Consider the following 57671-nt stretch of genomic DNA (forward strand, 5'->3'; position numbering starts at 1 on the left):
AGATCGGAATAAATCAGTTGTGTGAGACTGGCAATTTTTAGGAAGGAATGCGCTGTGTTTTCCTGGTATTCATCCATGATTTCGGCAAATCGCAGCTGGAGTTTTTCAGCCGTTTGGGAGTCGATCTCCAGCATCGGTACAACTATGCGTGATTGAAAGAAAGGCCAGAGGTACAAATCGAAATGCGCTGAGTAGAACCGGTAAAAATCCTCAGAGTGAAACAAAATCCATCCTTCCGCATCTTCCTCGAATTCCCAATGGTGAATCTGTTCCGGCTGAAGAAAAAAGACCGCATTCGGACGGATCGGGTATGCATTAAAATCAATGTCGTGCCTGCCTTTTCCGGATTGAAAAAATACGGTGAGGTAGAAATCATGCTTGTGCGGATGCGTAATGTCCGAATGGTATTTTTTTAAATGTTCGGAAAATCGATTGACGTAAAAAGCTTGAAACAAGCCGTTTTCATCAAATTTTTCGATGGGGAGTCGGGGGAATTGCATGGCTGAATTTAGTAATTATGTCCGAATAATAGAATTAATGGCGCTGAAAAGGAATAAATTCCCGCTGTTTTGTGTCCTAACTTTGTAAAAAAAAATGGAAATGTCAAAGTTTAGACCGATTCTGAGTGGGACTTGCCCGAAATGTGGAAAGGGCAAAATATTTGAAACAAAAGGCTCATTGCTTCATCTGAAAGCCCCGAAAATGCACGAGCATTGTTCCGAGTGCGGCTACCGTTTCGATAAAGAGCCAGGTTACTTTTTCGGTGCGATGTATATCAGCTACGCGCTGGCCATCGCGGAGTTGTTCCCGGTATTCTTCCTTTGCTTCTGGGTACTCCCGCTGGGTTGGATGTTTGCCCTGATGTTCCTGGTGCTGATCCTGACGATGTTCTTCAACTTCCGGGCATCCCGCGTGTTATGGATCCATATCTTCCATGAGTAGAGAACGTTAAATTTTAATTGCTAAATCCTTTTTGGGATAAATTGATTTCCAGTCTTCTAAAGAATTTGATACATTAGTTCCGACTACTGATTTAGATTTACATGAGAAGATTACTACTATTTACAACGTGTTTGTTGGGGCTGAATGCCTTTGCACAAACCTCCAATTTTCAGAGCTACTGCCAGCAGGCGTACGCTGCTTATCCCAATGTCCCGAGAGGAACGCTCGAAGCGGTTTCCTGGACGCAAACGAGGATGTCCTATTTATCGGCCACCGGGCCGGAGTCGTGTTCAGGTTTGCCGCGATCACACGGTTATCTTGGAATGGTGGCCAAAGGAAAAGGCTATTTCAAAGAAAACATGAAACTGGTTTCCCAGGTTTCGGGAGTTTCCCTTCAGCAAATGAAGGAAGATCCTGCCGCAGAAATTCACGCCTTTGCCAAGGTGGTGAGTAGCTACATGGAAGAACTGCGCGGAAATTCCCTGCAGAATTCCCTGAAAGAAATTTTCGGAAGGCTTTCCTACCTCTCGGATTCCGGAAGAGTGAATCAATTTGCGCGTGATGCGGAATTATACGAATTGTTCCGCTTCCTGAACAAAGACGAAAACTCGGTGAATTATGCCTTTCCGAACTACGATTTCAACCTCACAGACATCTTCGGAGCGGCAAACTTGTCGGTTTTGAGTGCGCAGCGCATCGTGTTCACTGAACAAGGCATTCAGTCGACCTCCGGAGCGGTTTACCAGGTCAAGAAAAAGGAATCGATCCAGAAATCGACCGAGTATGCTCCTGCAATCTGGAATCCTGCCGCTACGTGTAATTACAGTTCCCGGAGCGGAACCGCAATTTCGGCTATTACAATCCACACCACGCAGGGAACGTATGCCGGAACCATTTCGTGGGCGCAGAATTGCTCTTCCAGTGTATCGTATCATTATGTACTGCGCTCTTCAGACGGCCAGGTAACACAAATGGTACTGGAAGCAAACAAAGCGTGGCACGTTGGTTCTGAAAACCCATACACCATCGGATACGAACACGAAGGATACATCGATCAGCCTCAATGGTACACCACGGCGATGTACAATGCATCGGCGGCGCTGACGAGAGATGTATGCCAGAGCGGATACGGTATTTCGCCATTGAGAACTTTTTCAGGTGCAGCAACAACCGGAACAAATACGCTGGGTGGATGTATTAAAATCAAAGGACATCAGCATTTCCCAAGTCAAACACATACCGATCCGGGAATTTACTGGGACTGGGGATTGTATTACAAACTGGTGAATAACAGCCCGGCTCAAACAACCGTGAGTACAGCTACGGGAACCTTCACCGATTCAGGAGGAAGTACCGGAAATTACAGCAACGATGAGCGCAAGTTCACCCTGATCCAGCCGGCAAATGCCAGTTCGATTACCTTGAATTTCTCCAGTTTTTCCATCGAAGCAAACTGGGATTACATGTACATCTACGACGGAGCAACAAACAATGCGCCACTGATCGGAACCTATACCGGAACAACTTCCCCGGGAACAATTACGTCCTCCAGCGGAGCGTTATTGATCGAATTCCGAAGCGATTGTGCGACGGTTGCTGCAGGTTGGGTTGCGAGTTGGACAAGTGTCATTACGAATCCGGCTTTGGGAGACGCAGTTCCTCCGATGACAACCGTCAGTGTTCCGGCAAGCTGGGTGACGCAAAACTTCACAGCGACCTATTCCGATACGGATAATTCAGGCGGAAGCGGCATCGAGAAGTCATTTTACCAGGTCACGGATTTAAGCGGAAGCGACTGGCGTGCCAATTCCGATAAAGGATTCTTCAACGACAATTTTGACCAGGCGGCGATTCATTCCAGCTGGACTTCGCAAACGGGAACGTGGGCACTAAGCTCCGGAAACCTGGTGCAGAGCGATGATTCAAACGGAAATACCAATATCTGGGCGAAAGTAACGAGTAACCTGAGTGACCGCTACCTGTATCACTGGTCAGGAGCCATGTCGGGAGCGGGAACAAACCGCAGAGCCGGATTGCATTATTTCTGCAGTGATCCGACATTATCAAACCGTGGGAACTCCTACTTTGTGTTTTTCCGCCTTGATAGCGATAAAATCCAGATTTACGAAGTGACTAATGACGTGTACAGTTTGGTCGATGAAGCATCTTACGATTTCAATGTGGGGCAATGGTATGACTACAAAGTTGTTTATGACCGCACGACCGGAAAACACCAGGTCTACATCAACAACGTATTGGCGCGTACCTGGACGGATGCCACTCCGCTCACAACCGGGAATTATATTTCGTTCCGTACCGGAAATTGCGTGTACAGCGTGAACGATCTGAGAGTATACCGCTCGAGAACTTCCAGTACATCCATCGCGGTGGGAACAGGAGGAGATATGCGCTACGAAAGCCCGAACTCTTCTACTGCTGCCGGCCGGATTCGTTCCATTGTCCAGGATGCGGCAGGAAACTTGTCTGCGATTGCGTCCCAGGATGTGAAAATTGACTGGAGCACGCCTTCGTCGATCCAAACAGTGAATGACGGAACAGCTGCGGATGTTTCATTTACAACAAACAACACCATGCTGGAAGCAAACTGGACGACTTCTGCTGATTTGAATTCGGACGTGGCAAGTTATTGGGTGGCTGTTGGAACAAGCCCGGGAGAAGCAGATGTGGTTCCGTGGACGGAAAATTACTGGAATACTTCAGTAAGTCTCGGAGGATTGAACCTCACAACCGGAACAACATACTACATTTCGGTAAAAGCAGAAAACGGAGCCGGCATGTTCTCTGGGATCATGTCTTCGAACGGACAAACTCTTATGCCTCCGTCAGGCCCTCCTGTAGCATCTTTCCAGGTGCAGCACACAGCTGTTTGCTCAACCGATTCACTTGCGTTCCAGAATCAGTCTCAGGATGCAGTGACTTACCTGTGGAGCTTCCAGGGAGGAATTCCGGCAACGAGCACCGCGGTCAATCCGAAAGTGCAGTTCCCTGCTTCGGGATCATACCAGGTACAGCTGATTGCAACCGGTGCTTCGACCTCAGATACAATTTCCCAACTGGTGACTATTTCTGTGAGCGAGCCGGTTCAGGCACAGTTTACGGTAAACGAAGACACATTATATCTTCCGAATGAAGTGTTGTATTGTGCGAATGCATCTGTTCATGCAAACGGTTACAACTGGAATTTCGGAGACGGAACAGAAAGCCAGGACGCAAATCCATGGCATCAATATGCTGGTCCGGGAGTCTATGAAGTGCGCCTGGTTGCGGCCAACGACGGGTGTCCGAATGATACGGTGAAACAAACTGTTCGTGTGATCGGCTCAGCGGGATTGCAGGATCTGAATGTGATGAACTGGAGTGCTTATCCGAATCCGGCGAAGGAAATCCTGACAGTCACGGTCGACAAGAACTATACCGGTGGAATGCTCTTATTCACTGATTTCCTGGGGAGAACCGTTTTGATAAAGAAACTGAATTCGGAGGCAATTTCAATTGACATCAGTGGTTTAGCTGCCGGAGTTTACAGTTTGAACTATGAATCCGGTGGGCAGCAGGTGCAGCAAACGATCATAAAACAGTAAATTTTTACCTGGGGTAGATTCTTTTTTTCTGAAAAACGACGGTTAAAAAACCGAAAACTGCTTTACAGAAAAACGACGTGGTAAAAACCAAAATTGGTCAGTAAATTTGGTTTATACCTCAGTAGGGAAAGAAATTAGAACCTACTCCTAAATCTAATAGTGAAACCATTTTTGCTGTCGAAGCGGAAATGGTTTTTTTATTGCAAGTTGTTACCTTTATTTATTCCAACAAAAAAACCCTGACGCTGCCGTCAGGGTTTTCGATATCAAAAGAGGATATTAATCTTCGTCTTCGTCATCACCTTCTGCAGCTTTAGAAGCTCCACGAGCCATTTTAACTGCAACTACTACTGCGTTTTTAGCTTCAGAGATAGCTAAACCATCATTTTCCAGGTCTTTCACACGGATAGACTGACCGATACGCAATTTTGTAATATCGATTACGATTGCCTCAGGCAAATCAGTTGGAAGACCAACTACACGTAAACGACGGAAAACCTGCATCAAACGTCCTCCGGCTAATACACCGCGGGAAGCTCCTGTTAAACGCACCGGCAAAGCAACTTTAACCGGTTTTTTCTCATCCAGTTCCAAAAAGTCGATGTGAACAACTTTGTCAGTTACCGGGTGTTGCTGGATCTCCTGGATAATAGCGTTTGCTTTTTTACCATCGATATCCAACTCGATTTTAAATACATCCGGGTTGAAAACCAATTTTTCAACCTTGATGTCTGCCAGAGAGAAATGTGTCTGCGTCCCTTGTCCGTAAAGAACACATGGAACTTGCCCTGAATCTCTCAAAGCCTTAGCATCTTTCTTCCCTACGTTCGCGCGTGACGAACCGCTCAATTGTGCTACTTTCATTTGTTTGTTTTTATTTAATTTATGTTATCCGCCGGGGCGGATCATTTATCTCTCTTATTCCTAAGAGATAATAAAATGCGTACTAATGGATTCGTTTTTAACCAGGCGATCGATTACATCTGCAAACAGATCTGCTACGGTAATGACACGAATCTTGTCACTTTTTTCTTTCAACGGAATGGTATCTGTTACGATCAACTCCGTCAATTTTGAATTGTTGATACGTTCGAAAGCCGGTCCGGACAATACCGCATGTGTACAGAATGCACGAACACTTTTTGCTCCTTTTTCGATAAACAACTCAGCGGCTTTTGTCAATGTTCCTGCTGTGTCGCACATATCGTCTACCAGGATTACATCTTTTCCTGCGACATCCCCGATCACGGTCATCTCAGCCACTTCATTTGCTTTTTTGCGGTGTTTGTGACAGATTGCCAAACCGGTATCCAACTTTTTAGCGTAAGCATTTGCGCGTTTTGCACCTCCTGCATCCGGAGCAGCCATCACCAGGTTTCCGTTATCCAATGCCTTCATTTCGTTGAAGAACAAAGTAGACGCAAACAAGTGATCCACTGGAACCTCAAAGAATCCCTGAATCTGGTCAGCGTGTAAATCCATGGTCATTACGCGGTCAACTCCTGCAGCCATCAACATGTTTGCAATCAGTTTTGCACCGATCGCAACACGCGGCTTGTCTTTACGATCCTGACGGGCAAAACCGAAGTACGGAATAACAGCGATGATTTTACGGGCAGAAGCACGTTTTGCGGCATCAACCATCAACAACAACTCAAACAGGTTTTCTGTCGGAGGCATCGTCGACTGAACGATAAAAACGTCTTGTCCGCGTACTGTTTCTTCAAATGATGGTTGAAATTCACCATCACTGAATTCAGTTACATTGACATCGCCCAAACTAGCTCCAAACTTGGTAGCAATTTGTTCTGCAAGCACTTTTGAGGCTCTTCCTGCGAAAATTTTGACGCCGTAAGACATGATTTTTACCGTTTTAAGAGCGCAAAGATAGGAATAATATCCGAAATGCACGATTTTTTTTCAGACCTCTCAAAACGATTTAGTCTTTCGCTTTTCCCTTACGCGACAACCAGCGCGGAAGAATCACCGAACCGATGATCAGATAGGGAAAATAAGAGATCAAACGCCACAAAACGGCCATCGTTCCCAACAGGATGATGCTGGTGCTGAATTCGGACAGCAATTCTCCGAAAGCCCATTCCGCAACACCGCTTCCGCCGGGGGTGGGAGAAATGCGCAAAAACATCCACAAAACGAATTGTTTGGAGAAAATCTGAACCTGCTGGAGAAAACCCAGGCTTAAAAACGCCTGTAGAATGAAATTGATCACCAGGAAGCGGGAAGACCAGGAGAAAACGGTTGCTCCGAAAGCCTTCAACCAGAATGAAAACGGCTCGTTCCGCATTTGCGAAGCTGTTTCGCTCACATCATTCCCTGTTTTTTCGGCACCTTTCCGGAAACGCTTCAGGAATGGAATGCGGGTGAAAAAGGTGAGCAGCTGGAAAACGAGTTTCGGGTAAAGCACAATGCTGGAAAACAACACCAGGCAGAGCAGGGTGAATACTCCGAATCCGCTCCAGAAAAGCGTCATCATCGATCCGTTCCCGGTGGAAGGAAATAACTGGTTTGCCGGGATGAACAGGAAGAGCAGCGGAATCACCACCACGTAGAATAAATTATCGAGAAAAGCCGTGAGAATCACAATGGCGGTAGCTCTTCCGAGCGCAATTTGTTCCCGGTTGAGGATGAACATGGCAACTGTTGCGCCGCTCATGACGCCGGGTGCGAGGGCAGAAGCAAATTCCCAGAGCATGATCACGTGAAAAGCCTGCGTCCAGGTGAGTTGTTTCTTCGTCAAAATCCGGATGCGGAGCATGTAGCCCAAATCCCGGCCAACCATGCCGAGAAGCGCCAGGAAAATCCAGAAGAACGTAGTGCTATTCCACGAAACATCGGAAAGCACCTGCAAGGCAGATTTTTGTTCGAAGTTCCCGTTTTTGGAGGGAATAAATTCCCGCTTGTCGGAATAATCGATCTTCTTGTTGTGGTTACTGTCTTTCCAGACAAACTGACCTTTCCCTTGTTCTACTTCGTGAAATTCGGTGCGGGTGAAACTGTAAATGAGGATTCCTCCTGAAATTGAAAGTCCAATCAGCAACGCGAGGTAAATCCTCCATTTGCTAAACGCTTTTTCAAAAGAATCACTCATCCGGGCTCAGTTCCAGTGTTTCTTCAATATCCCAATTGGCGCGCAGTTTCGATTTCAGATCAAAACGCACCACCTGTTCGGGTTGTGATTTGTTTAACCAGTTTCCGGTGTCCCATTGGTGATTTCCGTTCTTGTCGCGGATGCAGCGAATCTGGTACACTGCCGGAATCACCTTTTCCCAGGAAACAACCGAATCATTGGCCGTTTTGAAGAACGTGCGTACGGGAATGGTTCCATCCATCAGTTGAATGATCCAGTCGCCTTGCAAACTGGCAACACCGAGCTTGAGGTTCGACAGGTCGGATGGTCGGAGTGTTTTCAACTCCGTTTTGAGTGAATCATTCTGGTTGGATGCTCCTTTTAGCGCGCCGGATTTGAAATTGATCGAAAGGTCGAATGCCGTAGTTCCCAGTGGAATAATCCGCAGTTGATTTCCCGAAAGCACATAATTGTACTTCATACGGACAGCGATTTTGTCTTTGTCTTCCGCCACAATCAGGCTGGTATCAATGCTTTCGATCAGTTCATTCGTTTCGAACAGCAGCGTGTCGCCCAAAGTCCATGAACCTTTGTAGACCTTGTTCACAATCGTGAAATTCTTCTTCCGGTCTTTCAGAGGGATGATCTTCGTAATGGTGTCTGTGCCGTCTGTAAACGTATACACATCGTTTTCCACCACCGGAAGAGACAGTAGAACCGAATCCGTTTCGAAGCGCGTAATCACCCGGATTGGTTGTGTATTGATCACGAGTTGTGTTTCGTTGATGTCTTTTCCATACACATAGGCAACACCCGGATTGGCTGGTTTTACCTGGAGCTGTTTCACCGGATTTTTCGGTTTGGATGCCAGCAGATGGAAAAAAGTCGTGTCGCTGCTTGAAATAAGCGTGGAGGTATATGCGACATCTTCGGTTGCACCGGGCAATCGGTCTTTGTTCGAATCCAGGTAGGCAAACAGCTGGTAATTTCCCGCCTTCAGGTAGGAAAATTCGTATGCACCTCTTGCATCGCTTTTGCAAATATAGACCGGGGCTTCTTTGTATGGATCGCTCACCGAATCGTAGAGCCCAACCGTGAAGCCGTTGCAGGGTTTGTTGGAAAAACCATCCGTAATGACTCCTTTCACTTTCAGTGAATCGATCCGGTCTCCGGTTGAAAACACAAACTGGTGAATGGTATCGTTCTTCTCATTCAAATCTTTGATGGTTCCGTTGAGCTGAATGATGTACGTGGTATTCGGTTTCAACGTGCCGTCCCATTTGATAGTTACATCCCGTTTGCTGGAAGTAACAGTTAGCTTTCCTGCATTTGGATTCATGACCGCGGTGTTGGAAGGATCATTCAGCGTAAAGTATTCATCAAAACGTACGCGTAATTCCTGTTGATTGACATGCAGGGCTCCCTGCTCCGGATTTTGAGTTCCCGGAACGGGTCTGGCCGCACGGTTATCCGTAGGCCCTCCGGTCAGTGGAATCACTTCCGCACAACCGGCGATTATGAACAGGATGATTCCTAGAAACAGTGAGTACCGAGCCATTCGCAAAGTTCGTTTAAATGGTCTGCGTCGATCTGGTCGAAATCATTCAACGCGGAGCTGTCGACATCCAAAACAGCAACAACCCGGCCGTTTTTACGCACTGGTACTACAATCTCGCTCTTGCTGTCGCTGGAACAGGCAATGTGTCCGGGAAAAGCATCTACATCCGGAACAACCAGCGTTTCATCTTGTTTCCATGCTGAACCACAAACTCCTTTTCCGAAAGCAATGCGCGTACAGGCAATTGGTCCCTGGAACGGCCCCAATACCAATTCATCGTTTTCCACCAGGTAAAAACCAACCCAGAAAAAATCAAAAGTCATTTTGAGAGCAGCGGCTGTGTTTGCCAGATTTGCCGTTAAATTGGGCTCACCGGTACAAAGTGCCTTTGCTTGTGGGAGTAAAGTCCGATACTTTTCTTCTTTGGAAGATTGTGCAATAACTAATTCTTCAGCCATGAATGATAAAATGCGTTCCGAATGACGACGGATTTAATCTTTTAAACGAAGCAAAAAACCCGATCACCTGTTTTTCGGAACAGTACTGGGGCAAAGGTAAGGAATCCTATTCCTTATGTGTAAAAAATGAATTCTTTCCCGAAAAAAAACGAAAAAAAGCCCGAATCAAAACGATATTTTTACATAACTTAAATGGAAAACACGAAAAATATGCTTGACTTAAGCCAATTGGACAAGATTCTTTTTTTAGACATTGAAACCGTTCCGGAAGTATATGACTATGCCGATCTGGATCCGGAAACGACCAAACTATTCGATACCAAAAATGCACGCTACCTCACGGAAGAGAAAACCAAAGCAGATGTTTACAATGAAAAGGCAGGAATCTATGCCGAGTTCGGTAAAATCGTCTGCATTTCCGTCGGATTTGTTCACCATTCGGCAACCGGAAGGTCTATCCGCCTCACGTCATTTGCGCACGACGATGAAGAAACCTTGTTGCGCCAGTTTGTGCGCCTGCTCGAGAACAATTACAACACCCCGAAGCACTTGCTTTGCGGACATAACTCCAAAGAATTCGATATTCCATTTATTTGCAGAAGATTACTCATCCACGGGATCGGATTGCCAAATATCCTGAACCTCGCAGGAAAGAAACCGTGGGAAATTCAGCACCTGGACACCATGGAATTGTGGAAGTTCGGAGATTACAAAGCATATACCAGCCTGGCATTGCTGTGTCACATCTTCAAAATTCCTACTCCGAAAGACGATATTTCGGGAGCAGACGTGGCCCGCGTGTATTACGAAGAGCAGGATTTGAACCGGATCCGGATCTATTGCGAGAAGGATGTGATAGCGCTCATTCAGCTATTTTTGAAAATGAACGGCGAACCTTTGGTTGACGACGGAGAAATTCACGTGAAAGAATAATTTTTGCTTTCAAGGAGGTAAAGAGCTTGAATAGTTCAAAAGTTTAATGGTTCGATTTGAACTTTTGAACCTTTTAACCGGGTATGCTGAGCTATTCGAAGCATAAACCATTTTGAATGGTATTTATTCTTCTGTTGGAGTGAACAAAACTCATCATTACTTTTATCTTCGTATACTACTTTTATTAAAAACTACTTTATGAAAATGATCCTTTTTTGCCTGTGTATGGCAAGCTTTCATTTCCTGCAGGCCCAGGAAGTCATTAATTATCACGGTAAATCCATCACGATCCAGGGGCCGAAGTGTTTTTCAATGGAAATCAACGGAACCACACTGGAGTACCATCAAAAAATCGTAGACGATGATTTGTATGTGACAGTGCTTCGAAAAAGAGGAGACGGGGTCATTCACGAAATCAACGTACGCAAAGTGTCGGTGAAGGTCATTACGGACAATGTCTTCAAGATCGATTACCTGAACACCTACGGGGAAATGTATTCCTGTAAAGTATTAACGGATTTGAATAAAGTGCTTTCCACGGTGTATGAAAAATCGGGTGGAGGAAGTACCCGCGAAACAAACATCACCATTTATTTTTCCAACAAGCAGCAATTGGTCGATTTCATTGAAGAAATCAAAAAGAAAAGAGGATTTTGACAAGATTGTACAAAAGAAAGGTTCAGTGCTGGAATCAGAGATAACTTTTCAATTCTTTGCGCTTATCTGATTTGGAATGCTAAGAAGCAAAGAACGTAAAGTGAAATCTCCGGTATAAAGCGAAAGAAAAGAGTTGATACACTGCAAAAGAAAACCCCGATCCTGTATGCACGGGACCGGGGTTTTTTATTGATTTCAGTTTAAATGACTGTCTGCTTATTTCTTCACGAAAGTCAGCGTGCGCTGTCCGCTTCCGTCAACCATCTGGATCAGGTAAGTACCTGCAGAAAGGTTTGAAGTAGCAATGTAAACGAGGTTGTTTCCTTCGTTTGCCTGAACAGCGTGCTGCTGCAATCTTTTTCCTGTCAAATCCGTTACGTAGAACGTGATCTCGTTGCTTGAAGCGTTAGAGCTGAACGCAATCTGTACTTCATTGTCAGCCGGGTTCGGGAACAAGCTGATGTTTGCAACTGTACCCAAATCTGCCAATCCTGCAGTTACCGGCTCTTCGGAAGGAGAACCTGTATAAATATTGATATCGTCGATGTATACGTTGTTTCCACCACCTGAAGTGAACTGGAATTTGTAACGGAAATTGTCTGTCCAGAAAGCGCTGGTAACGTTCGTTACGTGAACCGTTAACCAATCTGCAGAAGTTGGAGTCCATGCAGCAGTTGCTGTGTTGGTTCCTGACATAGAAGTTGCTGTTACCGTTTTGCGGATTTCCCATGTTTCACCACAGTCTTTTGACAACAACACGCGCAAAATATCACTGTTGGTAGAAGTTTTCTTTCTGTACGCACACTTGAATGAAAGTGTTACTCCTGTAGCCGCATCGATCCCGGATAAATCAACTGCTTTTGCAGCCAGTTCATCTACTTGTCCGCTCGCTTCGTTCACGTTGGAAATCATTGCAGAGTTAGTCCCTGTTTTTCCGGCAGTATTGGTAACAACCCATCCGTTTCCACCCGCATTGTCCACAAACCAGTTAGGAGTGTTCAAAGTCGTCATGTTCTCAAAACTTTCGTAGAACGGAAGACCAGATGCCGCTGGCAATACCGTGATATATGCCGCAACATCAGACGTGCTGTTTGAGCTTCCGTCAGTTGCAACCAGTTTCACGGCGTAAGTTCCAGGAGTGTTGTATGTAATGGTTGGGTTCTGAGTTGCAGAGTTTGCCGGAGATCCTCCCGCAAATGTCCAGTTCCATCCTGTTGCTGCGTTGTAAGACTGATCTGTGAACTGGATAGATTCTCCTGCACAAATCACTGTGCGCGCAGCCGTGAATTTTGCAGTACATAACGTCGGTGCAGTGTCAATCCCCGTTGCCGTATGGTTGGCAGCTGTAATGATCTGGTTACGTCCACCGGTTGTGCTGATAATTGCCGCACGCATTCTCGCTACCTGTCCCGGAGTAAACATTTTGGAACAGTAAGAGTAATCCATGTAGTTTTCTACGTTGTCAACCACATCCGTTGTCCAGGAGCTGAATCCGCTTGGATCGTTGGTATCGTCACACGTATTGGAAGACAAGTTGCAGGAAGTAACACCGATACACATCGGCGTATCCTGAACGTGGTCATCTTCTCCACAGCTGGAAGCATTTCCAGGGTTGTTGTTATCACCCCAGGTATGAGAAAGGTTTAACCAGTGTCCTACTTCGTGAGTCAACGCGCGGGAGTTGGTTACACTACTTGTTCCGATTGATCCGGTGTATGTGTCCAGGATGAAAATCCCGTTGTAGTACATTCCCTGAGCATTTGCTGTAGACCCCCCCATCGGGTTGAAGGTATATCCCGCAGCTCCGCCGATTTCAGAAGCAACATAAATATTCAGGTACTTGGTATGAGGCCAAACTCCCTGGTAGATATCGTTTCCTGCAATCACGGCATTTACTTGTGCCTGACCACTGCTTCCGTCGTTTGTCAATGCAGTAACAGTTCGTGTGATCCCGTCAAAACAAGCACCGTTCGGAGCAATTTTAGCCAGTTCGAATTCGATTTCAACATCCGTCGGCATTCCCTGGAAAGGAGTCTGAACGTTTGCGGCATCTGCATTCAACTTGCGGTAATCGCGGTTCAGGATCGACATGGCATCCAAAATTTGTTCTTTGGAGATGTTTTCGGAACCATGATTGTGCAAAATGTGGAATACAACCGGAATTTTGTATACAGTCGACTTGGTCGTACTATTGTCACCTTTGGATTTCAGCTGAAGCTGGTTTTCAGTGGCCTGTTGTGCGGCTTCGATCATCGCAGCCATCACCGGATCTTGTTTCAGTTCAGCTAGTTTTTTGTGGGTAACACAGAATTCAACGTGTTCGCCTTCACGCGTATTCGTCTTGTCTAAAGTGCGAACAGGTTTTTGAGAGAAACTCCAGGAAGTAAGGAGAGAGATTCCAAGGAGCGCATAAAAATTTTTCTTCATTTTATTATTCAAGCTAGTTTTTACAATAAATGATTTAGAGAAGAGAGAAAAGTTGTAAAAACAATACAGTTCGATTGTCGAAAAGTACTTACTTTTTGAATAATGGGGGGTTGAAATTATTTTAACTGTTCCAATTGTTGATTGAACAGAAACAAAAGTACGCCTATAAAAACAAATTGCCCGGTAAATTTTACCGGGCAATTCTTAAAAAAAACTATTTTTTAACAAACTTAAAGGTTCTGCCTGAGTTTGAGTCATTCAGCTTGATGAGATACGTTCCGGCTGAAAGGTTTGCTGTTTCGAGAAGCACGATATTGGCTCCTTCCTGTGCATTTACCGGAATGGTTTTGATCACTTTCCCCGTCAGATCAGTCAGTACGAATACGACGTTGTTTGCTGTCTGGGAAGAGAAACTGATCTGAATCTCGTTTTCTGCCGGGTTCGGGAACAAGGTAACGTCCTGAAGCGTTCCGAGATCAGACAATCCCAAAACGATATCGTCAGACGGAGGTCCTGCGTAAATATTGATGTCGTCGATATATACATTGTTTCCGCCACCGGAAGTGAACTGGAATTTAAAACGGAAGTTTGAATTCCAGTAAGTACTTGTTACGTTCGTCATGTGAACAGTGATCCAGTCTGCCTGGGTTGGAGTCCAGCTTGATGAAGCTGTATTTGATCCCGACATCGTTGTTGCAGTCAATGTTTTACGGATATCCCAGGAAGTTCCGCAGTCACCTGTCAGCAATACCTTCAGCATATCATTGTTTGCGGAAGACACTTTGCGGTAAGCATATCTGAAAGACATCGTAACACCTGAAGTCGAGTTAACGCTGGATAAATCGATTGCTCTGGAGATCAGTTCGTCCGTTTGTCCGGTTGTTTGCCCGAAGTTTTCGAGTTTCGCAGAGTTTGTTCCGGTGTGACCTGCAGTTGTTGTCACTGCCCATGCATTTCCACCGCCGTTGCTCACAGTCCATGCCGGACTTGTCAGGTTGGTCAGTGTTTCAAATCCTTCGAAGAACGGAATACCTGTAGCAGCAGGAAGTACGGTAATGTACCCTGCAATATCCGAAGTGCTGTTAGAGCTTCCGTCGGTTGCAACCAGTTTCACAGCATAAGTTCCCGGAGTGTTATAAGTTACTGTTGGGTTTTGAGAAGCAGATGTAGCCGGAGTACCACCGGTAAACGTCCAGTTCCACCCGGTTGCAATGTTGTATGATTCGTCTGTGAACTGAATACTTTCCCCCTGGCAGACTACCTGTTTCGGTGCGCTGAATTTAGCCGTACACAAGACCGGTGCAGTGTTGGCTCCTACGGCAGCGAGGTTAGCAGCTGAAATAACATTTGCTCTTCCGGTAGAACTTTGAGTAATCGCGGTTCTCATACGATCCACCTGTCCGATGGTAAACATCTTGGAACAGTAGGAATAATCCATGTAGTTTTCTACGTTATCGATCTGGTCAAAACCCCAGTATGCGTTATCCGTGCTGCAGGTATTTGCCGTCAAAGCACAGGAAGTAGATCCTTTTGTTGCAGGAGTATCGTCCACACCATCCGAACCACAGCTTACGCCCGGATTGTTGGTTCCTCCCCAAACGTGGGAAAGGTTCAGCCAGTGACCAACTTCGTGAGTCAATGTGCGGCTTGTATAATCACTTGAAGTTCCGATGTTTCCGACATACGTGCTCAATACCCAGATTCCGTTCATCATGGAAGTAGCAGACCAGCTGGAAGGATTGGTGGTATATCCTGCCGCTCCACCGATATCCTGGCAGATAAATACGTTCATGTACTTATTCCCGGGCCATTGTCCGTTATACACATCGTTTCCTGCAATAATTGCATTCACCTGGGCCTGACCATCATCTCCGTTACTTGTCTGAGCACTCTGCGTACGGGTGATTCCGGAAAAACAAGCTCCGTTCGGTGCTTTGGTAGCCAGTGCAAACTTGATGTCCACTTTACTTCTCAAACTCTGGAATGGAGTCTGAATCGAAATCGTATCGGGGTTCAGCATGGCGTAATCCCGGTTCAGGATAGACAAGGCAGTCATGATCTGCTCTTTCGAAATGTTTTCAGAACCGCCGTTATGCAATACGTGAAAAACAACCGGAACAGTGTACTGAACTGCTTTGGTAGGACTGTTTTCTCCTTTTTTTGCCAGGAGAAGGTTGTTAAACTCCAGCTGATCCTGCACATATTGTTGCGCAAACTGCGGATTTAACATCAATTCATTCATTTTTTTGTGCGTCGTACAGTATTCGACGTTTTCCCCTTCACGCATGTTTTCCTTGTCTAACTTTCGTGCTGTATTTTGGGAGAATACAGAACCGGAAAAGCACATCGTCAGGGTTAGAAGAGTAGAGAATTGCTTTTTCATTATCAATAGTTCTAGCTAGTTTTATTAAATAGAGTTTTATTTTGAGTGGAACAAGTTACAACATTTGTCTGATAAATCGAACATTCAGTGAAAACTTTGTAAGCCATTTGCTTACAATTATTTAAAACATTCTTCACAATTCAATATCCCTGAGGGAGTAAACGACCTGGTTCAATACCGTGTGGTGCACCAGTTTGTAGAGCTTTTGTGAAACAAGTTCAGGGGAATAAAGCTGATTCGAATGCTTGTATTCCTGGAAACGTGCAACTTCCGAAAAAACGTCTTCGCTCACGGAACGGATTCCGGCTTGCATTTCGGTGTCAACCACACCCGGAGCAACAGACAAACAATGGAAATCCGGACGACCAAGCTGTTGTTCTTCCAGCTGGATGACCTGGCAGAACAAATCTACCGCCGCTTTGGAAGCACAATAGGATGCCCAGGAAGCAATCGGGTTTTTCCCGGCTCCGGAACTGATGAAAATAGCTTTAAAGGATTGGTCCTTTGGAGTGAGTTGAAGCAGGCGCTGTAAAAGAGTTGCTCCGGCAAAAAAGTTTACCTGCATCACCTTTTGGGGTTCGTCCGGTGAAAGCTTTTCGAAATAATTCACTTCCCCCAAAACGCCTGCATTGTGAATAAAAATCAGCGCTTCGGAACCCAGATCCGGTAAGGTGAGTTGTTCCACTTCAGCGGCTTGACTCAAATCACAAATCACTGCCGTGTAGTTTGCATGCGTAATCGTATGATTTCTCCCGATCCCGATAACGTGTTCTCCTTTTGCAAGGTAATTTTCGGCAACTGCTTTGCCAATTCCCCGCGATGTTCCTGTAATGATAACCATGTTTTTATAATTGAGAATTGAAAAGTTACAATTGAAAAGGATTGGATAACTGATATAAAGCTTTTCAATTATCCATTCTCAATTTTCAATTCGTGTATGTTTAGAACAAAAAAAGCGTTTCAACCGCTAATAGGGAGAAACGCTTTTAAAAATACATGTATTTGTGCTTATGCCAATGCTTGTTCCAAATCTGCGATGAGGTCTTCCACATCTTCCACACCCACACTCAGGCGCAATAAATTGTCTACCACTCCGGCTTTTTCACGCTCAGCCTTCGGAATGGAAGCGTGCGTCATCGTTGCAGGGTGATTGATCAATGATTCAACACCTCCCAGTGATTCTGCCAGTGAGAATACTTTGAAGGATGAAGCCACACGGTAGGTATTGTCAATGCTCTTGTCTTTCAGGACGATGGAAATCATTCCACCGAAATCACGCATTTGCTTTTTCGCAATTTCGTGGTTCGGGTGCTCCGGGAATCCAGGCCAGTAAACCTTTTCAATCGCCGGGTGATCTTTCAGGAAATGCGCAATTTTCTTCCCGTTTTCACAGTGACGCTGCATGCGCAGATGCAGGGTTTTGATTCCGCGCAGTACCAGGAACGAATCCATCGGGCCAGGGTTTGCACCCGAACTGTTCAGGATAAAATACAATTGTTCGTGGATCGCCGGATCATTCGTAATCAACGCTCCCATCACCACATCGGAGTGCCCGCCCAGGTATTTCGTAACCGAATGCATCACGATTGTCGCGCCCAGATCCAGCGGATTCTGCAGGTAAGGCGAAGCAAAGGTGTTGTCTGCAACCAGGATAATATTTTTTGCTTTTGCAATTCCCGCCAGTGCAGCAATGTCAATAATCTGCATTGTTGGGTTGGTTGGCGTTTCTGCCCAGATCAGTTTCGTGTTCTCATTGATGTAATGGTGCACATTTTCAGCATTTGTCAAATCAATGAAGTGAAACTTGATCCCGAATTTCTCATAGATTTTGGTAAACAGGCGGTAAGTTCCCCCGTAAAGATCGTCGCCGGTAATGACTTCATCGCCTGGCTTCAATAATTTCAGAACGGCATCCGTAGCAGCAACACCACTACTGAAACAAACACAGTGTTTCCCGTTTTCAAGCGCGGCAATGTTTGCCTGAAGTGCTTCACGCGTTGGGTTTTTCCCACGTGCATAACCATAACCTTTATTGACTCCGGGAGCTTCCTGCACATAGGTGGAAGTCTGGAAAATCGGAGTCATGATCGCTCCGGTCGTTTCGTCGGGGTGAACACCTGCGTGAATCGCTTTGGTGCCAAATTTCATATCTTGTTCTTTCATAGAAAAAGGGATTCTCTGTTGACTTACAAAGTTAATCTTTCACGAAAGAAACCAAGGGTATTCCTGAAAATAATTGAGTCCTTTGTCTCACAAGCGGTACGTCAGGTTCAGAACCAGGTTATTCTCCCGGAGTTTGTTGAATTCATTGGTTTGCAGCCTGACAAGATACAGGAATCCGGCTTCCACTTTCAGGCGGGGAATTAGGTCATATTCTACCGAGCAGCCGATCCTGTTCTGATCAAAGAAATGGTTGAGGGAGGTTCCGCCAATGTTGAGAATCAATTCATCATAAATCCCCAACTTCCATTTTTTAGTCAGGTTGTAGCGCAAACCGGTGCGATTTCGGAGGCGCAGAACCGGAAGTAGCGCGTTTTCGAAAATGCGGCATTCCAGTGCTGTACGGTTGACCAGGCTGGTTTTCCAAATGCTGCTTTTTTGCAATTCAACTGCGGCAGAAAACCGGAATTCGATTCCCGGCCGAAGGGTGTCGTCACCCGGGGATTGAATGGGTTTGTAGTTCAAGAAAAGCGCAACAGGGGAAAGCGAATATTTGACTCCTTCTTTGGGCTGATAATGAACCCATGTCCTGAAAGTAAAGAGGAGTTTTTTATCGAACAGGTTGTTATTGCTAAAACCATTCTGGCGTCTGTGCTGGAATTCAGCATCGACCTGTAATTTTTCTTCCACCGGAATAGCGAGTGTTCCCCTGAACCAGGAATTGAAATGCGTCTGAGCGCGTGCCTGAATCAGCCAGGGGAAACTGCAAATCAGAACCAGCAGAGGATGCGTGCGGAGCATGATGTTGCTTTAATGAGGAAGTTTTTCACGAAAGAATCCATACACCCAGGTTCCGGCTACAGCACTCAGCAGTGTGACAATAATCACCAGTGCTCCCGTTCCGATTTGTGCAAAAAGCGGCCCCGGGCAGGCTCCTGTTATCGCCCAACCCAGTCCGAAAATGAATCCTCCGTAAATTTGTCCTTTATTGAATTGTTTGGGATGGAATTCTATTTTCTCTCCATAGATCGTTTTGATATTGAATTTTTTGATCAGTCGTACTGAAATCATTCCGACCACGATGGCACTTCCGATGATTCCGTACATGTGAAAAGATTGAAACCGGAACATTTCCTGGATCCGGAACCAGCTCACCACTTCCGCTTTCACAAAGACAATTCCGAACAAAATTCCTACGATGAGGTATTTGATGTGGTGATACCACCGGTGTTGTAAATGACTTTCATTGATGCAGATTGCATCCATTGCACGGATTTCGTGTTCTTGCGCTGTTTCTTGATTTTCCTGCATGATTGGAGGGAATTTTAAAGTGAAAGAATGAATGGAAGGAGGAAATTGGCCATGAGCATTCCACCAGCCATAAAGCACATTGTTGCAACCAGGGATGGCCATTGAAGCGTAGACAGTCCCATGATGGCATGTCCGCTGGTGCAGCCGCCCGCGTAACGCGTTCCGAAACCTACGAGAAATCCTCCTGCTACCATCAGGATGAAGCCCCGGAGTGTCAGCAAGGCATCTGCATTCATGATCTCTTTTGGTACCAGGCTGCTGTAATCGTGAATCCCGTAGCCGGAAAGTTCCTTAACAAGTTTTGGGTTGACCCGGATGGGATTGGGATCCGCCAGGAACTGCATGGCTGCAAAACCACCGATCAGGATGCCTGCTACAAATACCAGGTTCCAGGTTTCTTTTTTCCAATTGTACTTGAAAAACGGGATGTTTGCAGGAATGCAGGACGCACAAATGTGTCTGAGTGAAGAGCTGATTCCGAAAGATTTGTTGCCCAGGATCAGCAAGGCAGGTACTGTGAGTCCGATTAAAGGCCCGGCAACATACCAGGGCCAGGGTTGTCTGATAAATTCTAACATACGTTGTTTGACTTTTTTAAAGCCGCGAAATTAAAAGCTAGACCTCAGCACTACTGCCACTTTTGTTACAGAGCTGCTTTTTTCACCTGCTAAAACAACAAAAGCACCATGAGTCACATGATGCTTCTTTTTGGGTAGTTGATTGTTTCCGTAACGAATCAGTCGTGGACTGCTAATTGATTTCGTAATTCAGCTTCTCTGATGATCCCTGCCTGTTCCCAAACCAGGTTTTTGCTTTTGTATAGTTTCAGGGTCGGAAGTGCCTGTACCCGGAGTTTTCGGCACAATCCATGATTTGCGTCCGCATCAATCCGTACCACGACCAGTTTGTCTTTCAGCTCCCGGGCGATTTCCTTTAGGGTTGGCTCCATTTTTTTACAGGGAATGCACCAATCAGCGTAGAAATCGACCAAAACCAGTTTGTCCGAATCGATCAAGTCCTGGTATTGCTGATCGGAGATCGTCTCTGTCTTTGAAACCGCAGCGGCGGTTGTTTCCGGTAATTTTTCCGCCCGCCAGGAAAGCATCCCGCCTGTGAGTTCATGCACGGTTTTAAAGCCTTTTTTGCGCAACTCGGCCGCTGCTGCGGCACTCCGTCCGCCACTCAGACAGTAAATAAATACCGGTTTCGAATGATCCAGGGTTGCTGCCTGAGAGCCGAAATCCGGGTTGTTCCAATCCATGTTGCGCGCCTGTTCGATATGGCCTCCGGCGTATTCTTCGGGAGTTCTGACATCAATGATAACAGCGTCTTCACTGGCTTGGAGCTGATCGGCAAATTCCCGTGCCGACAGCTTGTTTTTTTCGCCTGTGTTTGGTTCAGAACTGCACCCTAAGAGTAGTGTCAATAGCACGAAGGGAGAAAAGATTCGGATGTTTATGGCTTAGAGATTTTCGCGGATTAACCGTTCCAGTTCATTGGCAGGAAACACGCCGGATTGCCGCCATTTTAATTCTCCCTTTTTGAAAATGATCAGGGTCGGAACGCCTTTGATCCGGAATTGAGCCGCTGCTTGTGGATTTTTGTCGACGTCAATTTTTATGACGGAAGCTTGTTCACCGACACGTTCTTTCAGGTCTTCGAGAATAGGCCCCATCATCTTGCAGGGACCACACCAGGTTGCATAAAAGTCGACTAATACCGGTTTGTCCTGATTGATAATTTCTTGAAATGTCATACCGATTTGTTTTTGTCTTTTTGAAAAATAGAAAGAAAAAGTCCGCCCATGACCGCACCGTACAGGCTGCTATTAACAGGACTGGAAGTGATTGCACAACTTCCCGAACTGCACCCCACAAATTTCCAATAGAGGTAACCCGCTGTTCCTCCAATGGCTGAGCCGACGATGACGAGTACTTGTTTTTTGACGAACTTTTTCATAGATGACTGTTTTGGTTAATGCGATGTACGTTTACAGGTGTTGATTCCCACCAGGGTGTAAAGCGGACAAAAACTGACCAGCGAAGTGAGGAGGAAAATTCCTGCAACCACGCCGGCTACTATTGCCCAGGCTCCTTTCAGGATTCCGCTGAAGATAAGTATCGCGGCAATCAGTGCAACGACTACGCGGATCACCCGATCCGTTGTTCCCATATTCTTTTTCATGGCTTCTGTTTTTTTACCAGTTGAATAAATACTTCTGAATCTTTCCGGGGCGGAATACTGTTATAACAGGTTTCCATCGTCCGGATATGGAAATGCGGTTCGAAAACCGGTTTGTATTCGCAGGGACAACCACCGAAAGGCGGGCCTTCCTGCTCAAATGTTCGATCAAACAATAGACCAACCAGCTTGCCGTTTGCATTCAGGAGAGCTGCCATTTTCTCAGTATACTCCTTTCTCCTGGAGGGAGGAATGGCACAGAAAAACGTTTGTTCGAGTACCAGGTCATACCGGCCTTCATGCCGGAAGAAGTCTTCGCAAATGACTTTTATCGCCGTTGTTTCACTGAATTTTTCTTGCAATAATTCAACGGCTTTCGGTGCAATATCGATTAACGTAATATTCGTAAAACCATTGGCTAGTAAGTATTCAGCTTCGTAAGCGTTGCCGCAGCCCGGAATCAGGATTGCCGCATCTTTGTGCGGATATTGCGCCATGTATTCCGTAATGGCGGGAGAAGCAAAACCGATATCCCAACCGGTTTTGCTTTGTTCCCAGCAGTTGTTCCAGTAATCCCGGTCAAGCGGACGATCACAGTGAGTGACGCAGCATAGTAACTCTTTTTTGCTGTTATCCATTTTTCGCCTGATTAACTTGTTGCCAGGTTCCGCCGTTGATGACGTTCTGAAATCCGCTTCTTTCCAGGATCTGTTTTGCCTGTCCGCTTCGGGCGCCGCTTCTGCAAAAGACAACGATGCTTTTTTTATCGCGGAATTTGGCGAGTTGACCCTGGATGCTGTCTAACGGAATATTGACCGCCCCTCTTACGCTTCCAGAGGCAAATTCTGCCGGCGTACGCACATCTACCAAAAATGCACCGCTCCGAATGGCTTCAGCAAGTTGTGCGTTGTTGCCCCCGAATAAATTTTTCAATGATTCAAACATGATCTGATCGTTTAATGTGTTTATTTAATGCTCATTCAATACTTTACTTTGACATACAAAGTCGGTTCTGGGAATGCCGGTTTTTGCAATGGCATTGAAACCTCCTGCCACTTCCGTGAAATTCCGGTAACCCCGCGCCTGTAGAATGCTTGCCGCAATCATGCTGCGGTAGCCGCCGGCGCAATGCAGGTAAAAATGTTCCAGGGGATCTACATCTTTGATCCAGTCATTGATGTATGCCAATGGTTTGCTGTATGCGTCTTCCACATGTTCGGCGGCATATTCACTTTCTTTGCGTATGTCGATGATTTTGCTTTTACCGATTTTTACTTCAGAAGCAAACTGTTCAGCCGGAATACGGTTGATGGTGTCTGTTTCTTTCGCGGCATGAACCCAGCTGTCAAAACCTCCTTCCAGGTGACCCAGGATGTGGTCGAATCCAACACGGCTCAATCGCGTGATTGCTTCTTGTTCTTTTCCGGGATCAGTGACCAGTAGAATGGGTTGATTCACGTCAGCGATCAAAGCTCCCACCCAGGGAGCAAAATCACCGTCCAGCCCGATATTGACAGACTGCGGGATGAATCCTTCCGAGAATTCCTGCGTAGAACGGGTGTCGAGAATCAATGCTCCGGAGCTTTCTGCAACCGCTTCGAATTCACCCGTGGTCAGAGCCTTCATGCCGTGACTCAGTACCTGGTCGAAACTTTCGTATCCCTTTTTGTTCATCGCCACATTCATTCCGAAATAAGCCGGAGGAGGAAGTAATCCGTTTGTAACGGCCTCGATAAAAGCTTCTTTATTTGGCTGATTCAGGGCATAGTTCATTCTTTTTTGATTTCCCAGGCTGTCAACCGTTTCTTTCATCATGTTTTTTCCGCACGCCGAACCCGCTCCGTGTGCAGGATATACGGTAATGTCATCCGGAAGCGGAAGAATTTTGCCATAGAGGCTTTCGTATAGCAACCCAGCCAGTTGTTCCTGGGTCATGTGTGCTGCTTTTTGCGCCAGATCCGGCCGGCCGACATCTCCCAGGAACAGGGTGTCTCCGCTGAAGAGTGCCGTTTCTTTCCCGTTTTCATCCAGGAGCAGGAAGCAGGAACTTTCCAGTGTATGACCGGGTGTATGCAAAACTTTGACCTGAATTTTTCCGATGGAAAAAACCTGGTTATCCGTTGCAACAATGGCATCAAACTCCGGTTGAGCCGTTGGACCATAAACGATCGGAGCCTGGGTTTGTTTACTTAAATCGAGGTGACCACTCACAAAATCCGCATGGAAATGGGTCTCGAAAATGTATTTTAAGGTTACTCCATCTGCTGCCAGACGATCCAGATAGGGTTGTGTTTCTCTTAACGGGTCGATAATTGCTGCTTCACCATCGGAGACAATGTAGTATGCTCCCTGTGCCAGACATCCAGTGTAAATTTGTTCGATTCTCATGTGATTGTTACTTGTTATTTATTGAATGTTATGTCATGCAAAGTTGCAACAAAGAGGTTGTTCCTACAGTTACTTTAGTTACATAAGTCCTTCGGTGTAAGAGAATATCCGGAAATAAACTGAAGAGTGGAAAAATATCGCAACAATGTTGCATTATTGAAAGGGAAATGCCTATTATTGCAATTAAGTTGCATTAAAAAGATGATTCATGATTCCTCAAACCTTTGATAGTTGGAAAGCTTGTTTGGTTGAAGCCTGCGGCATAGCGCTAACTCCCGAATTTGCGGCAGAACGGCTGTCGGTATACCTCGACCGGTCGAATCCGGAAACACAAAAATTTGCCGCATTATATGGCGAACATCATTTGAACAACATCATTGCCTGGTTTCAACAAGTATGAACTCGAATCGACCAACAAAATTACCCGTAACAGTGTTGAGCGGGTTTCTCGGAGCGGGAAAAACAACCCTGCTGAACCACATTCTGCACAACCGGGAAGGAATGAAAGTAGCCGTTATTGTGAACGATATGAGTGAAGTAAATATCGATGCAAAGCTGGTTGCCAATGAAAACACACTTTCCCGGACAGAGGAAAAGCTGGTGGAAATGAGTAACGGCTGCATTTGCTGTACGCTACGGGAAGACCTGATGGCAGAAGTGGAAAAATTGGCGAAAGAAGGCCGGTTTGATTACCTGCTGATTGAAAGTACGGGAATCAGTGAACCGGTTCCGGTGGCACAGACCTTTGCGTTTGTAGACGAAGCACAGGGGATAGATCTTTCCGCGTTCAGCTACATTGACACGATGGTAACCGTGGTGGATTGCTTCAACTTTTTCCGGGATTTCGGAACGGATGAATTGCTGGCAGACCGGAAACTGACTGATTTGGAAGGGGATTGCCGCACCATTGTCAACCTGTTGACCGATCAGATTGAATTTGCCAATGTGATTCTCCTGAATAAAACCGACCTGGTGGATGCCGGAACGGTCGGATTATTGAAAGCAGCCATTCAGAAGCTGAATCCATCTGCGAGAATCCGGACAACTTCCTTTGGGAAAGTGGCCTTATCGGAAATCCTGCACACGGGGTTGTTTGATTTTGATGAAGCCAGCCAATCTGCGGGCTGGCAGCGGGAATTGGCAGCGGAAAGTCATACTCCGGAGACCGAAGAATATGGAATCAGTTCCTTGGTGTTCCGCGATCACCGTCCGTTTCACCCGGGGCGTTTCTGGGAGTACCTGAATAACGGCTACCCGCCGGGAGTGATTCGGGCAAAAGGATTATTCTGGCTGGCATCCCGGCCGGATGAAGCGATTAGTTTTTCACAAGCCGGAGGTTCGTCGCGGATTGAGCGCGCTGGAGTCTGGTGGAGCAGTATTCCGGTGGAAGAACGTGAAATGCATGCAGCGTATGCAGAAAATAAAAAATACCTTGAAAGCAAATGGGATTCCTGCTGGGGAGACCGCTTAAATGAGTTAGTGTTTATCGGGCAGGATCTCGATAAAGAGAAGATGATCCGGGAACTTGAAAACTGCCTGTGGCAGGAACAGGAACCCGATATACTGCAAAAACAGGTTCGGATCGATGATCCGTTCCCGGTTAACAGGTGAGGTGTAACAAAGCAGAATCCTGCTTCTTAACGGAGCAGGATTTCTTTGAATACGATATATACTCCCATCACCAGTACAAACCAGCCGAATGCCGGTTTCAGACGCGCACCATTGATCTTTTTGGAAAGAGCCATTCCGATGAAAATACCCACCAGTGCAAACCCGACAACAGAGAGGAGAAAGCTCCAGTTAATTTCAAAAGCATGCAGGGAAAACAAAAATCCGATCAGGGAATTAATGGTAATGATGACCAGTGAAGTTCCAACTGCTGTTTTCATCGGGAGTTTCAGAAAATTGACCAGGGCCGGAATAATCAGGAACCCTCCTCCGGCTCCAACAAGTCCGGTCACAAAGCCGACAAATAATCCCTGGAGTATCAGGAATGACAAGTTCATCTTTTGCGGGTAGGATTCCACCGGATTCCGGTTTTTACGAATCATACCATAAGCCGCAGCAAGCATAAGGAGGGCAAATAAAAGCATGAGCAGCACATCTTTTGTAATCGTGAAGGATGCACTCCGGAAAATAACCCCGGGAATAGCCGGCACAACAAACATGCGGGTCAGAAAAATCATCAGAATGGAAGGCAGCCCGAAGGCAAGAACCGTTTTTCCGTCCACCAGTTTCTGCCGGAAGTAAAAAACAGAGCCTGCGAGGCTGGTGGTTCCGACAACAAAAAGGGAATAAGTAGTCGATAAGACCGGATTCACACTGAAAAGATAAACCAGTACCGGAACCGTGAGAATGCTCCCGCCTCCACCGATAAGTCCCAATAATAGCCCGATAAAGATAGAAGCGAAGTAACCAGCGATGTCCATTTTGTTGAATTGATTCCGCAAAATTGAATCAATTCAACAGCAACAACAGTTACTTTGGTTACACAAGCGTGATTTTATTCCGTCCCAATTGAACCACACCGTTTTCTTCCAGCTGTTTCAATAACCTGGAAACAACCACACGGGCAGTTCCCAGTTCGTTGGCGAGCTGCTCATGGGTGATCTGCACCAGCTTGCTACCAGTGAGTTCTGCTTTCTTGTTTAGAAGATTCAGCAGGCGCTCGTCCACCTTTTTGAATGCAATGGCATTGACAATTTCCAAAAGTTCTTCGAAACGTTTGTGGTATAAGCGGAAAATATAATCCAGCCATTGCGGGTATTCCTTGATAAACAGGGAAACCTTTTCGACCGGGAGAAACAGGATTTCAGCATCTTCCTCTACCTCGGCTTTTACCTTGCTGGTCTCGTTGTGCATACCGCCCAGGAACGACATGATGCAACTTTCACCGGCCTTGATGTAATACAGCAGGATTTCTCTTCCGTCTTCTTCCGTCCGGATGACCTTGAGTGTTCCTTTGATGACAATCGGAATGGAACGGATATGAGCATGTTCGTTTAGGATAACTTCACCCGCACGATACGTTTTTGCAATGCTGTATTGCTGTAGTTTTTGCACCAGCTCGGGAGAGGTTTTGAATGCGTCGATTTGTTCCAGGTTTTCCATGAATTAAAAGTACGATTTTTTCGGTCGGGGCTGACCGCTTTCCGCAGAATGCTGTTTTAATCCGCTCCTTTTCACTATTTTCGCTCATTCGGATTCAATGGATTTTTCACAGCAACATATTGCCGATTTCATTCATGCCCTGTCGGATATGCCCGTAGCAGATTCGCTGGTCAACCTGCCGGAGTCTTCTGCTGGAATGATTCATTTGGAAGCACTTCCCGACAAGCAATGGTCGGTGCAGGCAACCGGAGTGTGGAAATCGGTGTGGCAAACCGCATCCAGGTTCCGCCGGGAAGCAGACGTGAATTCCCTCTGCCTGATTTTCGGAGTGGTGCATTCCCGCATTCCCGGACGCGAATCGAAATCTCCTTTGTTGATCATTCCTCTGAACTGGCAGTATCAGCGCATCACCAACTCTCTGCAACTCGAATTGAACGAAGCAGGAGTGGAAGTGAATCCGTATATCCGCTTTTTGTATTCCGAATTGTCGGGAGAACCACTCGGGGAATTTCCGGAAGATTGGTCGCCGGAAGAACAGTTTTCGGAAATCAAACAACTGTTGGAGGCTTTGAATCCGGATTGCAGCGTTGAAAAGGAATTTGTCATCGGAAATTTCCATTACCACCGGTTCCACCTGTTGCGCGAACTGGAAGGAATCGAAAAATCAGATGCTCCGAAACCGCTGGTGAATCAGCTGCTCGGAAACGACTTCGGAACTCCGGAGCACTTGAATCTGCCGGAAGGATTACTCAGTCCGTCGGATATAGACCAGTTGCGGGTGTTCGATACATTGAAAGAAAAAAACGTTCTCCTGCAAGGACCTCCTGGAACTGGTAAATCGCAGGTTTTAATCAATATTCTCGGAAAATCGATCAAAAGCGAATTGAAAAGCTTAACAGTTTCCGAAAAACGGGTGGCACTGGAAGTCATTCTTAAAAAACTATCAGAATGTAACCTGGATGCTTTCGCATTTGTAATTCACAGTCAAACCCGGTCATCCGATTTGCTGAAACAACTCAAAACTACCTGGAACCTGCTGGAAGCTTCAGCTTTTGATTCGGGGAAAAACCTGCACCTTTCCGAACAACTGTATGCAAACCTGCAATTGGTACTCGACCGGCTGAACCTCCCGGACTACTTTTCCGGGGTCTCCTACGAGAACTTCTGCGATTTGGTGCAGGAAACACCGCTTGATGAAAGCAGATTTTCGACATTGGCTCCACCCGTAGACGAATGGCTGAAAGTGAAAAGTACTGTCCGGGAGCTGGATCAAAAACTCGGGGGTTTTTCCAGATTGAACGGCCTGAAACCGCGTTTTTTCGAACAATGGAACGGCGATCAGTTGGTGAAAGATATCCGGGAGAAATGGAACAATTTGCAGAAAAAACTGGGGCTTACTTCCCTGAAAGATCTGGATCAGATGATTTCCGTATTGGGACGTTGTCAACTGGTCGAAAACGAACACTATAAAGTATACAGCAGCCTGGTATGGAAACCGCGCGAATGGAAGAAATTCCAAAAGCAGGTACAAGCTTTTTCCGAACTGGAAGAACAACTGAACCGCGAAAAACAGGAAGTTGAAATCTGGAAACAAACGCCATCCAAAAGCCAGCTGGAATCCTGGGATCAGGCTGCTTCGTGGCTGCAGCTCCGGAAACGGAAGAAAGCCATTTCCCGCTTGTTGAAAGACGATTCGGTGTTGCCCGAAATCGCCGTTTCAAACTGGAAAAGTTACCTCGTAATCCTGGAAGAGTGGAAAAGCCTGGCGCGCTATTTCTCCGATCTGGGACTCAATCCGGTGAAACACGAACTGAATTTGGGACTGGTTTATGCTGCTTCATTGGAGCGGGAAAGCGGAACCTTGCTGAGTGAAATTGCAAGCTGGACTTCGGAGAAAAGACGCGCAGTGATTGCATGCGGTTCCGAATTGAACGCCTTACAAACAGCCTGGACGCAGTATTTCATGCGCGATGAAAATACGGATCCGGAAGCATTTCTGCTTCAGAAAGAACAGGATTTTGTGGTGCTCAGCGCAGCATACGAAACCCTGAAAAGGTTGCCGGCTTTCTTCTTTGAATTGATCGGACAGGTTGATTCCTGGCAGGAATTTCAGGCGCTGGTGCTCTTCAGTGCGCTCCGGAAAATCGAATCCCGGAACCCGGAATTGATTCAATTCTCCGGTCAGATATTGTACGAACGCCTGGATCAACTCATTGAAACGGAAAACGGCGAACAAAGCGATTTTGCGGCATCCATCCGCTACCGGATCTGGAAGCGCTTTGAAGCTTTTGAAACCCTCCTGCGCACGCCGGCTCAAAAGCTCACCCCGGAACAAAAAGAACAGAAAGTCCGTTTGAAAAAGGGGAAAGCCATCCTGGTGAAAGAATTTGCCAAAAGCAGAAATCACCTCGCGATCCGTAGGCTGCTGGAAAGTGAAGCGAAAGAATGGATTCAGCTCTTAATCCCCGTTTGGTTGGCAACTCCCAACCAGGTGGCTGATCATTTTCCACTCGAAGCCGGTTTATTCGACCTCGTTTTGTTCGATGAAGCAAGTCAGATTCCATTGCCGAATGCCCTGGGATCGTTGTTTCGTTCCAAACGGGCCCTGGTTGCAGGAGACGAACAGCAAATGGCTCCGACCAATTACTTCGGGAAACACTTCGGGTTTCACGACCTGCTTCACCAGGCGGCGTATTACTTCGAAAAAGTACCGCTTCGTCATCATTACCGCTCCGAAAACAGCGATTTGATCCGCTTTTCCAACACGCATTTCTACAAAAACGAATTGATCGTCTACCCTTCGGTTTCCGAAAAACAAGTCTTGTTTCACCACGAAATAGCAAACGGAATCTTCGATGAACGCCGGAACAGGGTTGAAGCAAAAGCCGTTGCCACTTTCCTGGAACAATTTCCGGAAGGAGAAAACAAAACCGTCGGGATTGTTGCTTTTTCGGAGGAACAGCTAAAAACCATTTGGTCGGAATGCACCGAACGCGTTCAGGAATGGATTTCTATCGGGCAGGAAGAAGGAACGCTGTTTTTCAAAGCGCTCGAAAACGTGCAGGGCGACGAAGCAGACGTGCTCGTTATCAGTCTCGGGTATGCCCGGAACCCGGATGGTGTGTTTCACATGCGCTTCGGGCCGCTAAACCAGGCCAACGGCTACAAACGCCTGAATGTCCTGCTGACGCGGGCGAAGAAAGAACTGCACTTTTTCAGTTCGGTTCATTCGCGTGATTTCCAATTGTCGGAAAACGAATCCGTGAACCTGTTGCGCAAATTCTTACTGGACCTGGAAGACAACCACTCCCGCATATCTCATACGGTTTTCCCGTACGACCTTCCGGTAGAAACCGGAGATGGAAATACGGCTCGTCTCCGCCACATCCATGCAAAAATTCCCAACTCGCGGGATTTGGTCACCTTTCACCGCCTGATGAAACAGCGCGGCTGGAAGTTGCTGTATGCTTGAAAAATGGTTTATTTCAAAATTGGCATCCCGATAGCTGTCAGGACGTAATTTTTTCCCGTATATTACCACCTTGTTACAGACTTATCGAACTGAAAATGAAAAAACTATTCTCCTCTCTGTGGTTTATTTCACTCGTTGCATGGGGTTTCGGTCAAACCGATCTCACAGCTGTTCAGCAGTATTTGCAGCAGCACGCTTCTCAATGGAATTTGAAATCAACCGACTTTGCAAATCTTGAATTTGTTTCCAGCGCTTCCTCCAATGCTCCGGGAACGAAACACCTGAAAATCAGGCAGACCAAAAACGGCTTTCCGGTCGAAAACGGTTTCGGGATCGTTACGGTTAAAAACCAGGAGGTTGTTCACGTGACTTCGAACTTTGTTCCCGTCACAGCGAATCCGGCAAATCAACCGGTGCTTTCGGCAGAAGATGCGGTGAAAAAAGCATTGGATCACTTGTCTTTGCCTCATACGACACTGAAACTGCTGAAAAACGATCACAACAGCTTTTTATTCGCAAAAGAAGGCTATTCGAAAGAAGATATCCCGGTCAAATTGGTGCTGGGAAACAACAACGGACAATTGCTTTACTTGTGGGATTTAAGCATCTACCCGCTCAATTCCGAACATTGGTGGTCGCTGAGATTGAATGCCCAGACGGGAGAAGTGATCTTTCAAAACGACTGGATTTCTCATTGCTCGTTTGAACACTGTGAAGAAGAAGCACATGCAAACACGCAGCAGCCATTTAGGAGTCCGCCACCACCTCCGGGAGCGGATCAATACCTCGTTTATGCGCTGCCGTTGATTAGCCCGGCACATGGCAACCGAAGTATGATCGTAAACCCTTCCGATCAACTATTTTCACCTTACGGCTGGCACGATACGGATGGTGTGATGGGAGACGAGTATACCATTACGAGAGGAAACAATGTGTATGCTTCTGACGATATTGACGACGATGATATTCCCGGATATTCCCCGGATGGCGGAGCAGCTTTGGACTTCGATTTTCCGTATGATTCTGCGGTCGGTGTGCAGGGGAACCTGGACGTAGTGATCACGAACCTGTTCTACATGAACAACATGATGCACGACATCTGGGCGCACTACGGCTTCGACGAGGAAAGCGGGAATTTCCAGGAAATGAATTATTCCGGAGCAGGACTCGGACAAGACTTTGTGTATGCCGATGCGCAGGACGGAAGCGGAACCAACAATGCCAATTTCGGAACACCTCCCGACGGACAAAATCCACGGATGCAAATGTACCTCTGGACTTCGAACAACGTTCCGGATTTACTTTCGGTAAACGCGCCCGCTTCGTTGGCAGGGTCTTACTCTTGTTCCACGGCCGGTTTCGGCCCTCCGGTTCCTTTTACCCCGATCACAGAAGATGTGGTGCTCGTACTGGATGACGGAACTGACCCGAATGATGGGTGTGGTGTGATTTCCAACGGCGCGGCGATCTCCGGAAAAATTGCGTTGGTAAGAAGAGGAAGTTGTACGTTCGCTCAAAAAGTAGAAGCCTGCCAAAACCTCGGAGCAGTTGCCGTCATTGTGATGAACAATACCGGAACGGGAACCCAGGCCATGGGAGGAAGTTCCAGTACAGTGACGATTCCGTCCATCATGATTTCAAAACCAAACGGAGATGCGTTTGTGACCCAAATCCAGGGTGGAACCACGATCAATGCAACGATCGTAAACCCGGGAGATTTGACAGCAACTGATTCCGACCTCGACAACATGATCATTGCACACGAATACGGACATGGAATTTCGACCCGTTTAGTGGGTGGAGCAGACCTGGCTGATTGTTTGTATAATGAAGAACAAATGGGAGAAGGCTGGTCAGACTGGTTCGGGCTGATGCTGACCCAAACAGCTGCTGATCAGGCGGGAGACGGACGCGGAGTAGGAACCTATGTCATCAACGAACCGAACAATGGAACGGGAATTCGTCCTGCACCGTATTCCACCGATTTTGCAATCAACGGATATACGTATGCGAATACGAACAGCCAGGCATTGACCATGCCGCACGGAATTGGTTTTGTATGGGCAACGATGCTTTGGGATTTGAACTGGGCCCTGATCGAAGAATATGGTTTTGATCCGAACCTCAAAACAGGAACCGGAGGAAACAACATGGCGATGAAGCTTGTTATTGAAGGATTGAAGTTGACGGCTTGCGAACCCGGTTTTGTGGATGGCCGCGACGGAATCCTGGTGGCAGATGAACTGCTCTACAACGGAGCGCACAAATGCCTGATCTGGAAAACTTTTGCCCGAAGAGGTTTGGGATATTCCGCAGACCAGGGAAGTTCGGATGACCGTTCGGACCAGGTAGAAGCTTTTGATTTACCACAGGAATGCACGCTCGGTTTGCAGGAAAACAAACAATCTTCGCTCCAGGTATTCCCGAATCCTTCGAATGGCGTGTTGACGATTAAGCATGCAAATGAAGGAATTCAATCCGTTGAATTGATTGATCTGAGTGGAAAAACCGTTCTGCAACAGTCCGTTTCAGGGAATGAGATCCGTGTGGAAATCAGTTCGCTGAAAAAAGGATTGTACCTGCTGAAAGTGCTTTCTGAGAAAGGATACGAAGTAATCCGGGTTGAGAAACTGTAGCACGATTTTTGTTTGAAAGGGTGAAAACCTTGCTTTCGATGAGAAACCTCCTGATTTGCTCTTTTTTAGGGGCCGCATTGTTGTATGCGATTTTACATGTTCCCGGAAAGGAAAAAAGATGGGTAGCGGTTCATTTTCCGGGAAATCCGGGTCTTGTTCTGAATCCGCTGGATGCCATTTTGGGCGAAAAACGATTGGACGACGGCACGTTCCGGAAGGCAAATTTTGATTCGATTCTGCGGATCAGGGCTTCTTTTCTGAAAGATTCATCTGAGTTGTACACCGTTCGGGAAATAACTGAAAACGTGTTTTTACTGACCCGGAAAAAATTCTATTACGATAACCGATGCTATTCTTTGTTGGTGAAAACCAGTGGAGATTCCATTTGTGCTTTTCATGTAATCAGTGATTTTCCCGTAAAAGGTGCTGTGTACGCGGATGAGAAAATCTACACAATCAGTGATGATTACGATGAAATACCCAGTCCGTGGCATGCGACCTATACCGTAAAGGTCACGTGTTATGATTTACATTTCCGGGAACTATGGGTGACTGCTTCCCTGCCCAATAAAGGGTATTTCTTTTACGGAACCAGTCTCGAAAGGAAAGAGCATAACCTGTTGGCAGGGATTGTTGTTCAAAGCGAGGGAAGCTCCACGATGTGTACAACGAGTTATCGGGTCAAATTAGCAATGTCCGGAGAACTTTTGCCGGAAAAAACAGAATATATAGACGGATATGGATGCGGTCCGGAGCTGCGAAGGGATGAAGTGCCGCTACTGTTCCGCCATGAAAAAACACCTATTCGCTGATCTTTTGAAACAGAACGTTCTGAAGCGATCCCATGTTGTAGGACCTGACTTCTGAATCGGATGGCCCTTTCTTTCCCGCAGTGACTTCGAAATACAGGGTGTCGCCGCGCAATTCGTAGGTGGAAGTGAGCAGGATTTCTTCCGTTTCGAATACGGAAATCAAGCGATTTACGAATAGATATCCATCTATTTTGATATCGTCACCTTCATCTGTCTGGTACCGGTTTTTCCCTTTGTATATCAACTGATACGGCTTCACAAGAGGCAGTTTTTTGGACAAATAATTCATTTTCCATCCGAAAACAGAATCATTTTGCTGTGTTACTTCCAGGACTACCGGAACGCTATCAGTCAGTTTACCTTGCGTGTACATGTACATGGTTCCTTTCCAGCGTCCTGCACACCGGTTCCCGAAATCACTTTGTGCGAATGTGCTGTTTGAAAGCAGTATCAGCAAGGTGATATTCAACAATGCGAAGATGCTTCGTTTAATGCGCATCCAGCCAGTTTTCAGCTAATTCCATTTCCACCTCCATCGGGACAGAAAGCGAAATGGCGTTTTCCATGGCTTCCTTCACCAGTTTTTTCATGATTTCCTGCTCGTCGTTGTGTACGTCGAATACCAATTCATCGTGTACCTGCAAAATCATTTTCGATTGCACGTTTGCTTCCTTCATCGCTTTGTCAACTGCCACCATGGCGAGTTTGATGATATCCGCAGCCGAACCCTGGATCGGGGCATTGACCGCATTTCGCTCGGCAAAACCTCTCACAACCGCATTTGCTGAATTGATATCCGGCAAGTAGCGGCGGCGCTGCATGATCGTTTCCACATACCCGTTTTCACGTGCATCCTTCACCGCTTTGTCCATGTAGGATTTAATGGTCGAATACTGGGCAAAGTACGCATCGATGATTTGTTTTGCTTCCGTACGGCTGATTCCCAGGTTTTGGGAGAGGCCGAATGCCGACTGTCCGTAAATGATTCCGAAGTTCACTGCTTTGGCAGCGCTACGCTGATCTTTCGATACTTCGTCCAGTTCCAGGTGGAACACTTTTGCCGCAGTTGCGCGGTGAATATCCAGTTTGTCTTTGAACGCCTGGATCATGTTGGTATCGTTTGCCAGTGCAGCGATGATGCGCAATTCAATTTGGGAATAATCCGCTGACATGAGTTTGTAATCTGCCGATCGGGCAATAAACGCCCTGCGGATTTCCTTTCCGCGTTCGCTGCGGATCGGGATGTTTTGGAGGTTCGGGTTGTTGGAACTCAAACGCCCCGTAGCCGTAACGGTCTGCATGTAGCTCGTGTGAACTCTGCCGTCGACCGGATCTTTCATGGTCGGAAGCGGATCCACGTAAGTCGATTTCAGCTTCTTCATCTGGCGGTAATCCAGGATCAGCGGAATGATCTCGTGGTCGTTTTTATGTTGCTGCAAAATATCTTCCGACGTGGCATATTGCCCGGTCTTTGTTTTTTTCGCTTTGGAAGAAATATTCAGATGTTCGAACAGGATATCACCCAATTGTTTCGGAGAATCCACGTTGAAATCAACTCCAGCCAGCTCCTTGATCTTCTTTTCCAGTTCAGTTGTTTCCTCCGCCAGTTGCTTCGAATAGGCTTCCAGGTGTGGGATATCAATCGCAATTCCTTCTTCTTCCATTCCCGCCAATACCGAAACGAGCGGCATTTCCATGTCGTAGAACAGTTTTTTCAGGTGATCTTTCTCAATCTGCGGAGCGAAAAGCTGTTTCAGCTGGAAAGTAATATCCGCATCTTCACATGCGTAATCACAAATCGCTTCAGGAGCAAGATCGCCCATATTTCCCTGGCCTTTTCCTTTTTTACCGATCAATGTTTCGATGCTGATCGGAGTGTAATTCAAATAGTATTCTGCCAGGAAATCCATTCCTTGTTTGGATTCCGGCTGGATGAGGTAGTGCGCAATCATAGTATCGAACAAAGGCCCGTCGAACCGCACACCGTAACGATGCAGTACCTGCATGTCATACTTCATGTTGTGCGCAATTTTTTCAATCGATTGGTGTTCGAAGAACGGTTTGAACTCGTCTACAATCGATTGAGCTTGCTCCTGGTCTTTCGGAACGGCAACATAATACCCTTCACGCTCTTTGAATGAAAAAGACATTCCTACCAGCTTGGCATGCAGTGCATTGACATCCGTTGTTTCCGTATCAAAACACACGGATTTTTGGTTCAGTAATTTAGTTAGTAACGCTTTACGTTCTTCCGGAAGCGTTACCAAATGATACGATGGTTTTTCCGTTGCAATCGTTTTCACACCGCTGGTTGGTTGCGCCTGCTGCACCTCTACCAGGCTTTGCGTTCCGAACAGGTCGAGTTGTCCGTTTTCATTGGGAACTGCGGTCACCACAATCTCTTCTCCCGTCACGCGTTTGGCGAGGTTGCGGAATTCGAGATCGGTAAAGATTTCCAGGATGGCATCCCGGTTCGGTTCTTTGGTTCTCAGTTCTTCTGCATCGAATTCAACCGGTGCATCAAGGATAATGGTCGCCAGGATTTTGGAAATAATTCCCTGATCTTTGAAATTGATCATGTTTTCCTTCATCTTCCCTTTGAGCTGTTCCACGTTTTCGAACACCCCTTCCATCGATCCGTAATCTGCAATGAGTTTTTTGGCGGTTTTCTCTCCCACACCGGGAATTCCCGGAATATTATCGGCCGCATCACCCCACAATCCCAGGATGTCGATGACCTGCATCGGGTCGTTTACTTCAAACTTCTCACAGACTTCTTTTACTCCCATAATCGTTGCGGGATCTCCGCCCCGGCCGGGTTTGTAAATGAAAATATTCTCGCTTACCAACTGCCCGAAATCCTTATCCGGGGTCATCATGTACGTTTGGAAACCTTCTTTCTCCGCCATTTTGGCCAGCGTTCCGATCAGATCATCCGCTTCATAACCGTCTACCACATACATCGGGATGCGGAATGCCTCAATTACACGCTTGATCGGTTCAATCATGTTGCGGATGTCCTCCGGCATTTCCTCCCGGTGGGCCTTGTAGTCTGCAAAGTCCACATTCCGGTTGGTCGCTCCTCCCGGCGGATCAAAAACCACGGCAATGTGAGTCGGTTTCTCCTTGTTGAGAATGTCAATCAGCACATTGGTAAACCCAAAAGCAGCAGAAGTATTCTGGCCTTTGGAATTGACGCGCGGATTTTTGGCAAATGCAAAATAGGCCCGGTAGATGAGGGCGAAAGCATCCAGCAAAAACAATTTTTTATCTGATTGTGGAGTAAGCATACTTTTCGAGAATTGTGAAGTACAAGTTTAAGGCAATTTAGGCAAATTGACAGCGATTTTCTGGAATGTTTTATTCAACGGAGTAGGAAATCAGGGATCAAACCAGGGACCTCCTAATTAACAACCCAGCTTGTATAACTATTTCAAACCCCCTGTTTTCCGGTTTCGATTCCCCCGAAATTTATAGCGTGATCAAAGTGCTCAAACTGACCGTCATTTACGGCATTGTTTTCCTGCTGGGCTATCTCGGAACAGGAATAACACTCTATTACCTGAAACCAGGAGTAAAAATGCTTCCGGAATTTGTAGAAAACATCCTCGACGGTGGTGAAACCTGGAAAGTACAATACCCGGAAACGGGAGATCTCACAATGTTTGATCAACAGGTATTGAATCCGGAGGCACACAATCCGGAAGAGGAAATTCTCTTCACAGACGATTACAACTCCAAAAACGGGATCTTCTGCTTTCGCGGAAATGCCCAGCGCAATGCTCCTGCGAGAGGCTTGCTGAAAGGGAAACCAACAAAAATCCGGCTGGATTGGGAGTTTACCACCGGGTATGACGGACGCACTACCGAATACGGTTCCTGGGGCGGTGGTTCCGGGTGGACGGGACAGCCACTGGTCGTCAAATGGCCGGAGAAAACTGCTTTGCGCCTGTTTGGAATGGATGCCAAATTTGCGAAGCAGCGCAATTTCCGCGAGGTGATTGTGGGGAGCTTGTGTGGCGATATCTATTTCATCGACTGGAAAAGTGGCCAGGCAACAAGGCCTCCTGTGAGCATAGACAACCCGATCAAAGGAACCGTTTCCGTCGATCCGCGGATGAACGGATTGCTTTACGTGGGACAGGGAATTAAGAACGGAGACCGCTTCGGAGCATACGTGTTCAACATGTTTACCGGGAAAGAAATCTTTTTCCGCAGTGGATTGGATCCGAAAGCACGCAGAAATTGGGGGGCTTTCGACAGCAATTCACTCATTGATGCGAAAAGCGGTTATTGGTTTCACCCGGCAGAAAACGGACAGATTTACAAAACAAACGTGTCGGACAACCGCGAAATTCCGCAGGCGGCGATTTTCAACTACCGCATTTCGAAACACCCCGATTTGGGAATTGAATCGAGTTTCGGAGCGTGGAACAACCTCGGCTGGTTCGGTGACAACGGCGGAAATGTATTCTGTTTGAACCTCATGACCATGCAGCCCGTTTGGTACCTCGATAACTTCGACGATACAGATGCTTCCATGGTGATCGATCTGCAGGAAGACGGACACCCGTTTCTTTATACCGGGAACGAAGTGGACAAACAGGGCGAAAACGGGAAAGCATATATCCGAAAAATTGACGGACTCAACGGGAAGGAAATCTGGAATGTCTCACGAAAATCGACCAACACGAAAGTAGGGGGAAGAGTCAATTCCGGTGGTGTACTGGCTTCGGTACTGCCCGGGAAGAAGAAAGCAAACCGCCTGGTTTACGGAATCTTTTCGCGCGTTAACGGAAGCATGGCCGGTGAATTTGTAGCGATCGACAAACTAACGGGCAAAGAGAAATTCTCCATCCCGATGGATTTTTATAGCTGGGCTTCACCGATCGACCTCTACGATCAAGCGGGGAACTGTTACGTTTTCTTTACGGACGTTTATGGAACCATCTACCTGATCGACGGTGTGAGCGGGAAAATCATCTACAAAGAAAAAACAGACTGCGTATGGGAATCCTCACCGGTTGCCTGGGGAAATCGCATCGTGGTTGGAAGCCGCGGCCGGAAAATTGTGAGCTTTGTGATCGAGTAAGGGCTGTCTTCGACTCCGCTCAGCCAGCCTACTACAAGCCGTGTCCATTCGAGTGCGGAGCGTATCGAGAATACACGGCAATAGGGTTTCTTGTCTCGATACATTCCAAATTGCGTAAACTATATTTGGAATACTCGACAAGACAACCCTGGTTATTACTTCATTCAAAAACGAAAACCGTATCTTTGTTTCCGATGGAAAACTCAAAACGACCGCTCATTTTTGTCACCAACGACGACAGTCTTCACGCCAAAGGAATTGCATCCCTGGTAGCTGTTGCACGCGAGTTTGGTGACGTTGTAGTTATTGCTCCCGATAAGCCTCAATCCGGGATGGGACACGCCATAACAATCTCACATCCGATCCGCCTCACGCGTTCCGATATCTTTGAAGGAATTGAAGCGTATTTGTGCAGCGGCACTCCGGTTGACTGTGTGAAACTGGCCGTTTACGAAGTACTGCACCGCAAACCGGATTTGGTTATTTCGGGAGTGAATCACGGGTTGAATTCATCCACCAACGTACTGTACTCCGGAACGATGTCGGCGGCAGTGGAAGGTGCGATGGAACACATTCCGAGTATCGGGTTTTCCTACGGGGATTTTGACTCCGATGCGGATTTTTCCGCGCCGATGGCTGTTGCCCGTCAGGTAATTCCTCAAATCCTGGAGAGCGGACTTCCGCAGGGAGTTTGTCTCAATGTCAACATTCCGAAAGGCCCTGTTGAAGCATTGAAAGGAATTGAAGTGTGCCGCCAGGCGTATGCGTTTTGGGAAGACCGCTTCGATAAACGCCTTGATCAGTTCGGAAGACCGTATTACTGGCTCACGGGAACCTTCGACTCGCGCGAAGATGCAACCGACACCGACCTGCATTTCCTCGATATGGGTTACGCAACCATCGTCCCGACCCAGTTTGACCTCACGGCGCATAAAACCATAGAAGCACTGAAGAATATCTTTCCTTCGAAGTCATTTTAAGGAAAGCAGATTGCTTTCGGAATAAAGAGCACGACAGGGTACTTCGGGACGTGATTGTATAAAAATGTCAAAAAGGACTTTTTTTAGGGATTAAGTCGTTACTTAGCCGGAAAATGTGAATTTTGTATCAAAAAGCTGGAAAATGAAAGCAAGATTTAAGTGGAATATACGGGTAACAGTTGGTATGGTCATCGGCGTGTTGTCTCCGATCATTCTTATTCCGTTAACGGTTCTCGTGATTGCATGGGCGCAAAATTTCTATTTTTCCGTATTGTGGGATAAATTTTTCAGTGACCTGGCGGTTATGAGCAAACTCCTTTCGCTTTCCATCATTCCAAACCTGATTTGGTTCTATGTGTTCCTGAACAAAGAGCGTTATGACCTGGCACGCGGAATCATTATCGGTTCGGCACTGCACCTTCCGTTCATCTTATACGTCAACTTGCTGCGTTAATGGGGAAGAAGCTGTATATCATTTCCGGGGAAGCCTCCGGGGATTTGCACGGAGCAAATGTGATGAAAGAACTGTATGCCCAGGAGCCGGATCTCGATATCCGTTTTTGGGGTGGAGATAAAATGCAGGCAGTAGGCGGAACGATGGCCAAACACATCCGCGATTTGGCATTTATGGGTTTTGTGGAAGTGTTGAAAAACCTGCCGACCATTTTGCGGAATATCCGTTTTTGCAAAGAAGACATCCTGGAATTCAAACCGGATGCCCTGTTGCTCATCGATTACCCGGGATTCAACATGCGGATTGCGGAATGGGCCAAAAAGAACAACATCAAAGTATACTATTATATTTCACCGACCGTTTGGGCCTGGAAAGAAAACCGGGTACACAAAATCAAGCGGGACGTATTCAAACTCTTCTGTATTTTCCCGTTCGAAGTGGATTTTTACAAAAAACACCACTACGATATTGAGTTTGTCGGTCATCCCTTACTGGATGAAATCGAACAATACCAGCAGCAGGCAGATCAGCAATTGAAACTGGAACCTTCCGACAAGCCGATTATTGCGATGCTTCCGGGGTCGAGAAAGCAGGAATTGCGTACCAAACTTCCGGTCATGCTTCCGTTGGTGGATTTGTTTCCGCAGTATCGTTTTGTGATTGCCGGCGCACCGAATATGGAACTGGCCATGTACCAGCAATTGATTGGCGACAAGCCGGTTGAAATCGTTTACGGACAAACCTATCCCTTATTGCAGCAGGCAGAAGCAGCGGTAGTTACTTCCGGAACGGCAACGCTTGAAACAGGATTGTTTGAAGTGCCGCAGGTTGTTTGCTACATCGGGAACGCCATTTCATACCAGATTGCGAAACGATTGGTCAAAATAAAATACATCTCGATTGTAAACCTCATTTTGGACAGGCCTTCCGTGGTGGAACTCATTCAGCACGACTGTACGACCGAAAAACTTGCAGCCGAGCTGGGAGCGGTTATTAAAGGCGGAGAACGGCGTGAACAGATCCTGGAAGACTACGCAGAATTGAAAAAAATGCTTGGAAAAGGAGGGGCTTCTAAAAAAGTTGCACAATCGGTGTTGAAAACTATTTGAGTTCGAATCGATTTCCGTTTTGAACGGAACTAATTTTGTAGGATGTTGCGCTTACTCGTGCTCATAGGGTTTATTTTTCCGGCTTTCGTATTTTCTCAGCAAATGCGGATTGGCGTTCTGCGCGATTATTCCGTTCAGCGGATTGTTTTCGCCTATTCCGACGGAAGTTACAACGTGTTCGGAGATACGACGTTGTACGCAACCCTGCTCCCAAGTGAATTTGCCGATTTATCCATCAAGAACGGAAACCAGATTTCCCTCAAAATCGGGGTGAAAGAAGTGGCCGTTGTTTCCAAAGTGGTATTGGTGGCTACCAAATTGAATCAATCCTTAGTGTATTCTACCAAATCACCTTCCACCAAAGAACGCAAATACAAAGACGATGTAGAAATCACGGTTCAAAACGGAGCATTGACCATCGTGAACCTGGTCGATATCAACAATTACCTGAGCGGAGTGGTAGAATCTGAAGGTGGTGGCGGAAGAGAAATCGAATACTACAAAGTACAGGCTTTGATGAGCCGCACCTACGCATTGAAGTATAAAAACCGCCATCAGAAGGAAGGTTTTGATCTGTGTGACCGCACACATTGCCAGGCATACCACAACCAGTTACGTTTAAACCCGGTTATTGATTCGGCTGTTTTGAAAACGGAAGGAATGGTGATGGTGGATCAGAACAACAGCCTGGTGGATGCTTATTTTCATGCCAATTGTGGTGGACAAACCTCCGAGCCGGATTATGTCTGGAACAATAAAATTCCGTACCTGAGTACGTTTAAAGACACGTTCTGCATCTACACGAAGCAAGCTACCTGGGAAAAACGGATTCCACAAACCGAATGGATGGAGTACCTTGTGACGACGTTTCATTACCCGGTAAACGATTCCGTTCTGGGGCCGATGATCTATACCTTCAATCAACCGGATCGCTACGCATTCTATCAATATCCGTGGTTGGGAATTCCGCTCAGAGATATCCGCGAACATTTCAAACTGAAATCAACGTTCTTCAATTGTTACCCGGAAGGAGCTGATGTGGTGCTTCGTGGGCGGGGTTACGGACATGGAGTGGGGCTTTGCCAGGAAGGAGCGATGAAAATGGCTAAATACGGCTTTAGCTACGTGCAAATTGCCTTGTATTATTTCCCGGGAGTCAAAGTAGTGAATTACCTCGAACAGCAATACTTCAATCAACGGCCGAAAATTGCAGAAATAGACTAGGTTAGAAGTTGAAAGGGAAAAGTTAAAATTGAAAAAGAGTTAAGACGTTTAGAAGCAAGAGTCATGACGAATTTGTCTGAATAATTCAGTCTTGACTCTCTAAGTCTTGTCTCTTGACTCTTTATTTATAAGTAATCACAAAAATATCCTCATCGTCTTTCTTGAACATTTTTTCCTCCCGTGCCAATTTTTCGAGGTAGGATAAGTCCTTGATCTGCGACAACACATATTTCGTTTCCTTTAGTTTCAGCGCCATTTCCGATTGCGTGGAACGCAGTGCCGAAAGCTTTTTGTTCTGGTTGATGATCGTGAAAATATCCACTTCGTCCAAAAACAAATTGTACACCAGGAAAATACTGATTGCCAGGATATACTTGTTTTTAAAGATGAACAGATACTTTTTCATACGCTAAAGGTAGTGAATCGTTCAGGGGGATTGTTGGTCTGAAGCACCGAGATATCCTCTTGAGAATGTTAATAGCGCCACTCATGTATTCTCAATACCCCGGAAATACCCGGGACTCGGATTGATAGGAGTTAGCACAAAAAAAGCCCTGGCATTTCGACTTCGCTCAATGACCAGGGCTTTACGTATCTTGAAAAGACGGAATTAATTCACAATCTCGTCGTATTTTGTTTTGAAGTCTTCGTTGCCTTCGTACCACTGAGCCACTTTACCCAGAAGCGTTCTTGCTTTGTCTACCTGCTTGCTGGAAACATAACATTCAGCCGTTTGCAGAATTCCCATCATCAGCAGGTCTTTTTCTGCTTTTGACCAGGACTCAATATCACTCACCGATTTCAGCATGGTTTCGGCTTCTTTCCAGGCGGTATTTGCACCTCCTTTATCGGAATTGCGGTATTTACACACACCGTCGAGGTATTTTGCCCCGATGCTTGTCAGGTTGATCTTGTAATACTTCAAAACCCAGGTTGCTGCTTTTTTGTAATCCGGAGTTTCGATTTCGTTTTTGATCATTTCAACCAAACTGTTTTTGAATTCATCATAGAACTCTGCATATTCGGTTTGAACTTCACCGGATTTATCGTATTTGATACTCTTTCCCAATTCGCCGATGGCTTCCTTGTAGGCATTCTTATACTTTTCGTCTGCGGTTCCGCTCAGGGAAACCTTGTAAAGCCCGCGAGCCATCCACATGTGTGGAAGTGCATCTGCTTTCGTTTTGTCGCTCAGAACATATTTTTCAGATGCGCGAACCAATTTCTCATAGTCGCCGTCTGCATATAGAATGCGCAAATCGTTATATTCAGGTGCCTGGGCAGTCAGTAATTTTGTAGTAAGCAAAGCACCGATCAGAACAAACTTTTTCATAATATTTCTTTTTCGTTGAATAGGTTAAAACCAAGAACTATGCCGAATGTACGAAAACTTTTAAGGAAAGTTTCGTTCCGCACTATAAATTACGGTTCTGTTACGCGATTGATACTAAATTAATTCAATTGAAAAAGGATAATTCCGAATCAGGAGACAAGACTTGGAGAGACAAGATATTTTTTCAGAGTCAGGAGTCAAGAAAAATAACCGGTTATCGGAATATATTCAGTCTTGACTCCTGAAGTCTTGTCTCTAATCTTTTAACTTTTCAATTCTCACTCTTATACTGAGCGGAGTCGAAGTATCAATTACTCTGCGCTTTGAATGAGCAAATCCAGGATTTTCTGTGCCGCTTTCGAGATTTTCGTTCCCGGCCCGAATACACCGAACACGCCTGCATCATACAGGAAATCATAATCCTGCGCAGGAATCACACCTCCGGCAACCACCATAATATCCGGTCTTCCCAGTAAACGAAGTTCCTCGATAACCTGTGGAACCAGTGTTTTATGTCCCGCCGCAAGCGATGAAACTCCAAGCACGTGTACATCGTTTTCCACAGCCTGTTTGGCTGCTTCTTTCGGTGTTTGGAATAAGGGCCCGATGTCGACATCAAAACCAATATCCGCAAAGGATGTTGCAATGACTTTGGCTCCGCGGTCGTGTCCGTCCTGACCCATTTTAGCGATCATGATCCGCGGTCTGCGTCCTTCCAGTTTGGCAAAAGTCTCCACGAGTTCTTTCGCTTTTTCAAAATCTTTATCGCTCATACTTTCTGCTGAATAAACGCCGCTGATGGAACGGATGGTTGCCTGGTGTCTTCCGAAAGTTGCTTCCATAGCTTGCGAAATTTCTCCCAGCGAAGCGCGTTCACGGGCACATTCCACTGCAATTTCCAGTAAGTTTCCGGTTCCTGTACGTGCCGCTTCTGCCAGTTTGTCCAAGGCCGCTTTCACGCGTTCCGGGTTGCGGGTTTCACGGAGTACTCTCAGGCGTTCCAATTGCGATTCGCGTACCTTCGTATTGTCCACTTCGAGAATGTCGATCGCGTCCTCTTTTTCCAGCTGGTAGCGGTTCACGCCTACAATAATATCTTTTCCTGCATCAATACGAGCCTGCTTTCTGGCAGCGGCTTCCTCGATGCGCATTTTCGGAATCCCGGTTTCGATCGCTTTCGCCATGCCGCCCAGCTCCTCTACTTCCTGGATGAGCTTCCAGGCCTCGTTTACCAGTTCTTCGGTTAATTTCTCCACGTAATAACTGCCGCCCCACGGATCAATGATGTCCGTCATGCCGGTTTCCTGCTGCAGGTAAATCTGGGTGTTGCGGGCAATCCGTGCGGAGAAATCCGTTGGAAGTGCAATGGCTTCATCCAGTGCATTGGTGTGCAGCGACTGTGTTCCTCCGAATCCTGCAGCCATTGCTTCGATGCAGGTTCTCGCCACGTTGTTGAACGGATCCTGCTCGGTCAAACTCCAACCGGAAGTTTGACAGTGGGTGCGCAGTGCCAGGGATTTTTCATTTTTCGGGTTGAACTGCGAAACCAGTTTGGCCCAAAGCAGCCTTCCTGCACGCATTTTAGCAATTTCCATGAAGTGATTCATCCCGATCGCCCAAAAGAAGCTCAAACGGGGCGCAAACGTGTCCACATCCATTCCTGCATTGATTCCTGCACGCAGGTATTCCAAACCATCAGCCAGTGTATAAGCCAGCTCGATACTCGCGGTTGCTCCGGCTTCCTGCATGTGGTAGCCGGAAATCGAAATAGAATTGAAGCGCGGCATTTTCTCTGCGGTATAGGCAAAAATGTCTGCGATGATCCGCATCGACGGAGCAGGCGGGTAGATGTAGGTATTTCGCACCATGAACTCTTTCAGAATGTCATTCTGAATCGTTCCGGAAAGTTCTTCCTGTTTTACACCCTGCTCTTCGGCGGCAACAATGTAGAAAGCCATAATTGGAATCACGGCTCCGTTCATAGTCATCGATACCGACATTTCATTGAGCGGAATCTGGTCGAAGAGAATCTTCATATCCAGGATGGAATCAATCGCTACCCCGGCTTTTCCAACGTCACCTACCACGCGTTCGTGATCCGAGTCATAGCCGCGGTGCGTTGCCAGGTCAAAAGCAACTGAAAGTCCTTTCTGACCGGCTGCCAGGTTTCTGCGGTAAAATGCATTGGATTCTTCCGCGGTAGAGAAACCGGCATACTGGCGGATGGTCCACGGACGAATGGCGTACATGGAACCGTAAGGTCCTCTGAGAAACGGCGCTTTTCCACTGATGAAACCCAGGTGTTCGGATTCTTTCAGGTCGTTTTCGTTGTAATAACTCGCCAGTTCAATTTTCTCCGGAGTTACAAAAACACCTTTCTCCGCTGTTCCGGTTTGAGTTCCGGAACTGAACGATACGTTTTCGAATGATTTGCGGATACTCATAGCGTTTGTTCTAAAATTAACGGATTCAGTCCGTTCCAGCATGCAGGAACAGCGGCCCATTCATGATTAATTTGTTCCGGGTTCGGGAAAATATTGATCCCGATCCGTTTTTCGGTTTTGTCTTTCAGTTCGCTCACACGAAGTGCTGCTTTTTCGCTGATTTCTGTGCTGAGGCTTGTTCTTACCTCCGAATTGGTGATGCCTCCGTTTCGCTCAATCCACTGGAAAGAGCTCCAGGCGCGTTCCGCGATGGTTTCAGTCAGTGAATCCAGTGCGTAGGAACCTCCTGCCGGATCGATCACGATCTGCAGATAGGATTCTTCCTTCAGCAGCAGGGAAATATTGGTTGCCATCCGGCGGGTGAACTGCGTGTTCGGTTGTTTGGAATACCAGTCATACGGCTGAATATTCAAATGGTTGATCCCGCCCAAAATTGCCGACATTGCCTCTGTGGTTTGGCGCAGCAGGTTGGTATATGGATCTTTAATACTGGTATTGACAAAAGTTGTTCGCGCAGTAATGGTTGGTGCAAGCGAATGCTGTTGTTTTGGTTCGTAAGCGTTTACGATCTGTGCCCAGCAGGATCTGAACGCCCGGATTTTTGCCAGTTCGAAAAAGTATTTGCTCCCGATTCCGAAGGTGAAATGAATGGAACTTGCTGCGGTGTCACAATCCGTTCCTTTGTCGAGTTGTTTCACCAGCAATTCGTGTCCTTCAGCCAGTGCAATGGCCAATTCCTGCCACGTGGTCCCTCCGGCTTGCTGCACGGAAGAAGCATCGATGTGGAAAAGCTTCGTGTTGGATTGTACCGGAAGTGCTGCTTGCAATAACGCGTCGTTGTCGGAATAATCGATCAGAACCGGAGCATCTTTCACAAATGCCAGGAACTGGCGGATTTGTTCCACCGTTTGCGCCCGAAAAGTGGTGTGGATGAATGACAATCCGACTTCCTGAAGCAGGGTTTCGAAATCAATGGATTCCGGAGTTGACGCTTCCAGGATCACGTGATCGGTTCCGGACATAAGTGCGGCAATGATTTCCCGGTTGCTTTCCGGTTCATTCCCGATGCGGAATGTGGTTGCAATCGTCCAGTCATTGTTTTCCGCCCCGGTTCCCCGTGTGTAGGGTGCTTGTCCCGGATCAGAAAAATGTGCTTTCTGGTCTTCCCGGTGAAAATAGCTCGGAAAAGCAATTTCTTCTACCCGGTTGATCTTGTTTAAAGTATCGATTGATTCACCCTTTAGCTCCTTTTTCAGAATGGCAATCCACTCTTCTTTGGAACTGGTTTGGAAGGATGAGAATAAATCAGTCATGTCTCACTAGTTTAAATATCTAATTGATCGCTTTCGGATCGTTGCTGCTTTCGATTGCGGGAAAAGGGTTGGCGTTGGTGTCTTTGGAAGTCATCAGGATGTAGACTGCGGTTGAAATCATGGAAGTCAATACCGGAGCCGTGATAATCCCTATTACCGGAACTTTGATCAGAAGGGTGAAAAGAGCTCCCGTGATGAGCATGTAGCCCATTTTTGAAAAACCGATCCCCCAGCTTTTGAAAAGATTTTGTCCGTGGCGTTCCATGCTGTAATCGTAGAACGAAAACCCTACGAAAAACGATGCGATCAGGAAGAACACGCTTTCTCCGATAAAATCAGGAAGTGCCCAGGAGAACAGCCACCAGATTGCCAGGAACATGTATTCCAGGAACAGGGCGCTGATCACAATCAGGATCATACGCAGGAAATCATTGACCAGCCGGATGAAGTCGAACTTGAATTCACGCCCGGTGAGGTAGCTGTCAAATTTCTCGGAGAGAATACAATTAACCGGCGAGAGCACTACGAGGATCACAAATTTGTAGAATTCCGAGACAATGAGGTCGAAAATGCTGAAAACGCCGTCGGCCAGCCAGGAAATAGCGCCACCTACAATCGGAATATCGTCTCCGGCATGTACAATGGCAAGGGCGCGTTTCGCCTGGAACATAAAGTAGAGGTAGATCAATCCGACGATTAATCCGGGGATAAAATAGAGCAGGAATTTTCCTTTTAGTAGGGTTTTGGCTACCTGTTCTATACCTGTCCAGTGATGTTTAAAGGCTTGAACCATGACATTGTCGTTTCGGATTCAAATATACAAAGAACTTAAAGAGTTCAAACGGTTGAAAGCGTTCAAAAGGAGGAATCCTTTGAACCGTTTACTTTTGAACGTTCAATCCGTTGGGTTGTAATTGGAGGTATGATTCGAAAATGGATACTTATCAGTCCGGTCTTTTGGGTTTTTGGTTGTTTTGCTCAAACGATCCAACTGTTTCCAAAACCAAATACGGATTCTCTCCGGGCAGATTCCCTTCAACGAATCGGCGCATTTCCGGAATATTTTCGTCTGTATGTGCAGGAATTAAAAAAGGAAGAACAGAGCCTGGATCAGGTGGTGTGTATCAAAAGGAGATATCCGGATGTGTTTGTTCGTGAGTTCCGGAAAGGAAGGAGTCCGCTCATGTTTGGAGAGCTTATTGCTGTTGATACGCCGGCGTTTTCTGATAACACCAGGGAGAAGATGAAACAGTTGATTCACTATGAAGGTTATTTAGGATTCAGAAATACCAAGCTGAACCAGGTTGAGCTGGTTTCATACAACCAAAGAGGAAGTGTGACCTGGAGCGCTCTTGTTTCGAACGACCGGAAAGCCATCCTCATTTATCTATCCACGGATTATTTGAATGCGCCGGGATTTGATCCGAATTGGTATTATTATCATGAAGGTGTTTTGGTGGCGGTTCAGGATGCCTGTTCAATCGTTACTTCTGAGCATGAATTGTCCCGTTTTCTTATGATGAGATCCCTTCCGGAGTTCGTTTTGATGGTTTTTGAACTGGGGAATCAGATAGTGCAAACCGAATAATTGATGAAAGATGTGGTCCTGTTGCTTATTTGTAACTAAGTACTCTGTTATCTTTCCCACAGATGTGCAGATTAGGGCGAGCCTACCGGTCTCGTCATAAAAAAAATCTGGGCATCTGTGTGGAATTACCTCCTATTGTCCTGGAACAAAGTTTTAAATTATTCATACTCATTTTAAACCTCTTCGAACTTTTGTATATTTGGTAATGGCATGTAAATTGTAAAACAGAGAAATAAAACGATAACGATGAAAAAGTTAGTATTGATTTTGATCGCGTTCATGGGAGTGACCGTGTTGTCATACGCCCAGGACGGAAAGAAGCAGACTGAGCCGAAGAAAATTGAGCCGAAAGTGCAGCAAAAACCGATTCGCAAAATGATTAAATCGGAAGAAAAGAAAAAAGAAGAACCGATTAAAAAAGTCAATTAAGAAAGTCCCCCGAAACGGGGACTTTTTTTGAATCTGTTTGCGGATTTTATCGCTGGAATCAAGACTCGTTTTTCCGGGTTTTGTAACATATCACAATATCTGTTAAGAGTGTTTGAATAATCAGGTAAAATATTACCTTGTGTTCTGAAAACCATAAAATAATGTTGCTATGAACAAGTTAGTATTGATGTTAGCTGTGGCAATGGGTACAGCAGTTGTGTCTTACGCGCAGGAAGGAACAAAAAAGCAAGAGCCTAAGAAAACAACCGAGACCAAAAAGACCGAGCCTAAAAAAGACGAGAAAAAAGTTTCAACGGCTAAAACGGGTGAAAAACCGAAAACAGAAAGCAAACCTGCTTCTACAACCGGAACGAAGAAAACAGAACCGAAGAAGGAAGAGAAAAAAGAGCCTGCAAAAAAAATGTAATGCTCATTGGATACTGAAAAGCCGGCTGCGTGAAAACAAAGCCGGCTTTTTTATTTGATTCGCGCAATAAGCGGAAAAAATTTAGTTTAAAGAATTCCGAATTGCGTGAAATGATGTGTCAGATGCTTTTTGTTCAGCAAATCCCATTGTTCATAATTCAGTGGACCATAAAAGGCATGTACCGTTTTTAAATCCGGGTTTGCCGCAAACAACTCCTGGAATTCCAGGTAAGCTTCCACGAATTCGTCTACAGCCAGTTCCAGTTCTTCATTGCGCAGCGGTGTATCTGCTTTCGCAAAAGGAACTTCTATGTTGCGTGCCATCGGCTTATCGGAGTAGAGGAATGCAACCATGCGCTCGATTTTATCCTCCGGAATGATTAATTCCTGTGGCGCTTCGCCTGTCGCAATCCGGATCGTATCCGTCAAATGTTCCACCATGCGCTGAGCAGACATCTTTCCCCATTCGGGTGTTGTTTCCGGCGTCAATTTGTTTAAATGCGCCAATACGGATTCCAAATCAGTTTCAATAAACATATTATTCTGCTTTTAGGTTTTGACTTATCAGTTCCAGGTATCCCTTGCCGCACAGCACGGAAAGACTCTCCGGAACAATTTCGATATTGATTTCTTTGCGTACCTCAAATGGCTCGCCGTCGTAATGGGCAAGCTGCACATCCAGGATGATGCGTGCTTTTTTAAACGGGATGATTTTGATGTAACGCGAACCTTCGATCTTCTTGAAGAAAAAACGACCGATCACACCCATCGTACGCCACCAGGAAAACTTGCTTAGCAACACCAGCTCCATTTGCCCGTCAATCACGTTGGATTTGGGTGAAATGCAAAAGCCGTTTCCAAACTCAGACGAGTTGGCGATCGAACATAGCAGGAAATTGCCCTTGATCGTTTGATCCGGAAGCTGAATTTTCATCTTCGGAGGTTTGTAGGAGAAATATTCCTCGTAAACCAATTGGGTATATCCCCAGAAACCGCGGATGTGATACTCGTCGAAGCGCTTGGCAATAAACGCATCGAAGCCGTAGCCGCCCACTCCTAAGAATGGTTTGTCGTTTGCCAGCCCGGTGTCCATCCGGATGCTGTTGAATTCGTTGATGTTCTGAATAGCCTGCGGTGTTTTGAGCGGGATTTTCAAATGCCTTGCCAGTCCGTTTCCGGAACCGGTCGGGATAATTGCCAGGTGGCATTTCGTTCCCACCAAAGCTGTTCCCACTTCGTGTACCGAGCCGTCGCCGCCCACCGCACACACAATGTCAATGCCTTCTTCGGCAGATTCCCGTGCAATCGATTTGGCGTGCTGCTTGTATTGAGTAATCGCAATGTCATAATCAAACAGGTCATGATTCAAATGCTCCTCAATCATTTGGGGAACTTTTGCTTTCTTGACCCCGCCGGAAATCGGGTTAATTATGAAGCGAATTCTCTTTTTCATCGAACAACCGTCTGATTGTGGATTAAATCGTGATTATATCTTTGGATGATGGCCTTCAAACGGCTTGCCATTTTCTCTGCCTCTTCTTGATGGGAAGGTAAGAGATTTTGCGGATTTTCCGTGCGGATTGTGAAATTTACCAGGCTCCGGATCTTATCATTCGAGTAAATCAGCAGTTTGTCTCCGCGGAAATAGTAATATGCTCCTTCAAGATACGTAACCGCTTCGCGTGGTTCTTTGGAGAAATAACTGTTCCCGATGCTGTAGTATTTCGCTTTGATGTTGAGCAGGTCCAGAACCGTAGGCATAATATCTGCCTGCTGGAAAATCACCTTTTCCCGCTTTCTCGGTAGTTTCCCGCTCGGATCGTAGAACGCGATCGGGATGCGGTACATTTCCGTACGCTGGTTATACAATTCGCTGTTACTGGAAGGTGTGTGATCTGCTACCAGTACAAAAAGCGTTTTTTTGAACCATGGTTCCTTTTCCGCCTGTTCGAAAAACTTCTGCAAACTGATATCTCCGTAGTGGATGCTTTTAGCAATCGGATGCGGGCCTTTCTTCACTACCGAACGCCATTTTTCCGGCACAAAATACGGGTGGTGGGATGATAGCGTGAAGAGATTTCCCATAAAAGGAGCTTTCATTTTCGTGAGCTGTTTCGCAGTCCACGGGTTGAAATATTCATCGAGGATTCCCCAGGTTTTGTCAAAATGTGCGTCGTTGTTGTATTCAAAACGTCCGAAATATTCCTGGTAACCGAGCTGCGAAGCAAAACTGTTGAAGCGCATCGAACCGTTGGTGGCTCCGTGGTAGAATGCCGTGCTGTAGCCGTGTTTTTTCAGGATTCCCGGCAAACTTTCAATCTGGTTGTTGCAGTAAGCCGAAGAAATATACGGGTTGTCCATCAGGGTGGGCATCGATGCAGAGATTGTTGGGACGGCCTCAATGGATTTCTTCCCGTTAGAAATACCGTATTCGAAATACCAGCTTTGATCCAGCAGGGAGTCGAGGAACGGGGTGTAGGAAGTGGAATGATTGAATTTTCCCACCCATTCATTTCCGAAACTTTCCAGCATGATGATCATTACATTCGTTCCGTCGGGTAAAATATGTTGCGGCTGACTCACCCGGATCGGGTTGAAGAGTTTTTCAGCCTGCTTTTCGGAGAAATAGTGCTGTTCCGTCAGGTCGTCTTTTCCTATAGATTTCAGGAGTGTAAATGCCGAATTCAACACCAGTGCCGAGTTTTCGGGCTGGGTATAGAGTGTTGCATCGATCGAAGAAATCGGGCGCAGACCCAATCCGCCGCGACCCACCAGTACAAACAGCGGAATCACGATCGCAAAAACAATGAGTTCTTTTCGCAGAGACGATGGGGTCGGGTTCTTCAGGCGTTTGATACTGGTTCTCTGGTACAATTTAGCGAGTCCGTATACCCCGAAGATAAACAACAGGATCAGGAACCAGTAATCGGCAATGAAACTGGTGAGGAGCTGTCCCACGTCATTTCCTGCAGATACAATCACAAACAAATCGGCAGTAGAGCGTTTCAGCGTGAAATTGTAATACGCCGTGTCCATCAGGTTTAGCGCCACGATGAGCAATGCCGGGATAAAAAATGTAATGATTTTAATGCTTTTGACAACCAGGTTTCGCTGCCAGCGTTCGGGAATCAGGCTGAATACGATGAAAGGCATCAGGACCATTCCGATGGTGGAAAGATCGAACCAGATTCCGGCCAGCCAGTCGGTAAACCGGACGTGTGCAAAGGAGTCGAGATTATAGCAATAGAAGACGATTCGCGTGATGGTCATCAATAACAACAGAATCGCAATCCGGAGCAACAGGCTTTGCAACGTTATCGGGAGAGCATGACGCAGTTTCTTTCGCATAGGTACAAATGTAAACAACCTTTTTGAGGTAGAAGTTGTGTTTACGTTACTTAAAAATAGATAGCATTGAATTACCACATAGGAACATAGTGCACAATAGAACCGTGTCTAAGGGATGTTGTGTAAGGTTTTGTAAGCAGGATGCTATGTGGTCTGTGTGTCTATGTGGTTTTTTACCCTGTGCAGGGTATTGTTGAACTGGTCATACTAAAAAACAGTTAGGATCGAAGTTTTCAAAGTTCCTATCTTTGGCGCATGAAATATCTTGTATTCGGTCTTTTAGTGTTATGCTCCCGTGCTTATGCGCAGGAATTGGAAGCTTTCCGCATTTTTGATGCCAAAGGAAAAGAAGTGTCTTTCGGAAAAATGATGTCTGCTGTTTCTGTCAACCAGGTGGTGTTGTTCGGTGAGTTTCACGACAATCCCATTTCCCACTGGATGGAACTGAATGTGTTGCTGCAACTCAATAAAAAAGTGAAGGGCAATCAACTGGCGGTAGGTTTTGAAATGTTCGAACTGCACCAGGAGAAAGCGCTGGAAAAATACGTCTCCGGAAAATCATACAAGGCGCTCAAAGATTCTACTGAGTTGTGGACCAATTTCAAAACAGATTATAAACCGGTATTGGATTCTGCTATTTCATTCGGGAACGTTCCTTTTGCGGCAAATGTAACCCGGAAATATGCGAGTTTGATCTTTAAAAAAGGATTGGCAGCCCTGGATTCACTTCCTGAAAACGAGAAAAAATGGATGGCTCCGCTTCCTTTCCCCTTTGATTCTACACTTTCACAATACGTTGAATTGATCAATATGGGAAAAGAAATGCATGCTTCGGGAATGAATTTTGCGCTGGCGCAGGCAATCAAAGACGCAACGATGGGGTATTCGATCGTGCAGCAGTTAAAGAAAAGCCAGATGGTCTATTTCCTCAACGGCGCTTTCCATTCCGATTACCACCAGGGAATTATGTGGTATGTGCAGCGATATGCTCCGGGAACAAAGGTTGGAACGATCACTACCGTTTCTCAGAAAGACGTGCGAAAGCTACAGAAAGAACACTTGAATCGTGCGGATTTCATCATTGTGGTGAACGAGACGATGACATCTACGCATTAGAATTGACCATTGAAAATGTAAAATTGAAAAGGCAGGGAGTTATTAGAGAGTCAGGACTTCGGGAGTCAAGACAATAAGCGTTGAATTGGTCATGACTCTTGTCTCTGGATTCCTTGCCAGCTTCTCAATTGTCAATTCTCCATTATCAATTTAATTTCGAAAATTATTTCTTCATTTCATTAACCTGCTTCAACAGCTCGTTGTAATCTTCCAGCAGTTTCAGGTACTTGTTTTTCCAGTACTCTTTCGATTCGTTGTTGTACGGGTTTTCCGGATCTTCAAACGAATTCGGAGTAAGGGCGTTCAATTCCTTGATTTCTGCCGAAAAGTCGTGGTGGATAATTTTCCCGATTGCCAGGATGGTTTCGATGTCCACTTGCGGGTTGTCAAACATCAAATACATCCATCGGCGGCTTTTGCCGAGTTTTTGGGCAATGATCGTAATGGGAAACCCACTTTGCCTGATTACTTGTTCTACAATTTCTCCACGGTGCTGCATGGATGTAAAAATCTTTACCCGGATGGGTAGTATTTTTACCAATAATTACACGATAGAGAGAAATTGGTGTTGAAAATCAACGTTTTCAGGAACTAAGAAGTAGCCGGATTTTTTTCAAATCTGAGCACAGGTAATTACAAATGCCGAATTATGAATTGATTGTTATCAAAGACAAAGTCATTCGTAATTAGGAATTCGGCATTCGTAATTAAAAGAATCACTCTTTATTCACTTTCTTCAATAGTTCATTGTAATCCTCCAGTAGTTTGAGGTACTTATTCTTCCAGTATTCTTTTGACTGGTCGTTGTACTTGTCACGGGGATCAATTAAAACCGAATGATTAATCGTGTTCAGTTCCTTGATCTCTGATGAAAAGTCATGGTGGATAATTCTGCCGATCGCCAGGATGGTGTCGATATCAACCTGCGGGTTGTCGAACATCAAATACATCCATCTCCTGCTCTTGCCTAGTCTTTTGGCAATAACAGTGATCGGGAATCCACTTTGTCTGATTGCTTGTTCTGCTATTTCTCCACGGTGCTGCATGGGGTAAAATTCCTCACCCATACGAGTAATATATTTACCAATAATTACACATAAAAGAGAATGATTTTTTGTAACTTTCCTTATCGGTATTTCGGAGAGGTGTTCTTTGTTTTTATCACATGTGGGAAGGGGTTTGGGAAAATTGGAATTTTTCTTTCGAATTCAATATCTTTCAGTTGTAGCGCTGTTTTTTGAAATGACTGCTTGTCTTGTTTGCTGGGTGGTTCTTGTATGTAGATGTGAATCAGTTGTTTTGTGCTGTATTTGCTGGTTTGTGATCATTTTTGAAAAATAATTGCACAAAAATGCGCAATTATGAGAAATTTTTTTACATTTGCACCAGATACTACGACGATATGGATCGGGAAGAGGTGTGAATAGTTAGGTTCTTATTTGAGAACATACTTTTCCCGTGAATGTGCAGTGATCCGGATGCTTGTTTTGGCAAGTTCCGATTCGGATCGGCCAGTACGAATAAAGCTGCTTCATGCAGACAGAGCCCCACGTGTGCCTTACATTGAGTTGAAGGACCAATTCACTGAAACAATTTTCAGCGAAAGAAGAAAAAAATAGACACAGCAGAAATGGAAGTGCCGGTACATTTCCATGCATTCCGGCAGATTACCGGGCTCTCGGAATGCAGCTCCCTTTGCACATGCAGGCTGCCGAAAATGCGGGTGCGAAGATTTGAAAAACAGAGTAGGCATCACAATTAAATTTTTGCTTATGGCAACTAAAAATATGGAGTCGTTGAAATCGAAGAAGTTCGACTCTCAAAGCCTCGGAAGCGTGTTCGGTGGTCAAACCACTTACAGCGCTGCTTATATGACCCGTTATGACGGACGTGGCGGACAGGATGGTGATACAGCTGCTACAACTTACAATCCGCCAAACAAGCCGGCAGGGACTCAGGGTACAGATTACCTGTAGGGTCATATCCATCTCCCTGTCTCCGGTTTCGGAGGCAGGGTTACTTAAAAACACATATGACAACATAATGCGTTCGCAATTAAACCAACTTCTTTTAGTGGTGATGTCTTTATCAGGATGTGCCGTATATGGCCAGTCCCTGTTGAAAGAAACCCGACAGGACTCTATTTCCGTTTTCTTTGAAACGGGGAATTATACCATTAAAAAACCGCAGTTACTCCTTTCAAAAATAAACGGGATTGAAAAACAGGCCCTTGGAAAAATTATGCTGATCGGTTATACGGACTCGGTTGGAAGCCAGGAATCAAACCGGGCATTGGCTTCCCGCAGGATTCTGTCCGTATTGAAAATACTGGAAACATCCGCGTTGAAAGATTACCTGATAGATAGTCTGAATCTGAATGAAAGCAAAGATAAGGGAATGGTAAGCGGTGATTATTTCAGGCGGGTTGATGTGATCGTATACCAGGTGGAACCAAACTTTGTTTTGGATAAAACTGTCCGGTTGAACATTCAATTCCAGGGAGGAGGGGATTATGTGCTTGCAAGTTCTTTTGAATCGATGAAAGAGTTGCTGAGCGTCATGAAACTGGATCCGTCATTGAAGATCCGGTTGAACGGACATGTGTGTTGTGCACCCGATCAGTTATTATCCCTAAACAGGGCAAAGCGGGTAAAGAGTTTTCTGGTCAAAAATGGCATTGATGAGAAACGGATTGC

54 protein-coding genes (2 of these 54 running past the window's edge) are annotated in these 57671 nt (G+C 46.1%); 20 read left to right on the forward strand and 34 right to left on the reverse strand.

Going from position 1 to position 57671, the window contains the following annotated elements; translation table 11 throughout:
• Positions 1 to 500, reverse strand: partial view of a helix-turn-helix transcriptional regulator gene (locus ABDV94_RS16450; protein WP_343748306.1) — the 5' portion only. Its footprint begins 373 nt before the window's first position; only the first 500 of its 873 coding nucleotides appear in the window; its start codon is at positions 498 to 500; the stop codon falls past the left edge of the window.
• Positions 501 to 600: 100 nt separating this feature from the next.
• On the opposite strand from ABDV94_RS16450, the gene ABDV94_RS16455 reads away from it, so the two are divergent.
• Together ABDV94_RS16455 and ABDV94_RS16460 are read left to right on the forward strand one after the other, a co-directional pair.
• Positions 601 to 942, forward strand: a complete 342-nt coding sequence (locus ABDV94_RS16455) for a DUF983 domain-containing protein (protein WP_343748307.1) — start codon at positions 601 to 603, stop codon at positions 940 to 942.
• 101 nt (positions 943 to 1043) lie between these two features.
• Positions 1044 to 4544 carry an N-acetylmuramoyl-L-alanine amidase gene (locus ABDV94_RS16460; RefSeq protein ID WP_343748308.1) on the forward strand — a complete coding sequence of 1167 codons (3501 nt, stop codon included), beginning with the start codon at positions 1044 to 1046 and terminating at the stop codon, positions 4542 to 4544.
• Between the two features lie 279 nt (positions 4545 to 4823).
• On the opposite strand, the gene ABDV94_RS16465 is transcribed toward ABDV94_RS16460, so the two are convergent.
• The 5 genes from ABDV94_RS16465 to ABDV94_RS16485 all read right to left on the reverse strand — a co-directional run bounded on the left by ABDV94_RS16465 (position 4824) and on the right by ABDV94_RS16485 (position 9648).
• Entirely contained in the window at positions 4824 to 5408 is a 585-nt protein-coding gene (locus tag ABDV94_RS16465; protein WP_343748309.1) for a 50S ribosomal protein L25/general stress protein Ctc, read from the reverse strand.
• A 60-nt stretch (positions 5409 to 5468) separates the two neighbouring features.
• On the reverse strand, positions 5469 to 6404 hold the full coding sequence (locus ABDV94_RS16470; protein WP_343748310.1) for a ribose-phosphate pyrophosphokinase: 936 nt from the start codon (positions 6402 to 6404) through the stop codon (positions 5469 to 5471).
• A 79-nt stretch (positions 6405 to 6483) separates the two neighbouring features.
• A complete protein-coding gene (locus ABDV94_RS16475; RefSeq protein ID WP_343748311.1) occupies positions 6484 to 7653 on the reverse strand; it encodes a lysylphosphatidylglycerol synthase transmembrane domain-containing protein in 1170 nt (389 codons plus the stop codon).
• On the reverse strand, positions 7646 to 9190 hold the full coding sequence (locus ABDV94_RS16480) for an Ig-like domain-containing protein (RefSeq protein ID WP_343748312.1): 1545 nt from the start codon (positions 9188 to 9190) through the stop codon (positions 7646 to 7648). Before ABDV94_RS16480 ends, ABDV94_RS16475 begins: the two co-directional genes overlap by 8 nt.
• Positions 9166 to 9648 (reverse strand): GAF domain-containing protein, encoded by a 483-nt coding sequence (locus tag ABDV94_RS16485; RefSeq protein ID WP_343748313.1) that lies wholly within the window; start codon positions 9646 to 9648, stop codon positions 9166 to 9168. Before ABDV94_RS16485 ends, ABDV94_RS16480 begins: the two co-directional genes overlap by 25 nt.
• A gap of 210 nt (positions 9649 to 9858) precedes the next feature.
• Here ABDV94_RS16485 and ABDV94_RS16490 point away from each other — a divergent pair, with 210 nt between their 5' ends.
• Entirely contained in the window at positions 9859 to 10581 is a 723-nt protein-coding gene (locus tag ABDV94_RS16490) for a 3'-5' exonuclease (protein ID WP_343748314.1), read from the forward strand.
• A 198-nt stretch (positions 10582 to 10779) separates the two neighbouring features.
• Positions 10780 to 11238 carry a hypothetical protein gene (locus ABDV94_RS16495; RefSeq protein WP_343748315.1) on the forward strand — a complete coding sequence of 153 codons (459 nt, stop codon included), beginning with the start codon at positions 10780 to 10782 and terminating at the stop codon, positions 11236 to 11238.
• A 216-nt stretch (positions 11239 to 11454) separates the two neighbouring features.
• On the opposite strand, the gene ABDV94_RS16500 is transcribed toward ABDV94_RS16495, so the two are convergent.
• From ABDV94_RS16500 to ABDV94_RS16565, 14 genes are all read right to left on the reverse strand, one after another.
• Complete coding sequence (locus ABDV94_RS16500; RefSeq protein WP_343748316.1) at positions 11455 to 13665, reverse strand: M43 family zinc metalloprotease; 2211 nt, start codon at positions 13663 to 13665, stop codon at positions 11455 to 11457.
• Positions 13666 to 13879: 214 nt separating this feature from the next.
• Entirely contained in the window at positions 13880 to 16048 is a 2169-nt protein-coding gene (locus ABDV94_RS16505; protein WP_343748317.1) for a M43 family zinc metalloprotease, read from the reverse strand.
• A gap of 133 nt (positions 16049 to 16181) precedes the next feature.
• Complete coding sequence (locus ABDV94_RS16510) at positions 16182 to 16889, reverse strand: SDR family NAD(P)-dependent oxidoreductase (protein WP_343748318.1); 708 nt, start codon at positions 16887 to 16889, stop codon at positions 16182 to 16184.
• 167 nt (positions 16890 to 17056) lie between these two features.
• On the reverse strand, positions 17057 to 18211 hold the full coding sequence (locus ABDV94_RS16515) for a cystathionine gamma-synthase (RefSeq protein ID WP_343748319.1): 1155 nt from the start codon (positions 18209 to 18211) through the stop codon (positions 17057 to 17059).
• Positions 18212 to 18298: 87 nt separating this feature from the next.
• Complete coding sequence (locus ABDV94_RS16520) at positions 18299 to 19009, reverse strand: DUF2490 domain-containing protein (protein WP_343748320.1); 711 nt, start codon at positions 19007 to 19009, stop codon at positions 18299 to 18301.
• Between the two features lie 9 nt (positions 19010 to 19018).
• A complete protein-coding gene (locus ABDV94_RS16525) occupies positions 19019 to 19519 on the reverse strand; it encodes a DUF6691 family protein (RefSeq protein WP_343748321.1) in 501 nt (166 codons plus the stop codon).
• A gap of 14 nt (positions 19520 to 19533) precedes the next feature.
• The gene (locus tag ABDV94_RS16530) at positions 19534 to 20097 is read right to left on the reverse strand and encodes a YeeE/YedE thiosulfate transporter family protein (RefSeq protein WP_343748322.1); all 564 of its coding nucleotides are present in this window, start codon (positions 20095 to 20097) and stop codon (positions 19534 to 19536) included.
• A 158-nt stretch (positions 20098 to 20255) separates the two neighbouring features.
• Positions 20256 to 20951: a thioredoxin domain-containing protein gene (locus ABDV94_RS16535; protein ID WP_343748323.1), complete on the reverse strand. Its 696-nt coding sequence runs from the start codon at positions 20949 to 20951 to the stop codon at positions 20256 to 20258.
• A 30-nt stretch (positions 20952 to 20981) separates the two neighbouring features.
• Positions 20982 to 21275, reverse strand: coding sequence for a thioredoxin (trxA, locus tag ABDV94_RS16540; protein WP_343748324.1), 294 nt, complete (start codon positions 21273 to 21275; stop codon positions 20982 to 20984).
• Positions 21272 to 21478 (reverse strand): DUF6132 family protein, encoded by a 207-nt coding sequence (locus tag ABDV94_RS16545; RefSeq protein ID WP_343748325.1) that lies wholly within the window; start codon positions 21476 to 21478, stop codon positions 21272 to 21274. The genes trxA and ABDV94_RS16545 overlap by 4 nt, the downstream gene beginning before the upstream one ends.
• 15 nt (positions 21479 to 21493) lie before the next feature.
• Entirely contained in the window at positions 21494 to 21703 is a 210-nt protein-coding gene (locus ABDV94_RS16550) for a DUF2892 domain-containing protein (RefSeq protein WP_343748326.1), read from the reverse strand.
• Positions 21700 to 22338 (reverse strand): methyltransferase domain-containing protein, encoded by a 639-nt coding sequence (locus tag ABDV94_RS16555; RefSeq protein WP_343748327.1) that lies wholly within the window; start codon positions 22336 to 22338, stop codon positions 21700 to 21702. Before ABDV94_RS16555 ends, ABDV94_RS16550 begins: the two co-directional genes overlap by 4 nt.
• Positions 22331 to 22645 carry a rhodanese-like domain-containing protein gene (locus ABDV94_RS16560; RefSeq protein WP_343748328.1) on the reverse strand — a complete coding sequence of 105 codons (315 nt, stop codon included), beginning with the start codon at positions 22643 to 22645 and terminating at the stop codon, positions 22331 to 22333. Before ABDV94_RS16560 ends, ABDV94_RS16555 begins: the two co-directional genes overlap by 8 nt.
• Positions 22646 to 22669: 24 nt before the next feature.
• A complete protein-coding gene (locus tag ABDV94_RS16565; protein WP_343748329.1) occupies positions 22670 to 24088 on the reverse strand; it encodes an MBL fold metallo-hydrolase in 1419 nt (472 codons plus the stop codon).
• Between the two features lie 208 nt (positions 24089 to 24296).
• On the opposite strand from ABDV94_RS16565, the gene ABDV94_RS16570 reads away from it, so the two are divergent.
• Both ABDV94_RS16570 and ABDV94_RS16575 read left to right on the forward strand, forming a co-directional pair.
• Complete coding sequence (locus ABDV94_RS16570; RefSeq protein ID WP_343748330.1) at positions 24297 to 24488, forward strand: hypothetical protein; 192 nt, start codon at positions 24297 to 24299, stop codon at positions 24486 to 24488.
• Positions 24485 to 25699 carry a GTP-binding protein gene (locus ABDV94_RS16575; RefSeq protein WP_343748331.1) on the forward strand — a complete coding sequence of 405 codons (1215 nt, stop codon included), beginning with the start codon at positions 24485 to 24487 and terminating at the stop codon, positions 25697 to 25699. Before ABDV94_RS16570 ends, ABDV94_RS16575 begins: the two co-directional genes overlap by 4 nt.
• A 26-nt stretch (positions 25700 to 25725) precedes the next feature.
• On the opposite strand, the gene ABDV94_RS16580 is transcribed toward ABDV94_RS16575, so the two are convergent.
• Positions 25726 to 26517: a sulfite exporter TauE/SafE family protein gene (locus ABDV94_RS16580; RefSeq protein WP_343748332.1), complete on the reverse strand. Its 792-nt coding sequence runs from the start codon at positions 26515 to 26517 to the stop codon at positions 25726 to 25728.
• Positions 26518 to 26575: 58 nt separating this feature from the next.
• Positions 26576 to 27199: a Crp/Fnr family transcriptional regulator gene (locus ABDV94_RS16585; protein ID WP_343748333.1), complete on the reverse strand. Its 624-nt coding sequence runs from the start codon at positions 27197 to 27199 to the stop codon at positions 26576 to 26578.
• A 97-nt stretch (positions 27200 to 27296) separates the two neighbouring features.
• On the opposite strand from ABDV94_RS16585, the gene ABDV94_RS16590 reads away from it, so the two are divergent.
• From ABDV94_RS16590 to ABDV94_RS16600, 3 genes are all read left to right on the forward strand, one after another.
• A complete protein-coding gene (locus tag ABDV94_RS16590; RefSeq protein WP_343748334.1) occupies positions 27297 to 30671 on the forward strand; it encodes an ATP-binding protein in 3375 nt (1124 codons plus the stop codon).
• A 95-nt stretch (positions 30672 to 30766) separates the two neighbouring features.
• The gene (locus tag ABDV94_RS16595) at positions 30767 to 33307 is read left to right on the forward strand and encodes a T9SS-dependent M36 family metallopeptidase (protein WP_343748335.1); all 2541 of its coding nucleotides are present in this window, start codon (positions 30767 to 30769) and stop codon (positions 33305 to 33307) included.
• A gap of 38 nt (positions 33308 to 33345) precedes the next feature.
• Positions 33346 to 34119, forward strand: a complete 774-nt coding sequence (locus ABDV94_RS16600; RefSeq protein WP_343748336.1) for a hypothetical protein — start codon at positions 33346 to 33348, stop codon at positions 34117 to 34119.
• Here ABDV94_RS16600 and ABDV94_RS16605 read toward each other — a convergent pair.
• Positions 34109 to 34618 carry a hypothetical protein gene (locus ABDV94_RS16605; RefSeq protein WP_343748337.1) on the reverse strand — a complete coding sequence of 170 codons (510 nt, stop codon included), beginning with the start codon at positions 34616 to 34618 and terminating at the stop codon, positions 34109 to 34111. The two genes, ABDV94_RS16600 and ABDV94_RS16605, sit on opposite strands and share 11 nt — an antisense overlap.
• Entirely contained in the window at positions 34608 to 37409 is a 2802-nt protein-coding gene (gene polA / locus ABDV94_RS16610; RefSeq protein ID WP_343748338.1) for a DNA polymerase I, read from the reverse strand. Before polA ends, ABDV94_RS16605 begins: the two co-directional genes overlap by 11 nt.
• 188 nt (positions 37410 to 37597) lie before the next feature.
• Here polA and ABDV94_RS16615 point away from each other — a divergent pair, with 188 nt between their 5' ends.
• The 5 genes from ABDV94_RS16615 to ABDV94_RS16635 all read left to right on the forward strand — a co-directional run bounded on the left by ABDV94_RS16615 (position 37598) and on the right by ABDV94_RS16635 (position 42978).
• On the forward strand, positions 37598 to 39211 hold the full coding sequence (locus ABDV94_RS16615; protein WP_343748339.1) for a hypothetical protein: 1614 nt from the start codon (positions 37598 to 37600) through the stop codon (positions 39209 to 39211).
• Between the two features lie 194 nt (positions 39212 to 39405).
• Positions 39406 to 40191 (forward strand): 5'/3'-nucleotidase SurE, encoded by a 786-nt coding sequence (gene surE / locus ABDV94_RS16620; protein WP_343748340.1) that lies wholly within the window; start codon positions 39406 to 39408, stop codon positions 40189 to 40191.
• A 142-nt stretch (positions 40192 to 40333) separates the two neighbouring features.
• The gene (locus ABDV94_RS16625) at positions 40334 to 40645 is read left to right on the forward strand and encodes a hypothetical protein (protein WP_343748341.1); all 312 of its coding nucleotides are present in this window, start codon (positions 40334 to 40336) and stop codon (positions 40643 to 40645) included.
• Complete coding sequence (gene lpxB / locus ABDV94_RS16630) at positions 40645 to 41754, forward strand: lipid-A-disaccharide synthase (protein WP_343748342.1); 1110 nt, start codon at positions 40645 to 40647, stop codon at positions 41752 to 41754. The genes ABDV94_RS16625 and lpxB overlap by 1 nt, the downstream gene beginning before the upstream one ends.
• 42 nt (positions 41755 to 41796) lie before the next feature.
• Positions 41797 to 42978 (forward strand): SpoIID/LytB domain-containing protein, encoded by a 1182-nt coding sequence (locus ABDV94_RS16635; RefSeq protein WP_343748343.1) that lies wholly within the window; start codon positions 41797 to 41799, stop codon positions 42976 to 42978.
• Between the two features lie 121 nt (positions 42979 to 43099).
• On the opposite strand, the gene ABDV94_RS16640 is transcribed toward ABDV94_RS16635, so the two are convergent.
• The 5 genes from ABDV94_RS16640 to ABDV94_RS16660 form a co-directional block, all read right to left on the reverse strand.
• Positions 43100 to 43384: a hypothetical protein gene (locus ABDV94_RS16640; RefSeq protein ID WP_343748344.1), complete on the reverse strand. Its 285-nt coding sequence runs from the start codon at positions 43382 to 43384 to the stop codon at positions 43100 to 43102.
• Between the two features lie 204 nt (positions 43385 to 43588).
• Positions 43589 to 44311: a hypothetical protein gene (locus tag ABDV94_RS16645; RefSeq protein ID WP_343748345.1), complete on the reverse strand. Its 723-nt coding sequence runs from the start codon at positions 44309 to 44311 to the stop codon at positions 43589 to 43591.
• A gap of 311 nt (positions 44312 to 44622) precedes the next feature.
• Complete coding sequence (scpA, locus tag ABDV94_RS16650; RefSeq protein WP_343748346.1) at positions 44623 to 46755, reverse strand: methylmalonyl-CoA mutase; 2133 nt, start codon at positions 46753 to 46755, stop codon at positions 44623 to 44625.
• The gene (locus tag ABDV94_RS16655; RefSeq protein ID WP_343748347.1) at positions 46752 to 48068 is read right to left on the reverse strand and encodes a methylmalonyl-CoA mutase family protein; all 1317 of its coding nucleotides are present in this window, start codon (positions 48066 to 48068) and stop codon (positions 46752 to 46754) included. Before ABDV94_RS16655 ends, scpA begins: the two co-directional genes overlap by 4 nt.
• 19 nt (positions 48069 to 48087) lie before the next feature.
• Positions 48088 to 48861 (reverse strand): hypothetical protein, encoded by a 774-nt coding sequence (locus ABDV94_RS16660; protein ID WP_343748348.1) that lies wholly within the window; start codon positions 48859 to 48861, stop codon positions 48088 to 48090.
• A gap of 129 nt (positions 48862 to 48990) precedes the next feature.
• Here ABDV94_RS16660 and ABDV94_RS16665 point away from each other — a divergent pair, with 129 nt between their 5' ends.
• The 3 genes from ABDV94_RS16665 to ABDV94_RS16675 all read left to right on the forward strand — a co-directional run bounded on the left by ABDV94_RS16665 (position 48991) and on the right by ABDV94_RS16675 (position 50512).
• Positions 48991 to 49656, forward strand: a complete 666-nt coding sequence (locus ABDV94_RS16665; RefSeq protein WP_343748349.1) for a hypothetical protein — start codon at positions 48991 to 48993, stop codon at positions 49654 to 49656.
• Positions 49657 to 49902: 246 nt separating this feature from the next.
• Positions 49903 to 50085, forward strand: coding sequence for a hypothetical protein (locus ABDV94_RS16670; protein WP_343748350.1), 183 nt, complete (start codon positions 49903 to 49905; stop codon positions 50083 to 50085).
• A 169-nt stretch (positions 50086 to 50254) separates the two neighbouring features.
• Positions 50255 to 50512, forward strand: a complete 258-nt coding sequence (locus ABDV94_RS16675) for a hypothetical protein (RefSeq protein WP_343748351.1) — start codon at positions 50255 to 50257, stop codon at positions 50510 to 50512.
• 86 nt (positions 50513 to 50598) lie between these two features.
• Here ABDV94_RS16675 and ABDV94_RS16680 read toward each other — a convergent pair whose 3' ends face one another.
• Genes ABDV94_RS16680 through ABDV94_RS16690 form a run of 3 tightly spaced genes read right to left on the reverse strand, consistent with a single transcriptional unit; the run spans position 50599 to position 53859 of the window.
• Positions 50599 to 51048, reverse strand: coding sequence for a DUF1569 domain-containing protein (locus tag ABDV94_RS16680; RefSeq protein WP_343748352.1), 450 nt, complete (start codon positions 51046 to 51048; stop codon positions 50599 to 50601).
• Position 51049: 1 nt separating this feature from the next.
• The gene (locus ABDV94_RS16685; RefSeq protein ID WP_343748353.1) at positions 51050 to 51964 is read right to left on the reverse strand and encodes a diacylglycerol kinase family protein; all 915 of its coding nucleotides are present in this window, start codon (positions 51962 to 51964) and stop codon (positions 51050 to 51052) included.
• Complete coding sequence (locus ABDV94_RS16690) at positions 51961 to 53859, reverse strand: sulfatase-like hydrolase/transferase (RefSeq protein ID WP_343748354.1); 1899 nt, start codon at positions 53857 to 53859, stop codon at positions 51961 to 51963. Before ABDV94_RS16690 ends, ABDV94_RS16685 begins: the two co-directional genes overlap by 4 nt.
• 255 nt (positions 53860 to 54114) lie before the next feature.
• On the opposite strand from ABDV94_RS16690, the gene ABDV94_RS16695 reads away from it, so the two are divergent.
• Positions 54115 to 54975, forward strand: a complete 861-nt coding sequence (locus ABDV94_RS16695; RefSeq protein ID WP_343748355.1) for a ChaN family lipoprotein — start codon at positions 54115 to 54117, stop codon at positions 54973 to 54975.
• A 163-nt stretch (positions 54976 to 55138) separates the two neighbouring features.
• Here ABDV94_RS16695 and ABDV94_RS16700 read toward each other — a convergent pair whose 3' ends face one another.
• Together ABDV94_RS16700 and ABDV94_RS16705 are read right to left on the reverse strand one after the other, a co-directional pair.
• Positions 55139 to 55474 carry a hypothetical protein gene (locus ABDV94_RS16700; RefSeq protein WP_343748356.1) on the reverse strand — a complete coding sequence of 112 codons (336 nt, stop codon included), beginning with the start codon at positions 55472 to 55474 and terminating at the stop codon, positions 55139 to 55141.
• Between the two features lie 217 nt (positions 55475 to 55691).
• Entirely contained in the window at positions 55692 to 56042 is a 351-nt protein-coding gene (locus ABDV94_RS16705) for a hypothetical protein (RefSeq protein ID WP_343748357.1), read from the reverse strand.
• Positions 56043 to 56747: 705 nt separating this feature from the next.
• Between ABDV94_RS16705 and ABDV94_RS16710 the strand changes: the two genes are divergently transcribed.
• Together ABDV94_RS16710 and ABDV94_RS16715 are read left to right on the forward strand one after the other, a co-directional pair.
• On the forward strand, positions 56748 to 56951 hold the full coding sequence (locus ABDV94_RS16710) for a hypothetical protein (protein ID WP_343748358.1): 204 nt from the start codon (positions 56748 to 56750) through the stop codon (positions 56949 to 56951).
• Between the two features lie 67 nt (positions 56952 to 57018).
• Positions 57019 to 57671, forward strand: partial view of an OmpA family protein gene (locus ABDV94_RS16715; RefSeq protein ID WP_343748359.1) — the 5' portion only. Its footprint extends 100 nt past the window's final position; the window shows 653 of its 753 coding nt (coding positions 1-653); its start codon is at positions 57019 to 57021; its stop codon lies off the right edge, out of view.

Source organism: Fluviicola sp. (genome assembly GCF_039596355.1).
Taxonomy (GTDB): Bacteria; Bacteroidota; Bacteroidia; order Flavobacteriales_D; family Crocinitomicaceae; genus Fluviicola.

Bases quoted from the DNA above. Each gene is read 5' to 3' on its own strand.
- ABDV94_RS16455 (WP_343748307.1), top strand. From the start codon at position 601: ATGTCAAAGTTTAGACCGATTCTGAGTGGGACTTGCCCGAAATGTGGA.
- ABDV94_RS16460 (WP_343748308.1), top strand. From the start codon at position 1,044: ATGAGAAGATTACTACTATTTACAACGTGTTTGTTGGGGCTGAATGCC.
- ABDV94_RS16465 (WP_343748309.1), bottom strand. From the start codon at position 5,408: ATGAAAGTAGCACAATTGAGCGGTTCGTCACGCGCGAACGTAGGGAAG.
- ABDV94_RS16470 (WP_343748310.1), bottom strand. From the start codon at position 6,404: ATGTCTTACGGCGTCAAAATTTTCGCAGGAAGAGCCTCAAAAGTGCTT.
- ABDV94_RS16475 (WP_343748311.1), bottom strand. From the start codon at position 7,653: ATGAGTGATTCTTTTGAAAAAGCGTTTAGCAAATGGAGGATTTACCTC.
- ABDV94_RS16480 (WP_343748312.1), bottom strand. From the start codon at position 9,190: ATGGCTCGGTACTCACTGTTTCTAGGAATCATCCTGTTCATAATCGCC.
- ABDV94_RS16485 (WP_343748313.1), bottom strand. From the start codon at position 9,648: ATGGCTGAAGAATTAGTTATTGCACAATCTTCCAAAGAAGAAAAGTAT.
- ABDV94_RS16490 (WP_343748314.1), top strand. From the start codon at position 9,859: ATGCTTGACTTAAGCCAATTGGACAAGATTCTTTTTTTAGACATTGAA.
- ABDV94_RS16495 (WP_343748315.1), top strand. From the start codon at position 10,780: ATGAAAATGATCCTTTTTTGCCTGTGTATGGCAAGCTTTCATTTCCTG.
- ABDV94_RS16500 (WP_343748316.1), bottom strand. From the start codon at position 13,665: ATGAAGAAAAATTTTTATGCGCTCCTTGGAATCTCTCTCCTTACTTCC.
- ABDV94_RS16505 (WP_343748317.1), bottom strand. From the start codon at position 16,048: ATGAAAAAGCAATTCTCTACTCTTCTAACCCTGACGATGTGCTTTTCC.
- ABDV94_RS16510 (WP_343748318.1), bottom strand. From the start codon at position 16,889: ATGGTTATCATTACAGGAACATCGCGGGGAATTGGCAAAGCAGTTGCC.
- ABDV94_RS16515 (WP_343748319.1), bottom strand. From the start codon at position 18,211: ATGAAAGAACAAGATATGAAATTTGGCACCAAAGCGATTCACGCAGGT.
- ABDV94_RS16520 (WP_343748320.1), bottom strand. From the start codon at position 19,009: ATGCTCCGCACGCATCCTCTGCTGGTTCTGATTTGCAGTTTCCCCTGG.
- ABDV94_RS16525 (WP_343748321.1), bottom strand. From the start codon at position 19,519: ATGCAGGAAAATCAAGAAACAGCGCAAGAACACGAAATCCGTGCAATG.
- ABDV94_RS16530 (WP_343748322.1), bottom strand. From the start codon at position 20,097: ATGTTAGAATTTATCAGACAACCCTGGCCCTGGTATGTTGCCGGGCCT.
- trxA (WP_343748324.1), bottom strand. From the start codon at position 21,275: ATGACATTTCAAGAAATTATCAATCAGGACAAACCGGTATTAGTCGAC.
- ABDV94_RS16545 (WP_343748325.1), bottom strand. From the start codon at position 21,478: ATGAAAAAGTTCGTCAAAAAACAAGTACTCGTCATCGTCGGCTCAGCC.
- ABDV94_RS16550 (WP_343748326.1), bottom strand. From the start codon at position 21,703: ATGAAAAAGAATATGGGAACAACGGATCGGGTGATCCGCGTAGTCGTT.
- ABDV94_RS16555 (WP_343748327.1), bottom strand. From the start codon at position 22,338: ATGGATAACAGCAAAAAAGAGTTACTATGCTGCGTCACTCACTGTGAT.
- ABDV94_RS16560 (WP_343748328.1), bottom strand. From the start codon at position 22,645: ATGTTTGAATCATTGAAAAATTTATTCGGGGGCAACAACGCACAACTT.
- ABDV94_RS16565 (WP_343748329.1), bottom strand. From the start codon at position 24,088: ATGAGAATCGAACAAATTTACACTGGATGTCTGGCACAGGGAGCATAC.
- ABDV94_RS16570 (WP_343748330.1), top strand. From the start codon at position 24,297: ATGATTCCTCAAACCTTTGATAGTTGGAAAGCTTGTTTGGTTGAAGCC.
- ABDV94_RS16575 (WP_343748331.1), top strand. From the start codon at position 24,485: ATGAACTCGAATCGACCAACAAAATTACCCGTAACAGTGTTGAGCGGG.
- ABDV94_RS16580 (WP_343748332.1), bottom strand. From the start codon at position 26,517: ATGGACATCGCTGGTTACTTCGCTTCTATCTTTATCGGGCTATTATTG.
- ABDV94_RS16585 (WP_343748333.1), bottom strand. From the start codon at position 27,199: ATGGAAAACCTGGAACAAATCGACGCATTCAAAACCTCTCCCGAGCTG.
- ABDV94_RS16590 (WP_343748334.1), top strand. From the start codon at position 27,297: ATGGATTTTTCACAGCAACATATTGCCGATTTCATTCATGCCCTGTCG.
- ABDV94_RS16595 (WP_343748335.1), top strand. From the start codon at position 30,767: ATGAAAAAACTATTCTCCTCTCTGTGGTTTATTTCACTCGTTGCATGG.
- ABDV94_RS16600 (WP_343748336.1), top strand. From the start codon at position 33,346: ATGAGAAACCTCCTGATTTGCTCTTTTTTAGGGGCCGCATTGTTGTAT.
- ABDV94_RS16605 (WP_343748337.1), bottom strand. From the start codon at position 34,618: ATGCGCATTAAACGAAGCATCTTCGCATTGTTGAATATCACCTTGCTG.
- polA (WP_343748338.1), bottom strand. From the start codon at position 37,409: ATGCTTACTCCACAATCAGATAAAAAATTGTTTTTGCTGGATGCTTTC.
- surE (WP_343748340.1), top strand. From the start codon at position 39,406: ATGGAAAACTCAAAACGACCGCTCATTTTTGTCACCAACGACGACAGT.
- ABDV94_RS16625 (WP_343748341.1), top strand. From the start codon at position 40,334: ATGAAAGCAAGATTTAAGTGGAATATACGGGTAACAGTTGGTATGGTC.
- lpxB (WP_343748342.1), top strand. From the start codon at position 40,645: ATGGGGAAGAAGCTGTATATCATTTCCGGGGAAGCCTCCGGGGATTTG.
- ABDV94_RS16635 (WP_343748343.1), top strand. From the start codon at position 41,797: ATGTTGCGCTTACTCGTGCTCATAGGGTTTATTTTTCCGGCTTTCGTA.
- ABDV94_RS16640 (WP_343748344.1), bottom strand. From the start codon at position 43,384: ATGAAAAAGTATCTGTTCATCTTTAAAAACAAGTATATCCTGGCAATC.
- ABDV94_RS16645 (WP_343748345.1), bottom strand. From the start codon at position 44,311: ATGAAAAAGTTTGTTCTGATCGGTGCTTTGCTTACTACAAAATTACTG.
- scpA (WP_343748346.1), bottom strand. From the start codon at position 46,755: ATGAGTATCCGCAAATCATTCGAAAACGTATCGTTCAGTTCCGGAACT.
- ABDV94_RS16655 (WP_343748347.1), bottom strand. From the start codon at position 48,068: ATGACTGATTTATTCTCATCCTTCCAAACCAGTTCCAAAGAAGAGTGG.
- ABDV94_RS16660 (WP_343748348.1), bottom strand. From the start codon at position 48,861: ATGGTTCAAGCCTTTAAACATCACTGGACAGGTATAGAACAGGTAGCC.
- ABDV94_RS16665 (WP_343748349.1), top strand. From the start codon at position 48,991: ATGATTCGAAAATGGATACTTATCAGTCCGGTCTTTTGGGTTTTTGGT.
- ABDV94_RS16670 (WP_343748350.1), top strand. From the start codon at position 49,903: ATGAAAAAGTTAGTATTGATTTTGATCGCGTTCATGGGAGTGACCGTG.
- ABDV94_RS16675 (WP_343748351.1), top strand. From the start codon at position 50,255: ATGAACAAGTTAGTATTGATGTTAGCTGTGGCAATGGGTACAGCAGTT.
- ABDV94_RS16680 (WP_343748352.1), bottom strand. From the start codon at position 51,048: ATGTTTATTGAAACTGATTTGGAATCCGTATTGGCGCATTTAAACAAA.
- ABDV94_RS16685 (WP_343748353.1), bottom strand. From the start codon at position 51,964: ATGAAAAAGAGAATTCGCTTCATAATTAACCCGATTTCCGGCGGGGTC.
- ABDV94_RS16690 (WP_343748354.1), bottom strand. From the start codon at position 53,859: ATGCGAAAGAAACTGCGTCATGCTCTCCCGATAACGTTGCAAAGCCTG.
- ABDV94_RS16695 (WP_343748355.1), top strand. From the start codon at position 54,115: ATGAAATATCTTGTATTCGGTCTTTTAGTGTTATGCTCCCGTGCTTAT.
- ABDV94_RS16700 (WP_343748356.1), bottom strand. From the start codon at position 55,474: ATGCAGCACCGTGGAGAAATTGTAGAACAAGTAATCAGGCAAAGTGGG.
- ABDV94_RS16705 (WP_343748357.1), bottom strand. From the start codon at position 56,042: ATGGGTGAGGAATTTTACCCCATGCAGCACCGTGGAGAAATAGCAGAA.
- ABDV94_RS16710 (WP_343748358.1), top strand. From the start codon at position 56,748: ATGGCAACTAAAAATATGGAGTCGTTGAAATCGAAGAAGTTCGACTCT.